Below are 57,671 nucleotides of genomic sequence, written 5' to 3'. Positions count from 1 at the left end.
TAGTTAGTGGATATAAGCGCGTTGCATAGCCCGCACCCAATAAAATTGCCTTCATTAAATCAGTTCCTCCACATCTACAAATCTTGCCCCGTCTTCAGTTACACAGAAATTCACTTCGTATTTATCTTTAATTTCTGGGTATTTTACTGGATAGATTGCATCAATCTGTGCTTTAATACTTTCTTTATACGCTGGATCAATCAAACCAATCACTGCGCCACGGAATCCAGCCCCACTTGGACGTGCACCGTAGACACCTTCCGCATCTTTCAAGATATCAAAAATTGTTTTCATTTCCGCGATGCCTGTTTCTTGTTGGTAGAATGATGAATAACCTGATTCAAACATTAACTGCCCGAATTCCTCAATATCACCTTTTGCCCAAGCTTCTGCTCCCTTGAGTACACGTGCTTGTTCTGTATAGAAATGGGCTGCCCGTTTACGGAATCGTTCTGGTAATTGGTCTTTATACTCTTCATAAACCTCAATTGGTACATCTCGTAATTTAACGTCTTCTAATGTTGGCAACGGTAAACCAGCTAATTCAAGTAACAACCACCCTGCTACGCGCGATTCATCTACTCGATTATTAAAGTCTGTCCCAATAAGTGATTTAGAAATACCAGAATAGACAACGATGACTTCAAAATCTTTAATGCTTTCGCCTTTATTAATCATTTCATATTCGTTGGTTAAACAGTCCATGACCATTAATTGATTGTCCATACTTAAAACATTTGCAGATTGGTCTAAAATCCCATTTTTAAGTCCGATAAATTCCGTTTCCACCCAGTGACTGTACATAATAATACCCATTTTAGATACTTGGATATCATTTACATCACATAAAGCCATTAAATAAGCAGTCGTTACCGCCGCTGACGACGATAATCCACCGATCGGTAACTTACCTGATACAACAGCATTCAATCCTACTTTTAATACATAATCTTGTTGTAAGGCTTTTACAGCACCTCGAATATAGGTCCCCCAGAAACCTGGAATATATTCTAATTCATGTCCATAAGAAAAAATTTCCTTATCAGGGAAATCCAGACTTTGAATTTGAACATAGTTATCTTCACGTGGTGCATACACCATATCCACGCTCGCATCCAGAGTCATCCCTGTTACTCTTCCACCTTGGTAATCAGAGTGGGCGCCGATTGGACATATTCTTAACGGTGATTTTACCGCTCTTAAGTCATTTGAAGTGCCATATTCAGCAATAAATGTTTCCATCAGGTTAGGCATATATTTACGATCTCCAATCCATTTTGCATAATTCTTTATTATTATAGCAAAGAAATATTACGATTTAGATATAATTTTCAATTTTCCCTTCTTATTCATCGATTTGTCCAAAGTCATACAATGTTCATTCAATTTCATTAAAAACAATCTTCGTCTAATCATAGCCTCGTGATCGTTTGAATTCAACCTTTATGCGTCATTTTTTCTTCTCTGATTTTCATATCATTAGTGGCTAACTGGCATGAAAATTGTTATATATATGCATATGCTATCTATACAGAATGGATAAAAGTCATAGAAAGAACTTCAGAATCATGGCGTCAAGCGTTCTGAAGTTTTTGGGTGTTATTTTATTTCAAAGTCTCTCAATTGCTGAAACAAATTTGTATTCTTGTCTCGATTTTTGGTTTCTTCAATTGAAAGTATTACACGGTGACTTGGAATCATCAAGGCTATTGGGTTACTTTCAATTGCGCCAATTACTGCTTTTTTTGATCCTTGTCCTTTAGTTTGTCTAGCTGCAATGCTATCAGTTAATTGGTCTAGTGTCATAACTTGTCCATAGGCAATCTTTTGTAGTTCAGTCCACACATCTTGTTGGAAAGCTGTACCTTGTGGCATTAATTGAAAATCGATTGTTTCAAGTGGTTGCTTAGCAAAGTAGACATCTAACCACTCTACTGCTTTATCGATGATCACTGATTGTTGATTAATCGCTTTATCAAGGTCAAATAGACCACCAAAATGCTTTTGGTCTTCAAACCATGCCCCTAATAAGCCATGGTCGTTTGCTAGTAAGGTAATGGTGCCTAATTCAGATGAATAAGGATATTTATATAACATAAGAAAGCTCCTTTAATATGATGGTTTAAATTGTAACAGATTCCTAGTTGTTAGCGAGTAAAGTCTCACTGGTATATATATCTGGTTGATAGGTTGTATCGTTTAACAGTCAATATCAATCAATTTCAATGAAATTCATTCATTACCTCTCTTTTCATAAGTACAAATATTGTTTAACTATGTTCGTTTTTCTTGTTCTATTCACTTGCTTTTTATCAATATTGGAAACTTCATTGCAAGTTAATAGCCTTTAATATCTATACATCTTATAATATAAAGGTGATATACTTGCAGAAAGGAGTCTTCTAATTCTAAATTAGAAGTGATATATATGCGAAATCTATTGACAAATAAACAAAAACGAGAAATCGATGTGTTAGAATTTTTGACACATATTGGTACAGCTCAACAAGTGAAGGATATTGCAGCCTACGCGAATATTAATCATCGTATGGTAATGGAAACAATTCGTGAAATTAATGAAAAGTATGACTTCATAGATATTTTTAAAACTGATGACTTATACAGTATTCAATATAAACATAATACATCTATTGATAAAGTTTACCGTAAGTTTTATAACTCGAACATCTATTTCACCATTATTCAATATATCTTCTTTCATGATAAGGTTTCTTTGGCTGAACTTTCAAATATCCTTTTCGTCTCTGAATCAACAACCTACCGAGCAGTATTAAAGATGAATGAAGTACTCACTAAAAACTATGGTTTTTCCATTGACTCTGACCCTTATCAATTCACAGGGGATGAATTAAATATACGCTTATTTATGCAACGTTTTTTTATAGAGTCTTCGGATATCTTACATTGGCCATTTCCAGACCATGACCAGCATTTTTATCAAAATTTACTTTTATATATGGTTTCTTTTACATCATACAAATTAGATACCTATAGTATACGTTCATTTTCTATCAGTGTAGTTGTGAATGAGATCCGCTACAATTATGGTCATAAACACCAGCTCCCCCTTACACGGCTACATAACAATCTGTCAGAAGTGAGTGATGTCTACGGTTTTAATTTAGATGAATTAAATAAAAAATTTGATTTAAACCTTGACCAGGAATATATTGAACAAATTTTAGGCTTGTTTATCGAACAAGATTTTAAATATGATTATGCAGAAATTAAAGCACTTAGGAGTTCTGATGCACATATAGCAGATATTTTAGATTCGCTTGAAGAAATACTTGATCAATTAATTCACCAATTTAAGGTACCCCTGCCAAATCGAGAAGCATTGATACTAGAACTATATAATATTGTTTTAATCGAAGGGCAAGCACGCTCAAAACCATTTATTTTACGTGACCTTTTCTTGGAACACAACCAAATGATCCGCAACTTTCATCCTAGTTTCTATGATGCAGTGTTTGAAGGTATGGATAAGTATTGTCAACTCATTTTTGGTGAGCATTATGATCCCCATATCCTTTATGCTACTATTTACTCTGTATTTAATTATTGGGAAGATTTATTTATGAATCTATCCAATAACATGCCAGCCGTAAATATTCTAGTATTGTCTGAAATCACTTGGGAAGGTTCTAAGCAAGCAGCAAGTAATATTAAAGGTATTTTTGGACCAAAAGTAAATGTTGAAACTTGGAACCATTTTGATATATCCATTCCACTACTGTCCGAAAGTCCTTATGATATTATTTGTAGTTTTTTCTCTATTCCAGCTATTCCCGGAAAGGAGATATATACCATCACAAGTGAATCATATCAGCATAACTTCCAGCCTTTAGAAAACATTGTAAACAGGATACGTTATCAAAAATTTAAGCAAGAAATGGCATCAGACAAATAAGAAAGCAAAAAGCGTTGATTGAATTGTATCTCAATCAACGCTTTCGCTTTTACTTATTTAAAGATTTTAATACGCTTTGTGCCCGTTGACGTGTTTTACGGTTTGGACTTTTCATCCGGCGTCGTGCACTTGCTGCATCCATTTTTTCTGCCATGATACTTCCTCCTTGACTTTTTAATAGTAAGTGGTTAAAATCGTAATGATTACGATTTATATTTCAGGATTTTATATTAACGATTTTCACAGCATTTGTCAACACTTGGTACAGAAAGGATTTATTCATGGCTAAGAAATCAAAGATAGCGAAAGCACAAAAACAACTAGCAACCGTAGAAAAATATAGAGAAAAACGCGAAGCATTAAAAGCAGCCGGTGACTATGAAGGTTTAAGTAAGTTACCACGTAATGCCTCACCTACTCGTATCCACAACCGGGACAGAATTGATGGTCGTCCACATGGTTATATGCGTAAATTCGGCATGAGTCGTATTCGATTTAGAGAATTAGCCCACCAAGGCAAAATCCCTGGTGTAAAAAAAGCCTCATTCTAATATTTTATTCCTTTATAGTTATCGCTCCAAAATGTGAAATGAATAAAAGCACAGAATCTAGTGAAATGTTTTCCGCTAGCTTCTGTGCTTATTTGTGTTTTGATATAAAAGGCTTATTCTACTGACGCTAAGAAGTGGTAAACTGGTTGACCACCGTCTACGATCTCAACTTCAATATCTTCGTTAGCTGCTTCGACTGCTTCAGCGACTAATGCTGCTGTTGCTTGGTCGGTTTCTTCACCAAAGATTAAAGTCACTAATTCCTTGTCTTCATCCACCATTTGATTAATCATATTAATGGTTTCTTTGACTAAGTCAGCGTCTTCAGAGACGATTTTACCGTCTATGATACCCATATAGTGATCTTTATGGATTTCTAAGCCGTCAACTGTCGTATCACGAACCGCTACTGTGACTTGACCACTTGTAACGTTTGCTACTTCAGCAACCATGGCCACCTTGTTGTCTTCTAATGTCCCATCTGGGTTGTAACCTAACATGGCTGTTAAACCTTGAGAGATATATTTAGTTTCAACTACGGCAGCTGGTGTTTCTGATACTTCAACAGCTTGGTTAGCAGCCATAATGATATTCTTATTATTCGGTAAGATAATCACATTATCTGCATTGGCTTTATCGATAGCATCTAAGATATCATTTGTTGATGGGTTCATCGTTTGACCACCTGAGATGATACATTTAACGCCCATATCTTTAAATAGGTTTTCAATACCTTCACCGGCCGCAACAGCGATAATCGCTAAATTTGTGCGCTCAACTGCTGGTGCTGACGCTGTTTGGTTTGAGCCTTTACCTTCTAGGATGTCGTCATGTTGTAGACGCATGTTGTCTACTTTAATTTTCACTAATGAACCAAATTTTTGGCCATAGTTCATGACTTCACCTGGTGTTTCTGTATGAACATGCACTTTAACGATCTCGTCATCAGCTACAACCAATAATGAATCCCCTATGCCATCTAAGTAGTTACGGAAGGTATCATAATCAAATGTTTCAGTAACTGTTTCGCCTTCACCGATTTTAACCATAATTTCAGTACAGTAGCCATATTGAATATCTTCTGATGTTACTGAATGTGATGTATTAAAGAAGTTTTCTTGGTGAGCCAATTCGGTTACATTCGCTTTGTTTGGATCAGCTGATTTAACTGGGAAAGATTCACCAGTTAATGACTCTAAGAAACCATGGTAGATATAAACTAACCCCTGACCACCTGAATCAACAACACCTACTTCTTTTAATACGGGTAGTAAGTTAGGTGTGTTTTCTAGTGATGTTTGTGCTTCTTCTAATACTGCAGTCATCACTTCAATGATGTCATCCGTTTCTTCAGCTTTTTGCATACCCGCTGCTGCTGAATCACGTGCTACAGTTAAGATAGTACCTTCTACGGGTTTCATCACAGCTTTTACCGCTGTATCAATACCACGTTGGAAAGCATTCGCTAAATCTTTTGCTTCAATGGTCGTTTTACCTTCGATCGCCTTACCAAAGCCTCGGAATAGTTGAGATAAGATAACGCCTGAGTTACCGCGTGCGCCCATCAATAAGCCCTTAGCTAAGTCTTCTCCAACCTCACCAACGGTATCGGAATGTTGTTTAATCACTCGTTCAATACCTGAAGTATATGTTAAATTCATATTTGTTCCGGTATCACCATCTGGCACCGGGAACACATTTAATGAATTCACATATTCAGCATTCTCTGAAAGTCGGTTACCCCCAACTTCCAGCATAGATATGAATGCTTCAACGTCTAATACTGTTCTTTTCACCTAAAAATCCTCCTTGATTACCGCAACTAGTCTTCAATCACACGGACGCCTTGTACGTACACGTTCACTACATTTGCAGCAATACCTAATTGACGACCTAATTCGTATTTCACAGAACTTTGTACATTGCGACAAATTTCAGAAATTTTCGTTCCGTAGTTGACGATAATATATACATCCACTACTACTAAATCGTTGTTATCTACTGAAACAAGTACCCCTTTGGTATAGTTTTCTTGTTTAAGAATCTCTTGGATACCATCACGGATTTGATGCTTGCTTGCCATACCAACGACACCGTAGTTTTGGGTTGTAGCCATACCTACGACTGTTGCGATAGATTCATTTGTAATATCAATTTCACCGAAGTCTGTTTGCATTTTTAATGCCATAAAAAATAGCCTCCTTTTGAAGGGTTGTCTAGCTATATTTATCTAGAACTTTATCGTTCTAAACAAATATCATTTCATTTATAACACTCATTTTACCACATACCAAGCTATTATACCTAAATATTTGACAAGTCGCAAACCCATATATAGGCACAAAAAAAGCCGTATCTTCCACTTTGGAAAATTACGACCTTATTTGATTATCATCATAAGTGAATTAAGCACGGTTTACTAAACCAGCTTTGATTGCGTGTGCAGAAACCCATACACGCTTTTTGTTACCATTTTCGTCGATGATACGAACTTTTTGTAAGTTTGCTTTAAATTTACGTTTTGTAGCATTCAATGCGTGTGAGCGGTTGTTACCTGTAGTCGCTTTACGTCCTGTGTAATAACATTCTTTAGCCATTGTCATAATCCTCCTCTACAAATTTCATACCATAACATATTACTATATTTAATGTCATAAATCAAACCTATTTATGATAAAAATAATGCTTGTACTTAATCTCTGGCTTGAATAGCGAGGATAAGCCCCTCACTAAAGGCAATGGTCATGGTATTTTGGCCTGGTAAAAACTCATTTGAAATCAAAGCCAAAGGTACGGGCATTTGATACTGATCTAAGGGATAGACAACATTTTCTAAACATAAATTCTTTACTGGCGTCATCGCAACAAAAGATAAATATTTCATGCCTTTTAAACGATCAATTTGATATTGTCCTGGTCTTAAAAATGATACAGCATTATTTTCTTCAACCAAGTGAATACGATCAATAATGGATGCAAAGCGGTCTTGATAAATAAGCCATAAATTAGATAATAAATGGTCTACTCTCCCCCCTAGCATGCCAAAGAGATGGTATTCAGCCTGTGGATATAAGTCAGCAACTGTGCCCAAAGCATGTTCAGTGTCCGTTTCATCTTTCATTGGCGGCAACTTTTCAATTCTTTTGGCCTTATCTTCAACTTGTTTGAGGACGCTTTCTTCAATTGAATCAAAATCGCCTACTGCTAAGTCAATGGGGAGATTAAGGTCTAATAGTTGTTTAGCCCCTAAATCGACCCCAACAAAGACTGTTTCTGTATCGTTAAGGGCTGCTTTTCTTTCTGCTATATAGGTTTTAAAATACGTTGGGTCAAAAGGACCAGACCCGATAAGATAAACTTGCATGGGCTCACTTCTTTCTAGTGCGGGCTTAATTAGATAAAAGCTAAATACACCTATTTCAACGCCATTCTTAAAGCATCAATGGGTACTTTAACATCATCTTGATTGAAGATGTATGAGCCAGCCACAAAGGCATCTACCCCTTTTTCGGCACAGATTTTAGCTGTCTCATCGTTAATGCCACCGTCCACTTCGATTAAGAATTTGGCATCATGGTCTGCTCTGAATGCATTTAATTCAACCATCTTATCAACAGTGGACGCGATAAATGATTGGCCACCAAATCCAGGATTGACAGTCATCACTAAAACCATGTCAACATCTTTTAGAATGGGTACAATTGCCGATACTGGTGTGGCAGGATTAATGGCAACACCGGCCTTCATACCATGTTTGTGAATGGTTTGGATTAAGCCATGTAAGTGGTTAGTGGCTTCATAATGAACCGTAAAGTAATCTGCCCCCGCATTAGCAAATGCTTCAACATATGCTTCAGGATGAGCGACCATTAAATGGCAATCTAAGGTCATTTTTGTATTTGGTCGTAAGGCTTCAACGACACCAGCACCAAAAGTTAAATTGGGTACAAAATGGCCGTCCATTACATCAATATGGACCCAGTCAGCGCCAGCTTTTTCGATTCGATTTACTTCATCAATAAATTTACCAAAATCAGCAGATAAAATAGATGGTGCAATATACATGTACATTCCTACTTTCTAATATTTGGGTTTGGCATTGTCAATTTCTTGGAAGATTTGTAGATAAGAGTCATAGCGACTTTGTGCGATTTCACCAGCTTCTAAGGCGGCTTTCACTGCACATTTAGGTTCTTGAATATGGGTGCACCCCCGAAACTTACATTGGTCTTGAATGGCCCGCATTTCTGGGAAGTAGTTAGATAGTAGCACTTTATCTAATTGGTCGATATCGATACTAGAGAATCCTGGTGTATCCGCTACTTTCCCTTCAAATATATCATGTAATTCGGTATGGCGGGTAGTATGACGACCGCGACCAAGTGATGTGGAGATTTCCCCAGTTTCAATCGCTAAATCCGGTAATAAGCGGTTAAGTAGGGTCGATTTCCCAACCCCTGATTGTCCTACAACCACCATTGTCCGGTTGGCAACAATTTCTTTTAATTGATTCAGATTTTCGTCTAGGTCGGTTGATAAGATCACTTGGTAACCAATTTCACGGTATATCTGAATAAACTGGTTGATCCGCTCTTTATCCTCTTGACTAGCTTGGTCAGTTAAGTCCATTTTTGAGAAATAAAGAATCGGTTCAATGTTCTCTGACGCTAAATAAACTAAAAAACGGTCTAATAATTTTGGTTGTATCTGGGGTTCTGTAACAGATGCTACCAATAAGGCCACGTCCACATTAGCTACTGCTGGTCTTATCATTTGGCTATAGCGAGGTAAGATTTTCATCACATAGCCTTCATGGGGATTTTCTGCTTGGAATTCCACAAAATCACCTACCAATGGTGTGGTTTGGGTATTTCTAAATTGGCCACGTGCTCGTGTTGTATAAATTGCTTGGCTTTCTTTTTCTTCTACATAATAAAAACCAGATAGGGATTTAATAATTTGGCCGGTATAAGTTGGTGTATTGGATTGATTTTGTGTGGTTTGTTTCTTCATGCTTTGGAATAATACCTCCTTATTGGGTCAATTGTATATACCTTTAATCGTTATGAAATTTGTGTCTGAATACTTATGCCCTATTTTACCCCAAAATTCCTATAAAAAACACTCCAACAAAATTTAAATCAGCAAATCTTAGTGATCTATAGTGAAATCAGCATCCAAACGCTTCTAGATTACTAAAATACTTTATCACTACATAATTCCAAAAAAGACGTAAACAATGATGTCTACGCCTTGCACTGATTGGTATTTGTCTTCCCAATCTTCTACATTTGAACTTTCACGTTGGCTAGATGATGAACTAGCACTTGATGATGAACTTGATGCTGAAGAACTTGAACTACTGTTAGATGATGAAGATGAACTCTCATCATCATCTTCATCATTATCATCATTGGATGATGAGCTTCGAGATGAAGACGAAGTTGAAGAGCTTGATGAGCTTGATGAACTTGATACTGGTTCTGGTCCATCAGACATCACAATATATAATTCATCTCCTGCTACAAATTCCGTACCTGGTGTAATGGATTGGGAGATCATCACACCATCCGGTACCCATCCTGAATATTGTGAATCAAATGAAACAATCAAACCATTTGATTCAGCATATTGTTGAATTGACGCTCTGTTCCAACCAGATAAATCAGCCATCGTAAAGGTTTCAACTCCAGCAGAAACCACAAAATTGATCGTTGTTTCACCAGGTATAACGGCTTCACCTTGTTCGATAGATTGACTCAAGATGTTGCCTGCTTCAACGGAATCAGAGTAGTCTTCTTCTTGGGTGACGGTAAAACCTAAAGCTGTTAATTCTTTTTCAATTTTCGTAAATGGTTGCCCAGTATAATCCTTTACTTCATAAGGCTCAGGACCTTTGGAAATATTGACGTCAACTGCCGTATCATGTTTTACTTCTGTATTTGCTGATGGACTTGAATTGATCACACGACCAACTTCAACTTCTTCATCATAAACTTCCGTGACATCTCCTAAAACTAAATCTAAACTTTCTAAAGTTAAAGATGCCTCTTGCTCTGTCATACCCGCTAAGTCAGGTACAGCAATATTACGACCGGCCATATAGTTAAAACCAAGGAAAGCAATTAAAATAAGTCCGACAATCACGCCAGCAATAATGGCAAGTGGTTTACGACTTTTCGGCTGTTTATGACTTGCTTTTCCAACTTTTTGATTCGATTGACTTGTTGGCTGGTTGCCATCGCCATTATCGCTACTATTCTCACTGGTGGTTGGAGATGGTTCTGAGTGTAAATCATCAACACTACCTGTATTTTCAGCAGCTTTTGCCGTTCCTTGACCCGCTAAGGCAGCGCCAGCTAAACCAGCGCTCGCAGCCAAGCCACCCTTATCAGAAATATCATATTCATCTGAATCATCTAAAACAGTATCTTCATCATTTTCATCTGTCGTACCCGGATCTGTATCGTCATCAACTGCTTTTTCACCAGCTGCCAGTAACTGTTCTTCATCGGACTCTGCTAGACGCATTTGATTTTCGATATCTTCCTTGGCCATGATAATCGTTTCATTGGCCATGTTAGCTGGGACGAATACGGGCTCATTCTTCCGGTTATCAGAAAAGACTGTTTCTAGGTCGTCGATCATTTCTTGTGCCGTTTGATAACGAGCAGATGGTTCTTTAGCTGTTGCTTTGGCCACTACATTCATTAGACTTTGCGGCACATCATCCCGGTAGGCTTCGATTGGTGGCAGTGGCTCTTGGAAATGTTTTAAGGCAATGGAGACAGCTGATTCACCGTCAAATGGCACACGACCTGTGAGCATTTCAAATAAAACCACACCTAATGCGTAAATATCTGAGAGACTGGTTGCCATTGAACCACGTGCTTGCTCTGGTGATAGGTAATGAACAGAACCAATAATCGAATTGGTTTGGGTAATACTGGTTTCAGAAGTCACCATAGCAATCCCAAAGTCCATAATTTTAATTGTACCATCATGGTTGACCATAATATTTTGTGGTTTTAAATCCCGATGGACAATACCGATATTATGGGCAGCTTGGACCCCTGATAAGATTTGAATCATCAAGTTTTGGATAATATCTACTGGAATGGGATGATTTTCACGGATATAAGCTTTTAAGTCCAAACCGTCCACATATTCCATGACGATAAACTTACCTTCTTCGTCTTCACCAACGTCAAATAAACTGACTACGTTTGGATGGTTTAATTCTGACACAGATAAGGCTTCACGCTCAAATCGTTTGGTGGCATCCATGGCATCTGTTTTCCCTACACGCAAGAACTTGATGGCTACATCACGCGCTAAAATAGGGTCGTAACCAAGGTATACATCCGCCATACCACCTGAACCAATATGGTTCACAATTTCATAGCGTTCATCAATGATTTGACCAGATTTCATTAGATTTCACCTCTTTCATTTTTAATGTCATGTGCGTATGTTTCTTCCTGTTTTAAATTTGCTTGTATTCTATGTGCGACAACCACCGAAACATTGTCTCGGCCTCCATGGTCGTTGGCAAGCGCAATTAATTGATCTGCTTTTGCTTCAATAGTAAGACTTGTATCACTCAAAATAGTCAAAGCCTCTTTTTCCTCAATCATATCGGTTAAGCCGTCTGAACATAATAATAATGTTTCACCTAATAAAAAGTCCACAACTTCAATATCTACTTCAACATCAGCAGCAATACCCACTGCCCGGGTCACGATATTCTTTTGCGGATGTACCTCTGCTTCTTCTTTCGTAATCATATCCATATCTAATAATTCTTGGACAAATGAATGGTCTTTAGTAATTTGTTTAAATGCATCCACTTGATGGATATAAATACGTGAATCCCCTACATGGGCTAAAACCACTTGTGCCAAATCTTCTAATGGCACAGCTGCAACGATTGTTGTCCCCATACCTGATAAATCATGGTATTGGTTGGCTTTGTCAAATATATGGGCATTGGCTGCCTTGATTTGGTCGGTTAACCAATCAGAAATGATATGGGCATCTGTCATGTTTTCAGTGCTTTCCCAAGCATGTCCTACATGATAAATAGCCATTTCGGAAGCAACATCTCCTGCATTATGACCACCCATCCCATCACAAAGTAATAAGATAGCTACTTGGTCTTGATTGTAAAAAACGCCCACTTGGTCCTGATTTTGTTTTCGTTCAACACCGACATCAGTTTTGCTTGCGATTTCCATGTATGCTCACTTTCCTTCGCTAGTTTTTTTCAAAGCTGGCGATAAAGAAACCATCAGACATATAGGTATGCGGTAAGATTTCAATCGTGCCATCTTTACCTATTGACTGATCAAGATTATCTCGCCAATGTTTAAATGATTTCAATGTTAGGTCTGGATGTTGGTCTAAGATGGCTTTGACCACATCTTCATTTTCTTCTTTTGTAATTGTACATGTTGAATAGGTAATCACGCCACCCTTTTTCAATAAAGGTAATGCTTGATTCATAATTGTTACTTGAATGTCATGTAAGGCATCCAAATCTTGTAATGTTTTATGGTATTTCGTATCCGGTTTACGACGGAATAGGCCAACACCTGAACATGGTGCGTCGATTAAAATCTTGTCAAAGCTTCTTGGTTCGCTACCATTCGCCCCGAAACGCTCTTGTAATTTTGTTGCATCTTGGTGGAGAATTTCTACCTGGTCAGCTACCTGCATCCGGTCGACATTTTCTTGAATGAGTGGCAATTTATTTTCTGCTATATCACAAGCTATCACATGACCAGTTTGGCCAACGGCTTCAGCGATTTGCACCGTCTTCCCGCCTGGTGCGGCGCAGGCATCTAAGACGGTTTCGCCTACTTGTGGGTTCAAAGCCTCTACAGCCAGCAGTGCTGATTCATCTTGAATGGTGATTTCTCCGTTCATAAATAAGGATGAATGAGCTGGATTCCCCTTAAGTACCCGTAAGGCAAATGGTGATATGGGACTAGGTGATACTATATACCCTTCTCTTTCTAATATCTTTTGATACTCAGCCATCTTTTCGGTGTTTAAATGATTTAATCTATTATTTGCACGTACCGTAATAAAAGGCGTTTGATTTAATGAATTTGCTAACTTCTCCGCTTCTACTAAACCAAAACGATCCACAAAGTAATCTACCCAAACAGGCGGTAATGAAGCTTGTAGCGTTAAGCGTTCTTTGGGATCCGTTTTCGTATGAATAAAGTCAGCCATGGTTTCATAACGACGGGTAAAATTCCGTAAGACCCCATTGGCAAACTTAGCTAACGTTTGGTTGCCACGTTTTCGTACAATACGTACTGCTTCGTCAACAACGGCATAATTTGGAATGTGATCTAAATAATACATCTGGTAAGCTGAGACCACTAACAATGACCAAAGCCATGGTTTCACCTTATTGGGTTTTGCCACAAAATCGCGTACAAAAGCATCTAATGTATAGTAATTTTGTACGGAGCCATAAACCAAATTCGTATATAAATTCCGGTCTGTTTCGATTACAGCTTCAGACGTCAACACGCGATTGACTTCTTGGTTGATAAATTGGTTGTGACGTATAATTTGATTCACTGATGCCATCGCTTGAAAACGTGCTGATAATTTTAAAGGGGTTTTATCCCCCTTGGTATGGTCTCCCTTACGTGCATCTGACCCTGGTTGTGCTTGATTATTCGCCATCTGCTACCTCCACCTGGTCAAATGTATCACCAACTGTTAAATTCCCTGCACCACCATTAATAAATGAAGCCACATCCATTTGTTTTTTACCTGCTGGTTGCAATTGCTCAATAGCTAAGACAGTTTGCTTACCAGTTGCTACCCAAAATTGCGCCGGTTTCTTTTGAATCTTAATGATTGTACCTGGTTTCGCTTTACTCGTTTCTTCGTCAAGTGCTTTCACCTGCCAAATTTTCCAACGTTGACCATTCACCTTTGTATGGGCAACAGGCCAAGCATTAAAAGCGCGAACTTGGTTTTCTATTTGTCTCGCTTCTTGATGCCAATCGATTTGTTCTTGTTGGCTCGTAATATTTGGGGAAAAGGTCGCTTCTTCCTCAACTTGGGCCTGCGGTTCAATTTCACCGGCAAATAATTTCGGTAGTGTGTCGATTAATAGGTCTGTCCCTGCAAGTGACAATTTATCAAACATCGTGGCCACTGTGTCATCGCTTTCGATAGGTACGACTACCTGCGTTAAGATATCCCCTGCGTCCATTTTCTTCACCATCCGCATGATGGTAACGCCTGTTTCCTTATCCCCATTCCAAATGGCATAGTGAACTGGTGCACCACCACGGTATTTAGGTAATAATGATGCGTGAACATTTACCGCACCGTATTTTGGTGCATTTAAAATACTAGTTGGTAGAAATTGACCAAAAGCAGCCGTTACAATTAAATCGATGTTATCCGCTAATAGGTCTTTTACTTCTTGGTCTTGTCCAATTTTTTCTGGTTGATAAACGGGAATATGGTGTTTTAATGCAGCTTCTTTAACGGGTGACGGTGTTAATTTCCGTTTACGCCCTACTGGACGATCGGGCTGTGTCACCACGGCCACCAATCCATATTCGTCCTTTTTTTCAACGAGTGCTTCTAATATATTTACTGAAAATGCGGGTGTCCCCATAAATACAATACGTTTCAAATGTGTCTCCTTTAAATAAATCCTGTGCTTTTGTCCTATTATACCATTATTTCTATACCAATATTTCAAGCTGAGATTTTCTCTGATCAACGTTAGATTTCGCTTGAAATTACTTGCCCTCTTTTACATAAAGCTCTGTGGGTCTACGTCAATGGATACGTAAATTTTATCCTTAGCCCAATCTTGCGCCTTGTCTTGAATGACTTGTAAAACAGCTTGGATATCTTGATTGCCTCGGTGCTGGTACAAGAGTTGGTAATAGTATTGATTATTGATTCTTGAAATAGTTGACTGAGCGGGGCCAATTACCTTAGTCCCTTGAATATCGGCCTGTTGTAAAATACTAGCTACCTTAGCGGCTGTTACCTGGGTGGTATGGTCATCAAAATTCGAAATGGTAAAGCGAACCGTATAATAATACGGCGAATACTGGTTGCGTTTCCGGTATTGCATTTCCGTTTGATAAAAGCGGTCATAATGATGATCTTTAGCCAAGGTTAAGGCATAGTGGTCTGGATTATAAGTTTGAATCAACACTTGCCCATCTAGGTCTCCTCGCCCTGCCCGTCCAGACATTTGGGTCAAGAGCTGAAAAGTCCGTTCGGCTGCCCTAAAATCCGGTAAATAGAGCGTCGTATCGGCGTTGATGATGCCTACTAAAGTAATATTTGGAAAGTCTAATCCCTTCGCAATCATCTGAGTACCTAATAAAATATCAGCTTTCTTATTTGCAATTTGCTTTAATAGCCGTTCATGACTCCCTTTACGTCGAGTAGTATCCATATCCATCCGGACCACGGTTTTATTTGGGAACAGCTCATGGATTTCTTGCTCCACCTTTTCTGTTCCCGTACCAAATTCTCTTAAGTGCGTTTGCCCACAATCTGGACAACGCTGTGGTCTTGCTTCATTGTAGCCACAATAATGACATTGCAATTGCTTGTCGTGGTAGTGATAAGTCAGTGATACATCACAATTTGGACATTGGAAGGTATACCCACAGTCCCTACATTGCATGAAATTAGCGAAACCACGCCGGTTTAACATCAAAGCCACCTGTTCACCACGATCCATTGTAGCCTGCATTTGATCACGTAATTGCCTAGAAAATTGATAATAATTTTTGTGCTTAAATTCTTCACGCATATCAATAATTTTAACAGGCGGTAGTGGCTTTTGATTTGACCGCTCAGGCATTTCAAGCAGTTGATAAACGCCATTTTGAGCGCGTGCCCTAGATTCTAGACTAGGGGTTGCTGATCCTAGAATTACTGGCGAATGATGGTAAGTCGCACGCCATTTGGCTACTTCCCTTGCATGATAGCGAGGATTATCTGACTGTTTGTAGGTTGCTTCATGTTCTTCATCCAAAATAATCAACCCGATATTTTCTAGTGGAGCAAATATAGACGACCGCGCTCCAACGGCGATTTTAGCCTGGCCATTTTTTAATTTGCGCCACTCATCAAAGTGTTCCCCAGTGGATAATTGACTGTGTAAAACCGCTACTTGATTACCAAAGCGACTCTTCAACCGATTGACCATTTGCGGCGTTAAAGAAATTTCTGGTACCAGTAAAATGGCGTCTTTACCTATATCTAATGCTTCTTGAATCAATTGCAAGTAAACTTCTGTCTTTCCTGACCCTGTTACCCCTTGAAGTAAGAATACTTCGTCTGCATGGTTATCTATGGCTTGTTTCACCGCATTAAAGGCAATTTCTTGTTGGGTCTGTAAGGGAAGCTTTTCGGATTTTTCAATCGCTATGTCTGCATAAGGATCACGGTTTACTTGTTGGTCGTATAGTTTCAGCCAACCCTTTTCACTCCCCACTTTTAAGGTAGCTGTATGCAAATCAAATTCATCTCGTAAGTATTTAACAGGTACTTTCTTCCCGTCCAGCTCCATTAATACTTCCACCAAGGCAAGCTGTTTCTTAGCTGTTTTTCGAATGCTGGTGGCTTCTTCTTCTAGTTGGTCAAAATCCATCAAGGGTTGTACCCATTGTTCAGTTTTATAGCGCTTGCGGTCTTCTACCCGGTAGTCGATGGTGACGTGGCCTTTGTTCTTAAGGGCAATCAGCTCAGTGAGGACACCTTTTTTCTCTGCTTGTGACCAGGCGATTTCACTAAGGTCATCGAAGTAATGCTGGTGGTCAAGATAAGCTATTTCAGGCGTTGGCAGGAAGAACTTTTCATAATTAACCTTGAGCAAGTTAGGCAACATGGTGTGATAGGCTTCAACTAAGAAAGAAAAATTTTGCTTGGCCATATCCTTCCCTAATTGCAACATTTCTTCATTTAATACTGGTTCGTCATCTAGCAGTGCCGTGATGGGTTTCAGTTCACCGGTAAAATCAGCCTCTTTTTTAGCTGGTGAAATGACATAACCCAAGAGGTTACGTTGGCCAAATGGCACCTGTACCCGCATGCCTGGTTGAATAATATTCACCATTTCTTCAGGGATTTGGTATTCAAAAGGATGGTCCGTCTGCATGGTGGGGACGTCCACAATCACTTCTATCACATTTGCCGCTACCATTCCAGTCGCCTCCTTTATCGTATTCATCTACCTATTGTATAATATTTGATTGCAATTTAACATTAATTGCCTGTGGTATACATTATTCTATTTATTTTGCATATTTGTTCGTTAATTTTATGAAATTTTTAAGTTATTATTTTTCAAAACGTGTTATATGAGCTATTTACGAACATTATACATGAATCCTATTTACTTGTTCGTTAATTTAGCTTAGAATGACAAAGAAGCAATATTTTATTTAAAGGGAGCAAAATATGTTTGGATTAGAAAAAGCAATCGTAGGGACATTTTTTCATACGCCAGTATATGGTCGACTTGAATACCAAAAAGATGCACTCATTACCATTAATCAAGATGGGGTAATCGATAGAATTGTACAGGCTGATGACGGGGATTATCTACCGCTCATTCAATTATTTGAAGAACGTGGCACTTTAATTCGCCTAACAGACAACCAATACTTGTTACCAGGTTTTATTGATACCCATATTCATGCCGCACAATGGCCGCAAGCGGGTATTGCATTAGACGCCCCATTAGATGTTTGGTTAAATGAACATACCTTTCCATTAGAAGCTAAATATAACGATATCGACTTTGCCAAAGAAGTTTACACAGACTTAGTAAAGACCTTGCTGGCTCGTGGGACGACAACCGCTTTATATTTTGGCACCATTCATAAAGAAGCTTCTTTTGAATTGGTGAAGATTGCTGCAGAGAAAGGTCAACGCGCTTTAGTTGGGAAAGTAGTGATGGACGACCCACAAGCTAATCCTGATTTTTACCGAGATGCGTCAACAGCAAGCGCCTTAAAAGAAACTGAAGAATTCATCCAAGAAGTGACTGCCTTCGGGAAAGACGTTATCCAAGGTGTTTACCCTGTCGTAATGCCGCGCTTCGCCCCGTCTTGTACGGATGAAGCCTTGGCTGGTCTAGGCGCTTTAGCCAAAAAATATGATACCCATGTCCATACCCACTGTAGCGAAGGCCAATGGGAACATGATTTTACTTATGACCGCTTTGGTAAAACCGACACAGAAGCCCTTAGAGACTTTGGTTTATTCGGTAAAAAATCAGTGATGGCCCATTCTAATTTTATTAATGACAATGATGCCGCAATTTTTTCAGAAAACCAAACAGCGGTTGCCCACTGCCCGATTTCTAACGTTTATTTTGCGAATAGTATTATTCCTATTAAACACCTAAAAGAATTAAACGTACAAGTTGGGTTAGGAACGGATATTTCAGGTGGTTTCTCTCCTTCTTTATATGACGGGATTAAACAAGCTGTGATGAGTTCACGCCAATTAGAAGACGGGGTCGATACGCGTTTACCACAAACTGAACGTGGTGTGCCAGATTCTCGCATTTCTATTGTAGAGGCCTTTTCTCTAGCAACGCTTGGTGGTGGTGAAGCGCTTGACTTACCTATTGGTTTAATCAAAGAAGGGTATACAGCTGATTTCCAAGTTATTGATACGAAAGCCAAAGAAAACCCTATCCAAGTATTTGGTGTCTTTGAAGATCTAGAACAAACCTTTGAAAAAATCCTATACCTAGCTAACCCAGTTAATATCCAACAAGTATATGTCCAAGGGAAGCTAGTATTTGAAAAATAATCATCCATTAATGAGAGGCGTGATTATCTTGATAGTTACACCTCTTTTTTCGCTGCTGTCATTCACTAGCTTTGGCTTAGTCACTTCAGATATCTAAATTACATAAGCAAAAAACCAAGCAACGGGAAGCTACTTGGCTTAAAGAAGGTTATATTTATAAAAGGAATCTTTAGTTTTGTGATAAAGAATCTGGGTCAACCACTAAGTCGTTAGAAGCGATTTCTTCTAAAGCTTGACCTACATATGTAGGTGATTGGTATTCATTTAACATTGGATTTTTCTCAACTTGTAATTCAGTTGCGCGTTTTGCCGCAATGGACACTAATGAGTATTTTGAATCGATACGGTCTAATAATTTGTCAATTGATGGATAGATGATCATGATATTTCGTCGCCTTCCTTTAAATAATTTTCTACAATATCGTCGATAAAGCGGTCTGTTTTTAAATGTTCAGCATTAATAATCGTTTGAATACGTTCTACAGCTGATTGCACATTATCGTTTTCTACAACGTAGTCATATTGTGTGACTAGTTGTAACTCTTCTCGTGCTTGACGCATCCGCTTTTCAATAACTTCTGGTGCGTCAGTTCCACGATTCACTATTCTAGATTCTAGCTCATGCATAGTCGGTGGTGCAAGGAAAATGAATACGCCATCCGGCATACGTCGTTTAACCTGCAAGGCCCCTTGAACCTCTATTTCAAGAAAAACATCCTTACCTTGTTCAGTCATTTCTTCAACGTATTGAAGGGGTGTTCCATAGTAGTTCCCTACATACTCAGCATACTCCAATAAACGTTCGTCTTCAATCATACCTTCGAATTGATCACGCGATACGAAGAAGTAGTCCTTCCCATCTTCTTCACCTGGACGTGGTTGTCGGGTTGTTGCAGAAACTGAATAATAAAACTGATCATGATTTGTATCAGTCTCAAACAGCGCTTGGCGCACTGTTCCTTTCCCCACACCAGAGGGACCGGATAATACAACTAATAGTCCTTTCGATTTCATAGAACACCTTTCACCCTTCACATTTTTATATAGCATTAATAGTACCACAAATTTTACTATTTTTCTCAATGTCCTGAAGATTTTCTTTAATGTTCGGATTAATTTTCAATTAAAATCATACCATATTTAAGCCCCTACGTAAAAAGTGAACAAATGTTCGAAAAAGACTTGCATACCGAACGGACGTTCTTTATAATGTAAATTGTAAAGCGAACAGACGTTTGCTTAAGTGAATGACGTCAAGACGTATCCATTGTTCTAACTACTGTTCAATATGAGGAGGCTTATCATGCAAAACCCATTATCTTATCACTCCATCCGTAGTCTATTCATTCCAGTTGATCCAATGTTGCTTGATGCTGAACAATCTAGTCAGTCCAATATCCTTTCTTTCAATAGTGAAGAACGCAAAACGAACAAAAAAAGCAACGTACTTTCAACAATTATGCCCATCAAAGACATTATTCAACAGATCAACTATTCAAATGAATTAGCTGAACCCCTATATATTACTGTCACTCGTCAAATCGGTTCTTTGAATACCAAAGATGTTTTATTTGGTATCTTCCGTTCAAAATATACGGATAAAGACATTGTACTATTTGAAGACGTGGATAATGATGTGATGCGAATCATTAAAGTAGATGAAATCATGGCTGTTCGTTCTGTTTATACCGAATAAAAGAACAAACATTATCACCAACAACTTTATAGGACCAAAAAACCAGCCATTAGATAGCTGGTTTTTCTTTTGACTATTATAGGACTGGTGAGAACAATCTCGAGAATCCTTGACGGAATTTCTTCCATTTAGTTTGGTTTTCAAAATGTTCCATATCTACATGTGTTGATACCTTTAGGTCATTTTGGAAAATTTCTTCTAGTTTAGTCACAAGCTTTTGGTCATATACAAAAGCGTTGATTTCAAAATTCAAAGAAAAACTCCGAATATCAAAGTTTGCCGTACCAACGCTAGCCACATGACCGTCAACACACACTGTTTTGGCATGTAGAAAGCCATCTTCACGGTATTTATGCACATGAACCCCTGCTGGTAATAAAGATTTTACATAGTATTCCGTAGCCCGATACACTAATGGGTGATCAGGCTTTGAAGGTATCATAATATGTACTTCTACACCTGACAAGGCGGCCATTTCCACTGCCTCAAATACGGCTTCATCAGGAATAAAATAAGGGGTTTGAATATAAATATATTTTTCAGCGATGTTAATCATCTGTAGATAACCCATTTTAATTTGGTCAGATTCTTCGTCTGGACCAGATGAGACAATCTGCATCGCAGTATCACCCGTGATTTCTGGATCCGGGAAGTATTCATGGTCAAAGTCACTTGGTTTAGCTTTCTTAGAAGCAAACCAGTCTACCATAAAACGACTTTGTAAAGTTTTTACAGCGTCTCCTGTAAGGCGAAAATGCGTATCACGCCAATAACCTAAAGGCCCTTTACCAATATATTCCTTGGCCACATTAAATCCGCCAACATAACCAACTAACCCGTCGATGACCACAATTTTTCGGTGGTTACGCCAATTTAGGCGAAAGTTAAAAATAAAGAAGGGACTTTTTGAGAAGAAACTTTCAAACTGTATCCCTGCTTCTTCCATTCTTTTAATCGATTTCTTACTTAATGATCGACTCCCCACAGCGTCTGCCATCAGTTTAACTTCTAATCCCGCTTTTGCTCGGTCGATTAAAGCCTCTACTACCCGCATCCCCACTTCATCATCAGTTAAGATGTAATACTGTACGTGAACTGAATCTGTTGCAGCATAGATATCTGCTACTAGTCTATCCATTTTCTCTTGACCATTAATAAAGATTTCTACCTGATTATTCTCAGTGAGGATTGAGTAATCACTCTTGAATAAAAGCCGCATCATCTTTTGAATATCACGTGGGTAGTGGCCAACATTTTTCTGCTTACCATTTCCATTCAAGTACTTTTCTTTTAGTCCGTTTAAACCATAGACTTCCTGGTTACGGATTCTAAAGATATTTTTATCAGAAATTTTTCGGCCGACAAAATAATAAATGATAAAACCAATACCTGGTAATAATATGAGCACCAATAACCAAGCCCAAATTGTCGCTACTGGACGTTGCTGTCTCAAGACTGTAATTACTGCCGCAATCGTATTTAATACAAATAAAATTAAAATACCATAATAAATATATAAACCCATATTTTCCCCTTTTTGAAAAGTAAAAGAGCAAACAAAATGGTCGATTGAGAATTTCAAAGACTGGTTGTTTGCTCTTTCTTATTATTGATTATGACAACGTATCTTTAGACTAAGTTCACTTAATCATTTAATAAACGTGAACGTTCTTTGCGCGAAATATATGGTGTATTTTTGGGAATCCAATATTTCGCGGAAATGTTTAAAATCAATACTAGGATAATTAAAGCTAAAGCTAAGTTAGCCAAGAATGACCATAGCATACTCATCGCATATGTACCGTCAGCCACTTGACTGACATTTAGTACATATTGATTAAAGATGAATTTTAGGATGAAAAATGCGGCAAAAGTCATGATTGTCCCAGTAATCAAGTTTAGGTATACACTAGACATACGTCGGTTAAATAAAGTTCGTTGTAAGTTTCGGGCAAACTTACCTGATAATCCAACCATAGATGTTTGAATGGCATTAGCCACTAGCACTATCCACTCTGTTTCTACATGCTCTACTTGTAAATACCCCACTACTGCACCTAGTACAAAACCAGCGATAAAGCCTGCTGTTGATCCTCTTCTAAATGAATAGAAAACCAATAGGGTTAATGAAATCGCTACGGTGATATTGGCACTTGTAATGGTCTCTGGGAAGATGCTCTCAATTAATAAAGCCAGAATGACAAATAATAAGCCTTCAACCGAGACTACTAATTTTTGTGACGCGTTCATACCGAACCCCCTTAGTGATGTTTCCCTTTTTTCTTATCTTTTTTGTCAGGATGATAGTTTGAAGCTTCCATAATGACTGGTAAAATCATCGGACGACGTTGTGTTTCACTATATAATTTCTTACTTAGTGCATCACGAATGTCACCTTTCAATTTAGACCATTCGAAGTTCTTATCTTTAAGATTTTCCTCTGTCACTTCAACGACCACCGCTTTTGATTCATCTAATAAGGTTTCGGAAGCCTTCATATAGATAAAACCACGAGAAATAATTTCTGGACCAGATAAAATCTTACCTAGACGGCGCGAAATGGTTAGAACAACCAAGAAAATACCATCTTCAGATAAAATACGGCGGTCACGAAGCACAATATTGCCAATATCTCCGACACCAGAACCATCAATCAGTACATTTGAAGCTGGTACAACACCACCGATATGGATATTGCCGTCTTTATAGGTCAAGATATCCCCTTTGTCTAATAAGAAGACATGGTCTTCTGGAATACCTACCTCTGTCGCCAAATGTTTATGGGCTGACATTAGACGGTATTCACCTGAAATAGGCACTACATATTTTGGTTTCAATAAGCTAATCATTAATTGTAAGTCTTTTGGACTCGCATGGCCACTTGATGCGTAAGCTTGCGCTAATTCAACCACTTCACCGCCTGCACGGTAAACATCATTTTTAGTTTCTGCGACCACTTTCTCCATATCATAAGAAGGTGTTGTCACAATAATGACCTTATCCCCGTCTTTGATAGAGACTGTTGTGTGGCGATTTGAAGCCATTTTTTGTAAGGTAATTAATGGTTCACCAGATTTTCCAGTTTCTAGGAAAATAATCTCATCATCTTCAAAACGATCCAGGTCCTTTAAGTTGGCAATCAAGTCTTTTGACGGAATCGATAGTTTGCCTAAGCGAATAGCAACGTCGATAATTTCCTCTAGTTCAGTATCATCTAAGAAAACACGGCGCCCTAGTTTACTTGCAACATCTAGAACCTGTTGAATACGCATCAAGTTTGAAGCTACTGCCGCAACGATCACACGACCTTTAGCATTACGCACTTCCGTCAACAAACCTTGTTCAATTTCAATTTCAGTGGCGTTTGGTCTCATATTTTCTGCTGCATTAGAATCGGATAGTAAGGCGAATACGCCGTCACGACCAATCTCAACAATACGAGAAAAGTCTGTTTTATAGGCATCTGAAACGGTCATATCAAACTTGAAGTCACCAGTATAAACGATTGACCCTTCTGGTGTAACGACTTCAATTCCTACTGATTCAGGTACAGAATGGGTGGTTTTAAAGAATTTAATCACGACATTACCAAAATCGATTTCATTCTCTTCTGAAATAATATGAAAATCTTGATAATTCTTCAAACCAATTTTCTTTGCTTGAATTTTCGCTAATTCAATCGTTAATTCAGTACCAAACACAGGTACTTGAATATCTTTTAGTAAATACGGTAAAGCGCCAATAGCATCTGCATGACCGTGGGTTAGAAATACCCCTGCTACACGGTCTTGGTTTTCTTTTAAGTATGTAAAGTCTGGAATCATCATGTCGATTCCTAATAATTCATCTGGTGGGTATACAAGACCACAATCTAAGACATAGATTGCTTCGTCAACTTCAACTAGGTACATGTTTTTCCCGTTTTCACGGACACCACCCAGAGCGATGATATTGATATCACTCATCCTTTTGCCTCCTAATATATTGGATTTTTAATTAAGTCTGGCTGCACGCTAAATAGTTAATGCAACTTGTATCCAAGCTGACGCAAATTGTTAGTCAGCTTGGATATATTCTTCACTCAAAAAAAGTGCGGTGCAATGACGCTTCGCTACATTGCCCGCACATCGCTAGTTTAAGTATAACATAAACTAGATTAATTTATCAGCTACCATTTGTTCTGCAATCTGAATTGAATTCAACGCTGCACCCTTCCATAAGTTGTCAGAAACAACCCACATATGGAATCCACGTGGGAAGTCTAAATCTTTACGGATTCGCCCAACAAATGTTTCAGTTTTCTTCTCAGCATTCACCGCTTGAGGATAAAGTTGTTGGTTGATATCATCTTCCAATACAACACCAGGTGCGTTTCGTAAAACATTTTGGATATCTTCAATTGTCACGTCATCCTTATCTACTTCAAAGTAAACAGACTCTGAGTGACCATAAACAACCGGTACACGCACACATGTTGCAGATACCCCTATTGTATCATCACCTAAGATCTTTTTGGTTTCATTGGTCATCTTCATTTCTTCATAAGTATAGTGGTTGTCTTGGAATTTATCGATTTGCGGCAATACATTATAAGCCATTTGATAATGTTTCTCATCACCACCAACTGGTAAGATACCAGGAGATTGAATGTCATTACCTGCTTCAATATCACGGTATTGTTGACGCATTTCTTCAATAGCTGTCGCCCCTGCACCTGATACCGCTTGGTAAGTAGATACGATCACACGGTCTAAACCAAAAGCATCCCGGATTGGGTTTAAAGCCACAACCATTTGAATGGTTGAACAGTTAGGGTTCGCAATCAAGCCATGATGGTCTTTCAATGCTTGTGGATTTACCTCTGGCACTACTAACGGCGTATTTTCATCCATACGGAAGGCAGATGTATTATCAATTACAACTGCACCTGCATCAATAGCTGCTTGACTAAATTCAATTGAACGGTCTCCACCAGCTGAGAAAAAGGCAATATCCACGCCTTCAAAAGCATCTTTCGTCAATTCTTCAACAACATAGTGCTTATCGCCTACTGGTAACGTTTTACCTGCTGAACGTGCTGATGCTAATAATTTAATATTTTTTACTGGGAAATTTGCTTTTGCAAGTAAGTGCCGTAATTGTTCCCCAACTGCACCTGTTGCCCCAACAATTGCTACATTATACTCTTTTGCCATAATTGATTCATCCTTTTATTTATATTCGATAGCATGCGCATTCACTTTATTATTCTATCAAAGCTTAGTCTATTTCTCAATGAAAATGACAAAATTATGAAATAAAAATGAGAAAACACTCAAATAACACAAAAGATGCGCTATTTTCAATATCCCCATATAAAAAACGCACCCAATAAAAATTGGATGCGGACTAAAATATTCGCCTATTATTCTGCGTCTAGATCTTTCATTGTCAAGTTGATACGACCACGGTTGTCGATTTCTGTCACTTTCACACGGACTTTATCGCCTAGTGAAACAACATCTTCAACATTGTTGGTACGCTCTTTTTGTAGTTGAGAAATATGCACTAAACCGTCTTTACCTTTAGCAATTTCTACAAAAGCACCGAATTTTTCAATGCGTTTGACAGTACCTTCGTATACTTGTCCTGCTTCAACTTTCAGGGTTAATTCAGCGATAATTTCTTTAGCGCGTTGAATCATTTCTGCGTTATCTGAAGCGATATTGATACTACCTTCTTGGTCGATATCAATTTTAACACCTGTTTCATCGATAATTTTGTTGATGGTATCGCCACCTTTACCGATAACCACTTTAATGTCCTCTGGATCAATTTGCATTTGCTCAATTTTTGGTGCGTAAGGACTTAATTCACTACGAGGTGCATCAATTGCAGTCGCTAAGTGACCTAAGATTTCAATACGTGCTTTATGGGCTTGGTCTAAAGCTTCCCGTAAGATTTGTTCTGTAATACCTTTAATCTTGATATCCATTTGTAAAGCAGTAATACCATTTTCTGTACCAGCTACTTTAAAGTCCATGTCTCCTAAATGATCTTCTAGACCTTGGATATCGGTTAAGACTGTATAGTTTTCTTCGTCTTCATCCATGATAAGCCCCATAGCAATCCCAGCAACTGGCGCTTTAATTGGCACACCTGCGTCCATAAGCGCTAAAGTACCTGCACAAATAGATGCTTGTGATGATGAACCATTAGATTCCAATACTTCAGCAACTAAGCGGATGGCATAAGGGAAGTCTTCTTCACTCGGCAATACTTCGTTTAAGGCACGGTAGCCTAAAGCACCGTGACCAATTTCACGACGGCCAGGTGAACCGTAACGACCAGTTGAACCCACAGAGTATTGAGGGAAGTTGTAGTGGTGCATGAAACGTTGGGTAACATCCCCAGATAAACCATCAATACGTTGTTCTTCAGATAATGGGGCTAATGTCGCTACTGATAAAGCTTGGGTTTGTCCACGAGTGAATAAACCAGAACCGTGAGTACGTGGTAATAAGCCTACTTCTGAAGCTAGGGGACGGATTTCGTCAATTTTACGACCATCAGGACGTACTTTATCGTCAGTAATTAAACGACGAACTTCCTTATATTCTAATTGATCAGCAATTTGACGGACTTGATCCATTAAGGTCTCAACATCTTCATGTTCTGCATATAATTCACTGTAGTAATCAATAATTGCCGTTTTCACTGCTTCAATGTTTTCTTCACGTTCCAATTTATCAAAGGTTTGGATCGCCTCTACCATTTGTTGGTTATATTGTGCTGTTACTTCAGCAACCAATACATGGTCCGGTGTATTTAATTGGACATCCATCTTCTCTTGGCCAACTTTTTCACGGATTTCATCTTGGAAGTAGCATAATTCACGGATTGAAGTGTGTCCAAACATTAAGGCTTCAAGCATTTCTGTTTCAGATAATTCAGCAGCTGAAGACTCTACCATGTTGATGGCATCTTTAGAACCTGCAACAATTAAATCTAAGTCAGATTGGGCTTGTTGTTCCACAGTTGGGTTGATGACAAAATCACCGTTTACACGACCAACATTTACCCCTGCAATCGGACCGTCAAAAGGAATATCAGAGATTGTTAGCGCCGCTGATGAACCAAACATTGCAGCCATTTCTGGTGAACAGTCTGGATCCACTGATAAAACAGTATTGATAACTTGCACTTCGTTGGTAAATCCTTCATCAAACATTGGTCGAATTGGACGGTCAATCAATCGTGCAGTTAATGTTGCATGTTCACTTGGACGTCCTTCCCTTTTAATGTAACCACCAGGAATTTTACCTACTGCGTACATTTTTTCTTCATAGTTCACTTGTAATGGGAAGAAGTCTTGCCCTGGCTTAGCTTCTTTCGCCCCTACTACGGCAGTTAATACGACAGTATCCCCGTAACGAACCAAGACTGCTGCATTAGCTTGTTTAGCTACTTGACCGTATTCAATTGATAATGGGCGACCAGCCCAATTCATTTTAAAAACTTGCTTTTCTTCCATGTCTTAACATGCTCCTTTACTTGCTTACTGCCAACAAGTTTGCTACTAAACAAATTTCTAAGATCAAGTTTTGATGCTCACAAATTTGTATAGTAGTAATCAACTGTTGGCGTGTTTATTCCATACCTGTCCATTTTCCTATAAAAAGGATGAAAAATCAATAAAAGCGAGACACAAACGCATCTCGCTTTAAATTTATATTTATAAGTATTAACGACGTAAGCCTAAAGCTTTGATTAATTCACGGTAACGTTGAACATCTTTGTTACGTAAGTAAGATAACAAGTTACGACGGTGACCAACTTTTTTCATTAAACCACGGTATGAATGGTGGTCTTTTTTGTGCGTATGTGCATGTTCGTTAAGCGCATTGATCTCTTCAGTTAAGATAGCGATTTGCACCTCTGGGCTACCAGTATCTCCTTCGTGACGCGCAAATTGTTGGATTAATTCGTTTTTACGTTCTTTTGAAATAGCCATGTGACAACACCTCTCTCTTCATATTCGCCGTAAACCGCGCCAAGCGTTGGTGATTCAACTTGCGAAGTAAACGGTCATTAAACATTATACACACCGTAAGCTTTGAATGCAAATAAATTCTTTAGGTAAATTTCAGCCTTTAGTCTCTTGCGAAATATTCATACTATATATACAATAGAGCATAATATCGACATGGAGGCAGGCAATGAAAAAAGATCCAATTCACCCTTATTTAATGGCGTCCGCCATCACTGCAATACCCTTTATTTTAATCTGTTTAACCGCAATGATTGACATTGATTTTTTGACAGTTATCGACCAAAATATTGGCCAACATCTCTATCACTGGGGCCCAGCACCTTTTACAAGCTTTGTACAATATTTTACGCTTATTGGTAATGCCCAAGGAATCATTCCCCTCACGTTGGTGATAGCTGGTGCTTTCTATTATATCAGCCGAAAATGGAAAGTGTTACTTTGGACAGTTTTCACTATTCTAGTTGGCGTTGGTCCTGTTGTTTACATCATTAAAAATATTATCCAAAGACCGCGTCCATCCTACTTGACACATCTTGTCGACCAAGGTGGTTATGCCTTCCCTTCTGGACATGCAACTGGTGCAGTACTCACATGGGCAACCCTAGCTTTCTTAACTTGGTATTATTTTAAAGATCGGTATCCAAAAATGATGCCCTACTTAATTGGTTTTAGCGTATTCATGGCGGTTGCCATCAGTGCATCTCGCTTATACCTTGGTGTCCATTATCTTTCTGATGTCATCGCCGGTTGGTCTATAGGCGCGACTTGGTTCATCCTTTGCTTGAATTACTTTAATCTATTTATCGCAAATAAAACATCAGCGGAAAATGATATACAAACAGCGCACTTAAAAGAAAAATAGCTCATAGAAAAGGCACCGCACTCAAAGCGATGCCTTTTTTGCTATTCAAAATTCTATCCTATAATTAACACGAGCGACTCTTCTTTGTAGCTAAGTCAAGTAATCGCTATTTCTTCATTTCTGCTTTTAATTCCATGATAATATCACGAAGTTCAGCAGCTTTTTCAAAGTTCAAGTCCTTGGCAGCTTGTTGCATTTCTAATTCCACATTCCGTAAGGCCTGTTCTCTATCATCCCGTTTTAAGGCCCGTAATTGCTCTGTTAAAGAATTACTCATTTCTTCAGAATTTACGTGCGTAATTCGAATAACATCACGTATTTCTTTCTTGATGGTTTGCGGTACAATGCCATGTTCCTTATTGTAGGCTTGTTGGATACTACGACGACGAGCTGTCTCATCTATGGCCCGTCGCATTGAATCGGTGACCTCATCAGCGTACATAATAACATGCCCATTTTGATTACGTGCTGCCCGTCCAATAGTTTGGATTAGTGACCGTTCATTACGTAAGAAACCTTCCTTATCTGCATCTAATATCGTGACTAAAGATACTTCTGGCACATCAATCCCCTCACGTAGCAAGTTGATCCCAATTAATACATCAAAGACACCTAAACGTAAGTCACGAATAATTTCCGTCCGCTCTAAAGTCTTGATATCTGAATGCAGGTATTTTACCTTAATGCCTACTTCTTCCAAATAATCTGTTAAGTCTTCTGCCATTCGTTTCGTTAAAGTGGTGATAAATACCCGTTCTTCTCGTTCAATCCGATCATTAATCTCACTAATAATGTCATCAATTTGACCTTCAATCGGGCGTACTTCCACAGTAGGATCTAGCAAGCCGGTTGGTCGAATGATTTGCTCTACAATATCATCTTGACCAGATTTCTCTACTTCATAATCCGCTGGTGTCGCAGATACGTATAGGGTCTGGTTTAATTTTTCTTCAAACTCTTCTAATTTTAATGGTCGGTTATCTAAGGCTGAAGGTAAACGGAAGCCATGGTCGATTAAAACTTGTTTTCTAGCCCTATCCCCATTATACATTCCACGCACCTGTGGCATGGTCATATGTGACTCATCCACCATTAATAGGAAATCATCCGGGAAGAAGTCTAGCAAGGTATAAGGTGCCTCCCCAGGTTTACGTCCGTCCATATGGCGAGAATAATTCTCAATCCCATTACAATACCCCATCTCAAGGAGCATTTCCATGTCGTAGCGGGTACGTTGTTCAAGTCGCTGGGCCTCAAGCAACTTCCCTTCATCGTTCAACTCTTTCAAACGTTCTTCTAATTCAGCTTCAATCGATCTGACTGATTTTTCCACTTGTTCATGGTCCACCACAAAGTGCGTCGCCGGATAAATAGGATAATGTTCTACTTCAGATTGAACTTCACCTGTTAAAGCATCGACTTCACGAATGCGGTCAATTTCGTCACCAAAAAACTCCACTCGAACAGATGAAGAATCGTGAGATGATAAGAAAACATCCACAATATCCCCACGTACACGGAAAGTCCCACGCTGGAAGTCAATATCATTTCGTTCATACTGATTTTCAACTAAACGACGCATAAAGTCATCTCTAGATAATGCTTGTCCTTGTCTAACAGAAATGACATGATCACGATATTCTGTAGGATTCACCAACCCATATATACAAGAAACAGAAGCTACTACAATCGTATCACGACGCTCCAAAATAGCAGACGTTGCCGAATGCCGCAACTTATCTATCTCATCGTTCACAGAAGCTGACTTTTCAATGTAGGAGTCACTTGATGGCACATAAGCTTCTGGTTGATAGTAGTCATAATAAGACACAAAATATTCTACCGCATTATTCGGGAAGAATTCTTTTAATTCCCCGTATAATTGCCCAGCAAGGGTCTTATTATGGGCTAATACCAAAGTCGGTCGATTGGTTTGTTGGATCACATTCGCCATGGTAAAGGTCTTCCCAGTACCCGTACCACCCAATAGGACTTGTGCCTTGTCGCCCGCCTCCACCTGTTCTACAATTCTTCTAATGGCTTCCGGTTGGTCACCACTCGGTTCATATTCCGAAACTAAATCGAATTGGTCTATCATCATGAACCTCTCTTCCTTTTAAAATACACTATTTCATACCTTTTTATTATACCACCTATCCCAATAAAGCCGAAACTTTACCCCTTGAAAAAGGGGGCACGCGACTTGGTTAACCCTTTTTGTTGATATGCGTATACAAAGTAACGTTGCAGTTCTTACTAGTAGTCAATTTTTAGAAATACGTAACCACATTCCCTACTATCACAAATTTACCTTGACTTATCCCTTGTTATTTCTGTATAATATTGTCTGTTAGTGACAAGTTCACTTTTATAATTTGACAGGAAAGTGGGTGTTTTTAATGCCAAATATTGAATCAGCAATCAAACGTGCTCGTCAAAACGAAACTGCTAACGCTCGTAACAGTGCGAAAATCGCTTCTGTACGTACAGCTATGAAACGCTTTGAACAAGCAGTTGCAGAAAACGCAGATAACAAAGACGAATTATTACGTCACGCTTCTAAAATGTTAGATCAAGCTGCTAGCAAAGGATTAATCCACGCTAACAAAGCTGCTCGTGAAAAAGCTCGCTTAGCAAAAAAAGTATAATCAACATTGGTAAATGGTGTTACCAAAATTGATCATTATAAAAAGCAGGAAAATGACGTACGCATTTTCCTGCTTTTTTCTTACCTTCTTTTTCTTAACTAGCTACACTACCAGAACAAAAATCTAAAATAAACCACTCAATCCCCAGATTTTGGTCTACTTTCCCTTGTTTAATATCAAAGTCTAATTCAACCAACTTCATATAACCAACCATCAATAAATTGGGTGAATAGGGATTAATCGCCTGTCCAGCCATCTTAATCCGGTAAGGATGTACACCAATTGTTTGCGCCATGGACCCCTGGTCATACCCAGCTTTTTTCAGTTGAATAATTTGTGTATATAAACGGAAATTAGACTGTAATAAGCCAAGGATTGCAATTGGTTGATTTTTTTGTGCGATTAATTCACGGTATAAGCGCAAAGCGGATGCCGAATCTTGGCGCATAATATGGTCTGTCAGATGGAAGATATTGTCATCCAATGACGGTGTCACCAATAAGTCTACATCTCGCTGGTGGATCCTTTTCTCTTCGCCAACATACAAGATTAACTTATCCATTTCTCGAATCGATTGTGTTAATTGATAATTGGTTCGTTTCAAAAATAATGCCAAAGCTTCGCGTGTCATATCCACACCTTCAGCAGCGACATATCTTTGTATGTAATCTTTTACTTGTGGCTCAGTCATTATCGAGGTATCTACAAATGTCGCTTTTTTCTTTAATTGCTTAACGATTTTCTTACGACCATCTAATGACTCATAATCTGCCACGATCACTAAAACAACACCTTCTGCTGGGTTATCCAAGTATTCCAGTAGTGAACTGTCATCTTGTTTCATGGCATTTTTCTTTTGTGTCCCGGTTAGAAACGCGGGTTGTCGCATTAAAATCAGCCGTGGTTCATTAAAAAATGAAATGGTATTGGCTTCAATCATGACGTCAGCTAAGCTATCTTCTTCCATATCAAAAGAGATATAATTCATCGCATTAGCATCTTCTTGTAAATACTGGCTTTCAATTGTTGTTAAAAACCGGTTGATTAAGTAGGTTTCAGGCCCTTGTAGTACATATATAGGGTCAATTTGCCCCTTATTCAGCGCCTGTATAGCCTTTTGTAATTCCATAACCTACCTCCTATTTTGATTGCACATGCTCTATTTTAGCGGATTTGGACCAATAAATATAGTGGCTTGCGCCCATTGTATCTGTCCGGTAAATTTTGCTTTCATTCGCTTCAAGGTCAGCTACCACTCGATCTGCTGGATGGCCATACCGATTATTCTTACCTACTGAAATCCAAGCAACTTTAGGATCCATTCGCTCAATGAAGCTTTTTGAACTTGAATGTTCTGATCCATGGTGGGCAACCTTTAAAATATCCACTGGAAGCGTGGGTAAATCATCCTCTGCTACGCCTTCAATGTCTCCAGTAAATAGAAAATGATGAAGCCCTATTTTACCATATAAAACTAGGGAATCAGCATTTTCTCCTTCTCCTATTTTCTTAGGCGCTAAAACTTGTAGTCTACTTGTCTTATCTAATGTCACCTGATCGCCACTTTTAAGCCAAATAACCTGCATATCAGGGTTCCGCCCTGTTGCTATGGCGGCTTGTATGGTCTTTAATGATGTTTTGTCCTCCTGCATGCCGATAGGTAAGTATAGTTTTTGAATTTTAAACGTCTTGGCTACTTCTTCAAATGACCCAATATGGTCAAAGTCTCCATGAGTTAAAAAGACACCGGCAATTGTTCTAGTGCCGGCAGCTTTTAGACTGGGGATAATTTGTCTTTCTGCGAGACTGTCACTATCCCGTAATTGCCAATGTTTACTAGGATCTGCTTCTGCTGATATATCGGTAAAGTTTATCTTACCCGCTAAATCAATTAGATAAACCTGCCTTTGGTATGGCGTCTCGATAAAAAAGCTATCCCCCTGTCCAACAGCTAACATGGCTACTTGCCCATAGCTGTGTAAATAAGGATTTAGGTAAATAAAAAACAAGCTAACGGCTAGTAAACACCTTATCAGCAAGTCTTTACGTTTATTAATTGTTGTCGATAAGTTTGCCAAATAAAGCAGTAAACTAACCACAAAGAAAACCAATACCCACGTGTTTAACTTGCCCGTCACCCATTGAAACCATGTCCATTTCTCGGCAAACAAAGCAAGCATTTCTATCCCCTGAATCAAATAAGCCAGCCCAGCTTGTAGCCAGGTAAAGTAAGGGCCTAACCCTATCAGTTGGATGAGTAAGATCAGTAATAATCCAGGAAATAAAAAGCTTGAAAATATAAAAGAATAAGCAAAATTTAAAATGAGGGATACCCATGAAAATTCAAAGTAAGTCGTCGTTAAAAATGGAATGGTCACAAGACTACAGATAAAACTTTGCCATAATTCCACTTGTATGACATTTTTGCATTTTGCTAGGATATATTTCCCGGAGAACAGTACGGTATAAGCTAATGCATAGGTTAGTTGAAAAGACAAAGTAAAAATGACTCTTGGATCTACGAGGAGTAATATGATCATGGACCAAGAGGTACCGATCAAAGATGACGGCCGTTGATTTCGCCTTTTCTTTAAAACGTTATAAGTATAGGCTACAAAAGACCGAATCATCCCATATGGCCAACCCAAAAAGATGGTATAAATCAGTAATATTAGTATGGCAAAGTAATCAAAGACTTCCACTGTCATACCGATTCGAAGGAGTATTTTCTTTAAAAAAGTTAGAAAATATTGAACATGAAAGCCAGAAATAGAGAATAAATGAATTAACCCAATCATTTGATAAGCTTTTAAAACTTCTCCTTCAAGCGCATCCATCTGGTTAAAAAAGAGCGATAAGGCATAAGCTGAAACAGTTGAATTAGCCAAGTTGCCTAGCCAATTCGTTACAGCTTGCCTGTTGTTGGCCAGCCAATATTGACCATCCTCTAAATCCCCTTTTAAAATCACCGTATCAGCTGACATCACCCAGTAAATGTTTTGCTTTGCTAAATAATCCCGGTAATTAAATAAGTGCGCGTTCTGGTTTTCATCAGGTTCATCTAAAGTGCCCAGTACAGTGACCTGAAAAGATTTGTCAAGCCCAATCCAGGCTTTTTGCTCTGCCGCTTCTTTAATCGTATAGAAAACTTGCACCCGTTCTTTTTGGCCCGCAACTGGTGTTTTTCCTTGAAAAGATAGCAAATTACCTGATACTTTTACATCAGTAATAGCAACATCCATCATCAGCTCAGTTTCTGTACCAGATAAATAACTTTCTCGACTATTGTCTAAATAAAGAAAATAGCTGGCGATTAAACAGTGAATAATCACTACCTGTAGGCAGAACTTCTTCTCTTTCAAGGTGAGTATTCTAAGAAAAAATAAGCCATATAGAATCCAAGCCCAAGGATGATTGGTAAGGGTTAAAACAGCTAGTAGGAGGACCCCTAGGCTATGTAAGACCAACTTATATTGCATATTAATTCACCGTGATAAAAGGTTTTAACTTCTCCAACGTTTTTTCACCTATACCAGAAACCTGTTCAAGGTCTTCAATACGGGAAAATGCCCCATTCGCTTCTCTATAAGCAATAATATCTGTCGCCCGCTTCTCTCCAATACCGGATAAAGTTTGTAACGCCGTAGCATCTGCTGTATTAATATTGACAAGTTCACTTTGAGCCGTTTCTTGATTGTCTATGTTGGATTCAGTCATTTGACTATCCATGACTAATGTTTTCGTTGAAGGATTTATTTCTTCCCCAACTTTAGGCACATAAACCACCATTTGATCCGTCACCAATTGGGCCAAATTCACCTGACTTTGATCGGCTTCTGCTGTTAATCCACCTGCCATTTCAATCACATCGTGCACCCGCATACCTGATGATACCGGTACGACTTTGGGTGTTTTAACTGCTCCTTTGATATCTACATACCAAGTTTCACTAGTGGATATACTCGTAGATGCAATTGTTTCCTCATTTACTTGACTGGACATGGCTACACTATTTGTCGTAGCTGCCCCTTCTTCAATGAGCTCTAAATCTTGATGACTATCCATCATTTGATGCGGTTTGCTTTCTGAGAACATGTCATCAATATCCACTTGCTGACTGACAAATAATTGATTACTAGCATACACAACTAAGGCCAACATTGTTAAAAAGACGACAAAAATACCCAACAAGAACGGCTTATACATAAACCATATTTGTTGGATATTCTGTTCATTTATGTCCGTTTTAAATTGTTGTAGCCAATTCTTCAACTGTTGCATCATACTCACCTCACCTATTTTATACGTTTAAATAGGTAAAAGGTGTCTAGCTACTTTTCAAATGTCACTCAGATTTAACTGATTTGAGCATGTCATCTATTGAGTTCAGCGTATTTGGCCTTAATCGCTTCATTGACATTGGCTGGTACAACACCAGAAATGTCGCCATTAAACTTCGCAACTTCCTTTATAATTGAACTTGAAACAAAACGATATTTTTCACTCGATAACATTAAAACTGTTTCAATATCTGGCGCTTGGTATTTATTCATCAAAGCAATATTCGTTTCTTGTTCAAAGTCGCTGGCATTCCGTAATCCACGAATTAAAATACCACACCCTAGTTCACGCGCAAAATTGACAGTTAAACCTGATTTCAAGTAAGTGACTTCTACATTATCAATATGTTTAGTCGCTTCTTGTGCAAGCGCTAGTTTTTCTTCACCAGTAAATAAGGATGTCTTAGTTGTATTAGTGGCTACTGCTACATATACATAATCAAACATCTTAGCAGCGCGTTCAATCATATCTACATGTCCCATTGTTAAGGGGTCAAAAGACCCTGCATACAAGGCTCTTCCCTTTGTTGTCATCTAATCTTCCTCCATTCTGTATACTAGAATTCTCGTGATGCCGTAAGTGACATCTTTGATTTGTTTAAGTGGTCCAAAAGCTTCTGGTAAGGTATCTTGCTTATCTAATTCACAAATTACACGCGCATTTGGTGATAACCAATTATCAGCTAGAAAGCGATTGATAACATCTTCTAATTGTTGCCCTTTGTAGGGTGGATCTAGGAAGACCAAATCAAATTGCAGGTCTTTATCTTCATGTCGTAATTGTTGTAGTGTTTTTCGATTATCGCCACCCTTTAAAACATACTGGTCTTCAATACGAGCTGATGCGATGTTTTCTTTAATAGTTGTTTGGGCTTGGCGGTTTTTCTCAAAGCCGTAAACCACTGCAGCACCTCTTGAAATGGCTTCAATCCCTAATGCCCCCGATCCTGCATAAAAATCTAATACCCTCGTATCTTCATCAAAATAGGGCCCAATGATATTAAATAAGGATTCCTTGATTTTATCAGTTGTTGGCCGGGTATTATTCCCTGGTACCGCCTTTAAACGATGTTTCCCAAATTTTCCAGCTATGACGCGCATAGAATTGTCACCCCACGATTTAGCATTTGTTTATATTCTACCATATCAAGGACACTCAACCTATAAGTGTCACCTCTAAAAATAAACAAGTGGCTGCTAGCAAACTTAATTGCCCTAATGAAAAAAGCGCATAACATACTGAATGCTACGGCCCTTTTTCCAAAGTTTATTTAAAATCAATTAAAGTAAGTAATCTAGGAAATACGGTAATTGCTGTCGCCACCAGATCCAGTCATGTGATACGTCTGGTCCCCATTCTGCAAACCAGGCTGGAATGGCTTTATTTTCAAAGGCCTCACGTAATTTGTAGTAACCAGGTAGGCCATCTGCTTCCCAGTCCCCTAGACCGGTACAAACGATGATATCTGCTTGGCATAAGTGGTCGATAAACCAGGGATCATCCAAGGTCCAAATGTAATCAACTGGCGAGTTGTAGTAAACGGCGAGGTCATCGCCAAAGTCGCCACCAAAGTAACGGGCATCGTAAATACCTGATAAGGCTAAAGTTTTATTGAAGACATCCGGATGTTTTAGTTGGAAGTTCAAAGCGTGATAAGCACCCATAGAACAGCCTGTCGTCATCATTGGGTCAAACCAACCAGTGTAGTGCTTAATGAAAGGTATGGCTTCTTCAATTACATAACGTTCGTAGGCATTGTGGGCCTCCGCCCGGTCATATTGCGATTTCCCTTGGTGGAGCCAAGATGGTTGATCATAGGATGATAAAGTAAAGAATTGCACTTTTCCTTCATCGATAAAATAATGCGCTGCTTCAATCATCCCAAAGTCAGCGAATTCATCTTTTGACCCACCAGATGAGGGGAAGACAACGACCGGAATACCCGCATGACCGTAGCGATTTAAGTGCATTTCTTGGTTTAATTGACCTGAGGAATTGTGTAAGAATTCTGCATTCATAATTGTTCCTCCAGTATGGGTAAAATGGCCATCAGCGAATAGCTAGCTTTCTTTGTGTTGGTGAACGTAGTTAAAAATTTCTTCAACTTCCGCTTCTGTATCTGCTAGAATGCCGAAAAATTGATTACCTTGCAAGGCTGCAAAGGCATCCGGTAAGCGTTTTGAGAAGACAAGTCGGTCGCCATAATGACTCCGTAATGCATCTTCATCATGGGCATATATAAATTGATCACGGTGAGTAATGGCTACACAATAACGGGCTGGTTCTTTAGGTGTTTCAAAGGGTTTCCCATCTACAATGCGGGCATATTGACGGAACAGGTCGATATGGTTTGCAAAGTTGTACATATCAATGGCGTACCCACCTGCTACTCGATTATTGTATTCAACTACTAAATAATCACCCCCATCTTCAAAGAATTCAATATGGAAAAAGCGTTCTTTCATGCCAAATTGTTTCACGATGGCTTGACCATATGCACGTAGTTTTTCTGGCAATTCTTTTTGGATGATATAACCATAGTCTAATTGGTATTTCAATACCTCTAAGGTTGGGTCACGGTAATATAAACCAGTTTCAAAGACGATTTCGCCATTTTGATCGATCAATCCATCATAAGACAATAATTTTGCATCTTCAATATAAGGTTCAAAGAAATAGGCATCCTTTTCATCCCAGTCAGCAATAAATTGCGCCACTGCTTCTTGATCTTTTAACTTGTAAGTCCCTGAAGACCCCACACCTGAGTTGGGTTTGGCTACTAAAGGAAGGCCAAGTTCCTTGACGATTCGGTTGACGGTTCCTTTTTTATTGGCCACTTTTCCTGGAACCGTTGGAACGCCCGCCTTGGTAAATAATTTCTTCATTTCAGACTTAAATTTAACCTTGCGCAAATCTTTTGGCTTGTTTCCGGGAATATTAAACTGTTCACGAATCTCAGCTTCCAAATTCAACCAATGCTCATTTTGCGACTCAATCCGGTCAATCTTTCCATGTTTAAAGAATAAGTAAGCCACAGCTCTTTTTACTTCATCAATATTTTCTAAATCATTCACTTTATAGTATTCAGTTAAATCATCTTTTAAGGATTGTGGTAATTGGTCATAAGGTTCTTGACCGATGCCAAGAACGTTGAAACCTTGCTGTTTTAACCGGTTAGTAAATAATTGAAAATTCTCTGGATAAAAAGGTGATGTTACAATAAAATTCATGTCAGTTCCTCCGCTCAAGGTCTTTTTTACTATACATTAATATTTGATTAGAACTTATCAATCATTATAAGTGGTAACTCATACAAAAGCAATTGCATTTAAGTTATGGGAAACGCATTCATTCGCTCTTTTAAAGCCTGCATAACGGGCATCCTGTATCATTTGAACTTAATATACGCATCGGTTAAAATGGACAACGGAGGTGTTTTATGACACAAGAAGTTACTTTAAGATCTGCCCAACCAGCAGATTATCCTGCACTACATGCATTAAACCGTGGTGCTTGGTTTAAATCAGATTATATTGCATATCCTGAAGCAACAAACGCATACGTAGACTTAGACTTAAATAGTTCCCTGAGTAATGCTTCTATGGCTACGGTAGCTGGAGTCGATGGGAAAATCGCTGGTGTGATTTTGGTTTCTGCTGATTCAGAACCTAAATACGGACGCATGTTAATGCAATCCACTATTGATGCTGCGGCAACTCTCCACGCACAAGGACAAGAAATTGCCGACTACTTTTATGATCGAATGAAAGTAGAAAGTGAATATGATGCACAATTACTAGAACAAGCACAGGCAAATACGGACTATGATGGTCGTATCGTTTTATTCATCATGGATCCAGAATTCCAAGGACTAGGTATTGGTAGCAAGTTATTCCAAGCGGCTAAAGACTATTTTGAAGCCACTAACGTGCAAAATTATTACCTATTCACTGACTCTTCATGTAATTATCCTTTCTATGACCACAAAGGAATGCACCGTGCAGGTAACATAACTTATCATCAACCCGGTCTATTTGAACCGTTTGATGGTTCAAAAAGTACTGAACCTTTTGAATTTTTCATCTATGATAATCAATAACTATAAATAAGGAGGCATGACACTGTTGTCATAGCCTCCTTATTTCATTGAATTTACTTTTTAAAATTAATAATAAGAATTAAGTTTACATACTTAAAATAGCGTTGATAAATAGTTTAAATTATTCATCAACGCTATATATCATAATTATATATCTTTAACTCGATGCAAATAATAATTCATCTAGATCAAATATTTCAATATATTTATGTGTATGTTGTTTAATTAAGCCTTTATCCTCTAACGAAGAGAACTTCCGACTGATTGTTTCCGGCGTTGTACCTAAATAAGAAGCTAGCTCCTTTTTTGACATTGGTAAAGTCACATAAGTATGATTTTCCTCATCTTCAACATATTCTGCTAGAAAATTAATAATACGAGACTCTACCTGCTCCATACCAACTTGCATCGTTTGCTTTTCTGATACCTGTAAACGCTTCGTTACATCTGAAAGTATTCGTCTCATAATTTCTGGGTAAGCATCTAGATAGTTATCCATATCTTTTTTATGAATTCTACATATGCTTACTTCTGATATTGCTTCAGCATAATTAGAATGGTAACTTTCAGTTTGAAAAATAGCCACTTCTCCCATAAAATCACCAGGATTTAGTATACGTACAGTTTGTTCACGACCGGATTCATTTAAGTGATAAATACGTACACGCCCATTATTTACGATATATAGTGTGTCATCTTTATCACCATTTCCAAATAATAACGCATTCTTTGCATAATGTACTTCACGCGCTGATTGTGCAATCAAACTCATTTGTTCTTCATTTAAGTGGTTAAAAATTGGTACTAACCGTATACAATCTACATGACTATGGTGATGGTGGTGTGCCATACAAGTTTCCTCCTAATTAATCGTTATCTATATAGTCATCGTCTTCTAACGCATCCTTATTAACAAAGGCTTGAAGTTGCCAAATATTTACATCTAAATAATCTTTATAACTAATTAGTAAATCCTCTAACGCATCATCAGCTTCTTCTTGAGCTAAACGCGTTGCACGAACGGTAAATTCACGATTAGTTCTAAAATCCTCTACTAACTGTAAGACCATTTCTTCAGCAGAATAATATTTTTCAGATGAATCTTCAGAGATTATGGTAAATTCCTGAAATTCAGCAGTTGTTGATGCTGGCTTAAATCCTGATGCTAGTAAACGTTCTGCAATTTTATCAAACCATGTCTCATTCTCATTATACAATTTCTCAAATAACTCATGCAATGCATAGAAATTTGCTCCTTTTACATACCAATGATATTGATGTAATTTTACATGTAAGGTATGAATATTGGCGAGTACATGATCTGTAACAGCTGCAGCATTAATCTTGGTATGGTGAATGTGTTCTTTATAGGCTTTTTCAGCAGCTAATTTTTCTTGTCTTTCGTTTAATGTTGTCATTTTATAATCCTTCCTTTACTTTTGAACTAATAACGGCATACCCTAAGTTTTCAATTGTGTTTTCAATTGTACTCAAATTGACCTGTTCTTCATCAAAATCCACTTTTACCTTACTTGCATTAAACAGCACTTTTACAGAATCTTTGTCTACTCCAGCAGTCTGCTTTAAACCACTTTCAATTTTTTGTAAACATGATGGGCAAGTTAATGTTTCTAATTTTAATGTCGCTTTCGTCATATCTATCACTCCTTTAATTAAATTATATAGAGTATTTTTTTTTAAAATAATTGATGCGGATCAATTATTTTAATTGATATCCTCTTAATCTCATTGCATTTAAAATAACGACCAAAATACTAGCCTCATGAACTAACATTCCAATTGACATAGACATCCATTCACTGAATATTAAACTAACGAGTAATATTATCACCACACCAACAGCAATAAGAATATTTTGTCGCATATTCGCATATGTCCCTTTAGCTAAACCTAAAGCATGGGGGAGACGATTAAAATTGGAATTCATCAAAACAACATCTGAACTTTCAATGGCTACATCTGTTCCATTTCCCATAGCTATCCCTACTTCTGCAGTAGCTAGAGAGGGGCTATCATTCACACCATCACCAATAAAAGCAACAATTTCACCATTAGACTGTCTTTCTTTTAGAAATGACTGCTTATCTTCAGGCAGCATATCGCCATGGGCCTCGGTTAAGCCTAGCTCCTTTTTAACTAAATTAACTGTACCTTGATTATCCCCTGATAATACAATGAGGTTGTTAACTCCAAGTGATTTTAATTTTTGTAAGTTTTGTTTTACACCTGGTCGAACTTGGTCACGGATTCCCATTAAAATTGTTAACTGATGATCAACTGCTGTTAATACAATTGAACTACCAGCTCTTTCTAAGGCATCTAATTTTCTAAGCACATCATCAGATAGTGGTATACTTTCTTGTTCCATTAAAGATTTGTTCCCTACCGCAACCATGTGCCCATCAACGTGGGCAATTATACCCCCACCTTTTATCACTTGTGTACGCTCTACAGATCGGGGCTTATATTGCGCTAACTTATTTGTAATAGCGTCTGCTAAGGGATGGTCAGATTCCCTTTCAACTGAGAATAATAGCGATAAATCCTCCTCTTGATTATTTCCATAGTAAACAAATTCGCTCACTTCAGGCTTTCCTTCAGTCAAGGTACCAGTTTTATCAAATAGGACTGTATCTACATTCGCAAAATGACTAATCACTTCAGAACCTTTAAACAAAATACCATTCTTTGCACCATTTCCTATACCCGCCACGTTTGAAACCGGTCCACCAATGACCAAGGCTCCCGGGCAACCAAGTACTAATACAGTAACTGCTAGTGCCGTATCTTTAGTGAATATCCAAACTAATAACCCAATGATAAGTACTACAGGTGTATACCAACGAGAGAACTGGTCAATAAATCGCTCAGCTTCCGATTTAGAATCTTGTGCCTCTTCTACTAATTCAATAATTTGACCAAATGTAGAATCTTCTCCAATTCTATCAGCAACTATTTGAATGGTACCATTATCCATAATGGTACCGGCAAATACTTCGTCACCTTTCTCTTTCTTTAGCGGTAAAGATTCACCGGTGATATTAGCCTCATTTACATGTCCCTTTCCAGTAGTTACCCTACCATCTACTGGAATCTTAGCGCCAGTTTTTACTAAGAGAATATCTCCTTCCTCTACTTCATCAATATCTACTTCTTCAAATTGTCCTTCGTGCAATTGCTTAAAAACAGTCTCTGGAGCCATTTCTGTCAACTCTTTAATCGCAGATCGAGTTTGCTTAAGTGTGCGCTGCTCTAAATATGAGCCAAATAAAAATAAAAAAGTAACAATAGCTGACTCTTCGTAATTTTGAATAAAGAAAGCACCAATTACCGCTATCGTTACTAAAACATCAATACTCACTACTTTTACTTTCATAGCTTGAAAAGCCTGTATTGCAATTGGTAAAACACCCAATATGGAAGCAATGATAAAAGCACTATTAAAGATAATCGTATTAGTAAAAATGAAATGTGCAATAAATCCTGTAATAATCAGTAAGCCATTAATAACCATGATATGATTTTTATGTTTCAAAATAATCTGTTGCATATAAATCCCTCCTATAAGTTTTTACAAATATAGTATATGCATTTTTGAGAGATCTATAATTGATGCACATCAATTCTATAAGCATAGGATAAAAATAGAAGTTAAAATCTTTTATTTTAAAAATGAATTATTATCCTTGAAACAGAAGTGAAAATTATAAATAAGCGTTTGTTATTTACAGTTGATTGAATCTTTTTTATTTTTTTAATTTTAAAGATCAATACATCTCCTACAAAAAAAGGCTTACACACTTGATAAGACCGTCTAAATTCTGGATAGCATAAAAGATATCAAAAGATTTTTATACACTGGTTACCTTTTTCCATAATATTAACTTATTTAGATCTTGCGCTCATATCTTTCTGAACAAAATAGTTAACTCAAATTTTCCACAAAAAAAAAGAGGAAGAAAATTTTACTTTAAAATCTTTTTCCTCTCATTATTTAGTTAACAGAAACTTTTTGTCATAGCCTCCTCTTCTTTTTCTATTTATTTAAAACTATTTGATGGATTGCGTCCGTTAAAACTTTCTTCGTGAATTGACCTGTTCTAAGTAAAAAGGCAAAGTTTGCTACATTTTCTTTAAATACTTCATATTCTTCCATACTTATTTTCGCAATTATTGCATCTGCCTCATCTAGCGAGTCCACGACAAAACCTAATTGATGGTCATTGATCAATTGCGCATTAGATAAATTTCTCGGGACAATAACAGGAATCCCCGCCGCTAGGTAGGTCCCCAATTTATATGAATTACACAAAGCAAAATATTCTTGGATGTCAGGATTTTCTGTCCAAACTAATCCAAATCCCCCTTCAGACAAATGACTAACTAATGCTGCATCTGAATGCCAACCTAAGTAGGTTGTTTTTTCATTCAAGTCTTCTCCTATAGGATTTGAATACACTTTAAGTGGTATCTCTCCAGCCCAATCTTTTACAAAATCAAATTTTTCTGCACTTCCAGCAAAGTGAATTTCACGCTTAAAAGTTGTTTTGGACAGATCATAAGCTATTGGATGATCCCACATTTGTTGAATAATGATGTTTTCAATAGTTAATCCTTCTTCAATGAGGCGATTTTTCATATTTTCTGAAGGTACAATCAAACAATCAACTTGATTAAAGAGTTCAATATATGGTGCCATTAAATAGTAATTAGATTTAAACTGTAATGGGACGACATCATGTAAATAGATAGCGATTTTTACATTCCGATAACTTTTTAATTTGTTGACTAAGGCTTGTTCAAACTCTAAAGAGTTCCAGGTAGGCAGTTGTAAAATAACAATATCTTCTGCAGAAACGGAAGCAATAATACCATCTAGCCGAGTCGATAGTTCACCGGGACTGTCCACAGTTATGGGATAGTTATAGATGCCCAGTTCATTAATTCCTAACTCTCTAGCCACTTGAGCCGTCATGTTTTGTGAAATCATTGCCGTTGATTCACTAGATTGTCCATACAAATTTGTAATATGTGTCCGCATGTCTTCCCCCTCTAAAATAACATTATAAGAATTCTAAGTAGTCCGAAAATCACCGATCCACCAATAATGATAGACATTAGTGTCCCAATGGTATTCTTTGGTTTCTTTTTATTTGATTTATGATTTCTATCACGTTCAGCTTTCATTTGCTGATCAATTCTTGTTTGAAATAGGTCTTTACTTTTATTAGACATCAAAATATCCCTCAATCTCTTTAAATATTTCGACATAATCTGATTTTGTTACTGAATTCGCTGCTAGTTTTTGACTAACAAGCAACTTACTATGAATCTCAGGATTCTCAATACTCATTTTTAATAATTGAATCATTTCATCGAGTTGCATACGTTGGAATACAAGATTCGGATACATGAACTTTTGATTATGCGTTGTTTCATCAAAACTCACTATAACCATTTGATAATCAAAAGCAGATCGAACTGCATTTACTATTTCATTACCATAATTTAAATCTAAGAGCCAACCTACTTTTTCATATAAATTTCTGATTTTCTGCATGCTAGCGTTGGGATATAATTGAACATTTTCATAACGATTCAAGTTGGTTAATTTAGTGGACATTTCTGTTAGGGCTACTACATGGATTTTTAACTGCGGTAACCTTTGAACTATTTCTTCTAAATGTAATATTTGATCAGAATTTGTCGCAATGATCGCTTCATTTATCAAGTGCTCATTCTTTTTAAATGTATAAATGTATCCCAAATCATAGATAGGAATATCACTGTCACTTGAAACAAGTACTTTAAGGTGATCAGCGTATATTTTATCTGTCACAACAATCTGTTTGGTACTTGTTGAACCAGTTAAAATCATCTGCATATTACCAGGTATTTCACCCTTCGTATCTTCTTGCCAAATTAGGGTACTTTCCTTAGTTTCCTTACTATGTAACATAACTAGGAAAGGCAGTGCTAATGTATTATAGATGATATATGAAAGATTTACATCGTGTGCTCGTAGCGTATAAATGATAAAATCTATTTCTGTTTGGAATAATTGCATTCCATGCTCTTCCATTAAGATGTAAGTCTTAGTGTGATGGTTATAAATAATCTTTTCACGACCGTTACTATCGAAATAAGTAGTCGTCATCATACGTTGATCCTTTGTTAAAACTGTCTGCTTATAACGTATCCCTTGTTTATTATAGCCATCTATCCACCGTATATTTCCATGCTCATCAAACCATTCTACACGTTCTATAACTCTACTTTCACTTATTTTTGCAAAATGGATTTGTCCTCTTTTCTTATGATAGTCAATAATTTCACCTGATTGATTTGTCGCTGATATCTCCCAAAACTCTGGGACTGCAAGCTCATTAAAATAAAGTGGTTCACCGTCTAATGGATTATCTAGCCAAAGTTGATAAATACTTTGGACATCATCAGGCAAGAAACCATCATCTTGGCAAACAAAGGTCGGATAGGAAAATCCTGCTTTTATTAATGATTGGTGAAAATCTTTACTTAGTGAACTATAATCATTTAATAAATTAATCATCTAAAAGCTCCTTTACTAGGTTTTCCCACTTTTCTTGTACTTGATCTTCTAAAAATTTTCTTGCTAAATCATAAGATGCTTGTTGCATTTGTTGAATATCATTTTCGTAAAACCGCACCAATGCATCCGATAAATGTTGAATGTGTTTTTCATTATTAAAAATATCATCAAATGGTAAAAGATAGCCATTTTCTCCATCATTGATGAAAGTGATATTCCCATAGCGAACATTGAAACCTATTATTGGTAATCCAGAACCCACAGCCTCCATAAGGGTAAGCCCAAAGCCTTCACTTGTTGAAGCACTCAAATACAATTCATACTGCTTATATATATATTTTAAGTCAGCATGTCCTTTCAATTGAATGTAATCTGAAGCATCTAATTCTTCAATTAATTTTAGCAGTTTTTGTTTGCTACCCCCTTCACCGTAAATATCAAATGTTAATTGTGGTAGCGTTTCTTTTGCTTTTGCAACTGCTTTAATTAACCAATCAATATGTTTTTCTTCAGCTAATCTAGAGGCCGTTAGGATTGCATATGGCCTACGATGAGCAGTCGGTTTCACTAATTCTTCCAAAGCACCTACTGGAATAGTAAAAATCTTAGACATTGGCTTATTGTCTCGTACAAAATGTGTGTTTAAGAGATCTTTTTGTGTTTCGGTTGCTGTAATGAAAAAGTCCATCGCTTGGCGATTAGTGAATTGATACTCGTAATAATTATTCCACAATAAGTGCTTATCCGTGGAGCTTGATTCACTAAAATGCTCTGCATGTACAACTGTTCCAACCTTTGCAGTGCCTTTATTTTCTAGAACCGCTTGTGCAATATTCGTTGCCCGGTCTATGATGACAATATCATTGGCAGTAAGATTTAGTTGACGAATAAAATAACCGATGAATTTTTCCTTACTATAAAATATTTGATTATTGATTAAGAAAATCGACTCCGATTCATCAATAATTTCTTCTAACGCCGTTGTACCATCTTGGTTAAAAAATCTGCGTTGATATACAGTAGCTTTTTTCTCATGTGGTAGATAATACTCAGAAAATACTCTTGTAAATGAATAATAGTCTTTTCTTGTTAAAATACCATTTTGAACAAATTCTACCCTTTGTAGAAAGTCGTCTTCTTCGTTTGAGAGATAACCTGTACAATAATTTTGTTCCCCAGAAAAGTACCACCGATATATTTTTCCATTACGTTCTTCATTAATAATAGGTTGACGTATAGTTTGTTTGAAATCAGTAATTGTATAGGTTGTGGCTGCAATCGGGATATCTGAAAAATATTGATAAAGCCAAATAACTTCATCATCTTGAAAGCCGATATTCTCAGATAGATGTTGGATGTTCTCTCCAGTAAACATATCCGTAAAAATAAATTTTGCAGGTATTTTAGCGCGATTTAGTAATTTTGCACGGTAAGCTTGTGCATATTCAACACCACTACTTGCCCAACCTAAACCTTTGTTAATGTTATAAATTGTCATCTAATCTCTCCTATGAGAATTGTATTATCCATTCACCTTTCTGATTTCTTTCAAAATAAGATAAGGCTAAATGTTTTACCATGTTAGTATAAATATTTTCTCTCATTCTTTTAAAAGCACGAGTTGCTTCTTTTTCGTATTCTGTCATCACATTTCTTTGGGCTACTTGGCGACTGGTTACAATCTTCTTATATTGCTCCATGTAATCCACTTGCTCTATCCAACCTTCATCTATTGATTTTAAGACCGCTTTCTGTAAAAAGACTTCTAATAAATCTGGATCTGTTATTTCCAATTGCTTAGTATGTAATTGATCTGCGAAAATTTGATGCAATAGTTGCTTCACTTCATCTAAATTCTTCAAATCAACTTGGTTAATTTCCTCTGGTAGTTGATAGGATAGATGGTCAAAAATATACCGTTTTAACCTTTCTTTTGTTAAAGGATAGTTATTTCGCAGAAAAATATCAAAAGCCTCATCCACTTTAGTCCGGATCATTTCAAAGGATAATTTCCTATCTCCGTTGATAATTTGGCTTCGGTCCTGATAAATAATTTCTCTTTGTATACGTAAACTCTCATCAAATTCCATAGACATATGTCTGTTAGATCTTCCGGCTGAGTCACTAGCATCCTGGGCTAAATCAAAAATTCTTATCAGTTTCTTTTGACTTAAAGGACGATTACCTTGGTTATACTTATCAATACTTAACTGTTGCTCACTCCATTTAGTAATTAATTGGTCTTCTAATGAGCCAAAAAATTTACTTTTTCCTGGATCTCCCTGTCTTCCAGAACGTCCTCTCAATTGTAAATCGATTCTTTTACTTTCCATCCGTTCTGTCCCAATAACATATAATCCACCAATTTCTTTAACTTTGTTTCCTAACTTAATATCAGTTCCTCTACCTGCTATTGATGTTCCAATAGTGACTGCACCAAGCTGTCCAGCTTCTTTGATAATCATTGCTTCCTTAGGCAAGTTATAAGCATTTAATACATTATGTGGAATACCAATACTTAATAAAATATCTGAATACAATTTAGACATACCACCTGAACCTGTAGCTAATAGAATTGGCTGGCCAGTGGCATGAACACTATTTACCAAATCGATTACAGCAGTTACCTTTTCTTCCAAAGTCATAAAGAATTGATCAGGTTCATCAATTCTTGCTACTGGTTTATTAGTTGGTACAACGGTCACATTCAGTCCATAGGTTTCTTGAAATTCTGCTTCCGCAACTTTTGCAGTACCACTCATTCCAGCAATTTTTGGAAATCTTTTAAATAGATTTTGATAAGTAATAGAAGCCATCGCTCGTTGGTTAGCTGTTAATTCAACCTCTTCTTTAGCTTCAAGCGCTTGGTGGTACCCAGACTGTAATTTTGTGCCTTCCATTATTCGTCCGGTTTGTTCATTTAATAACTTTACTTCCCCTTTAGAAACAATATAGTTACGATTTTTTTCATATAAAAAATTAGCTCTTAAGGCTAAGAATACATGACGGTTTAGCTCTATATTTTTGGGGTCAAATAAATTATCTATTTTAAAATATCTTTCACAAGCTCTTATGCCTTTTTTAGTTAGCCAAACATTGTCCCTATCTTCATCAAATTGATAGTCAATATTTTCATCTAATGTCCGAATAAACTGATCGGTGATAATATATAAATTTGATTGCACACGTGGCATTCCTGAAATAACTAGAGGTGTTTGAGCGCCATCCAATAACACTTCATCTATCTCATCAATAATGACATAATCTATATTTCTTAGGTATTGGTCATCTTTACTAGCAGCCAGGTTTTCAAATAAATAATCAAACCCATAGCCCGCATGCGTCGTATAAATAATATCTGCATCATAAATCGCCCTTTTTTCTAAGGCGGTCAATTTATTGTCTTTACCAGTATCTTCTATAGCATTCGAAATAGATAAACCTAACCATTGAAAAACAGGACTCATTTCTTCATAATCACGTTTACTCAAGTAATCATTCGTCGTCACAATCATAGCGCCAGCACCATTTAAAGCATTTAGATACAAGGGAAGAGTTGCTGTTAAGGTCTTCCCTTCTCCTGTTTTCATTTCGGCGATTTCTCCTTGATGGAGAACAATTCCACCGAGTACCTGAACATCATAGGGGTAGTAACCTAAAACTCTCTTATCAGCTTCTCGTACCACTGCAAAAGCTTCAGGCAATATATCATCTAAGCTTTCTCCTGCCACTAGTCGCTCTTTAAATTGTGCTGTCTTAGCTTGTAATTTCCCATCACTCAAGTCTGCCATCTCTTTAGCTAAGTGATTAATTTGCTTTAAAATAGTGACATACTTCCTACGAACAGGTTGATTTAATCGCATTTTTTCACCTACCTCCACATTGTTTTATCCTAGCAATCTTTACCCATATCCAAAGGCATATAGGTACGTTTATAGAGAGGTAACATCAAATCATCTCTATCTGCTTGTCCATTTGTTAAAGAATATAGGTTAGGTGTTATTCCTTCTTCTTTTAAATCCTTCAATATTTGCCAGATATTTATATCTTTCTTTTCAACGAATAATAAATTTACTTGCTCCAATGATGAAAATTCTTTCACCAGCTCTTTAATTTCTTTTGTAATATATGTTTCACGACACTCAATACCGGTTGCTAATATAGAAATAGCTTGGTTCGAAAATCTACTATCTTCAATCTCAGTTATCACTCTGCCTGTAACAGGCTCTCTACCAGTTATCTGTATGTTTAAAAAATCTTTGTTTAAATCAATATGTTGAAGAGTATTTCGCCATAACTTTGCATTGTCTAATGTCTGAGTTTGCTTATCTTCTTCATAAAGAATTAGTTCTCTAAATATAAAATTATCCAGTCCAGCATTAATGAGCGTAATCTTATAAAATAAACATTGTGATGGTATAGAAAATTCAATTTGATTCAAATCATAAAACATCTCTTGAATTAGATCATGATGATAATTATAGAATGCTATCTTGATTTTTAACTTTCCTTCAACATTATTTGAAACTACAGCTTGTAAAGCATAGTGATTACCTGGTACCAAAGTCGGTAATTGAATTGGTTCGCGTGTTTCTTGGTAATGAACCCGTGAGGACCATTCGTGAATAACCTTTCCAGAAGGCATTAAAGTATTCTCCCAATACAGTAATTCTGAGTCGGTGCTATAGCGAATTTGGCTACCGTATAAAAAATCTTCTTGTCTTAATTGTCCCCACTTAATGATATTGATTGGTTTCCAGTTAGACATAATTCATCTCCCATTTATCCAATACTTATATTTAACCTTTTCAATTGTGCGAAAAACCATTGGTTGATACCAGGACTATTGTCATTATGTCGACCTACTAATCCTTTACTAATAATGTTGATTTCTTTTTCGCTGAGATAGTTTAATAAATCAAAATATGCCTGGCTGTCGTAATCATCCTGCATCATATAGGCTATGGCAATGGTGCTATCTTCTGGAAATTTCGCTTTTTCTAAATATGGTACAATTTTATTGTTTAACTTTTCGTAACGCTCTTCCCCTTGGTCAATGAACTTATTAACCAAATCTAATGAAGTTTCAAAGGCTTCTGGTCGGTGTAAAGGTACGTTCCTTGCAATATCGCCTAAATTAATTAATGGCTTACCCACTACGATTGCACGTGCTTCTAATCTAGCACCATAGTAAATAGCACCGTAAGTACCCATTGATAAACCAGAAATAACTAATTGTTTAGTAGAGAATGATAACAAATCTAAATAGGTTTGAATGACATGCTCAATCTTTTGCTCATATTCTGATGAACCCACATAGAAACATCCACCTTCCAAACGTGGATCACTTATTAATAGGAACGGTTTACCTAAATTCTTCATCATCCAATAACCTTCAAAACCTTCTGCAGTTCGATAGCCAGAGAAATAAACATTTAATGGTGGTTGTAGATCTCCTGGATTAAAGTAATAAAAGAATTCGTTTCGCTGGCTATCTCGACTAACTTGCCCACCTAACAACATTTCACCATATTGTTCGCGAGATTTCCGATAGTGAAGCGGACCAACTTTAATAGTACCTTGCCCTTTTACCTCAATAGATGCTGCTAAATAGGTAAACTGTTCAACATTCACATTGATATTGTGTGCCATTTCTGTTTGTGTAAAAGTACGACGTATTACTTCGCCTGCTGAGTCAATAAAATGTAAAACTAATCTCAAATCTATTTGATTATCAGCATCGTACTCTAACCACAAATCAGTCGTTGCATCACTTCCTAATCCTATATTGTACTTCCAATAAAGCAATTGAACGTAGTCACTTTGATTAATTTCACTAATTTCAACATAGTTATTGCCATTGTAGTAGATACTACAATTATCGACATGATTTACCACAATATTTTTCACATGCAATTTCGTGCCATTTTGGCCAATAAAAAAATCTTTTTTTACTGTAGCAATTACGCTTGTAATATCCTGCATATCAATGTAATGCACGAATAAATATTTAAATATAGGAAAATGATTAATGATAGTATCAGAAAGTTCCTGATTTACTAAAATGGTGTAGGGTTCTATATATTGCTGTAGATAAGAAAAATCAAAATTTGTGCCCAATTCAGAAATAATAACGACATCAAATGATGTTATTTTTTCCTGGTGATTCTCTTCTTCATTATCTTCATTTGCGTTTAAAACAACATGTAGCTTCTCTTGCTGTACATCCACATCATCACAAACATTGATATAATACCAAATTAAACCATCTTCATTCCGTGATTCCCAACGCTCTCTACCAATTTGTAAAATATGTAGCTTTTTATCCATCTATTCAATCTCCAAGTATTTTGCCCATTTTTTCACTAGTTGTTCACTATTGTTTTCTGCAATCTTTTCTATCGCAAAAACTAACGAACGATTCCAATTTTTCAAAGTATCTAGATAATAATGAATGGCTAGTGGCAGGTCTTCAATAGACTGAATAATATAACCATTTTCTTCATGTTTTACATACGGTGTTTCTCGTTGATTGATTTGAGGGATTCCTGCACTAATGCTCGCAATTTGAGTATAAAGATGTGGGTTTTCACTTAAATCAATTACTAATCTAACAGTTGAAAATGAAGAAATGACTGTCAACTCTTCTCTTACTTGTCTGAACACAAAATATTCTTCATCTTCTGTTTCAATATTCAGTGCATTTATCTTTTCATTAAACGATTCTTCGCTGATAAATCTATTATTTAAAGTTTTCACAAATTGTACTATCTCAGAATTTTGGTCATTCTGTTCGTTATAGCTAGCAAATATCACTTGAATATCTTTATTACGTTGAATTTCTTTGAACAGCAATTCTCCAATTTTATATATTAAGTCCTTTTGAATGTTATCGATATTTACCCATATATTTAATTCTTTAACTTCTTGACTAACACCTAAATTCAATCGACTATCATATGGCGAAATTATAGCAGTTGGTACTTGATCAGTTAACGGCGCTACATTTTTTAAAATATTGTCAGAATCGGCAACAAAAAAATCAATACCTTTAACGTTCTCATAATCTATATAGGACTCATCATTATTTCTTTCAGAAAAAAATGACAAAACTTTTTTTCCTGGTATTTCATTATCTAAAAAGTATCGATTATGCTCGTTACTAGCAGCTATGACGACTACATCTTCTGCTGTAAATTCTTTGATTTTTATATTCAAAACTGCTTCTATGAGTGAGGATTTAGAAGCAAAAAATCGTTGTTTTAATTTTCCTTGTATCTTAGCATTTTCAAATATTTCAAAGGTACCCTCTTCTACAAAATATATAAATTGTTTTTCACCTAATAAATTTAGGAAAGTAGTAGATATGTGTTCACCTTGTTCATATATTTGAATACTAGATATAAAACCCCTATCATCAATAACATATCTTCTATATATAAGGCCTTCTTCAAAATGATCAATCCATAACACGTTCCCTGCTTCATTAAAGTAAATCTTTGCATACATGGCATTAGCGTTCATCGCTACAATAACATATGGTGTGGTGATAAATTGAATATCCTTAGGCCAATTTAATTCCTTATAATTAAAAGGTTGGATGGTACTCAATTTCTCTTGTTCAATTCCTTGTAACTGATCAAAAAGAGACCAGCATGAAATATTTAATAATTGTTGTCGATTTAAAAAGGTTCTTAAGTTTGGTAGATAATTTAATACTAATAAATTAGTTGACAATGATTGGGCAGCAAACATTCTACTTTGATTCACAGTATCATCAAATTCAATTTCTTTAGAAAGATATTGCCAAGGTAGCGATAATTTTTCTTGATACCATGCTGGTATAAAGTAATACATCTCCATACTCCTTTCTACAAGATTGACGCATATTGCCCTCTTATATACACAGTTTGAATCTCTTGAATAATTGTGGCTACTATTGATACCAAAATAACAACATTCGCAACCAAGGTACTTACTTCGCTTAACGAGGGTTCTAATAATCCAATAATCCAAGGTACGGTCGTTGCTATAGTCAGCCAAGTTGCACCAACGAAAGCCATTCCCCCAACCTTTTTTGTTAGATAATCGTAAGTAGGTTTGCCACTGGGTACATTAGCAATATAATCTCCAGATTTTTGTAAATCCTCAGCTAGATCTCTGGGACTAATATTAACGAAAGCAAAACCTATACCTAATCCAAATATTAAACAAGCATAAGTAATTACACCCAATGGATCACTCATCTGTAAGTGTAAAATTAAATATTGCAATACTTTATTATTGGGAATGATAAGTGTGAGCGCTTGAAATAAATATTGCGGTAAGCTCATTACTGTTAAAGCGTACATAATGGGCAATCCTCCAGCAGGATTAAGCTTTATGGGTAAATAAGAGTCATTTGCAAACTGACCACTAAGTGTTATACGGTGTAAAGGAACACGTTGTTCAGACAGTTCAACAAATATTGAGGTAATAAATATAAAAACTATCCAACAACCTAAAAATAGTAGAAACTGTAGTTGCACTTCAGAAAACATTGTGCTATCTAAATAAAATAGCTCTTTTATAAAATCAACCCATTTAAGAATAATACCCGCTAAAATAATAATAGTTGTATTACCGAATCCAAATAATGCATTTTGATTACCTAGCCATATTAAAAAAAAAGTACCTGAAACTGAAAATAAACAAGTAGCCATTAAGACTAACCAATAATTATTTAAAAAACTTATTTGTTGATTAAATTGCACATTCGATAAAATACCAAGACTTTGAATAATAGCAATAATCAGTGTAAGTATACTTTTCCATCTATCTACTATCCTAGTTGGCATTTTACGTTCATCAATGAAATCACCTAGAGTGATAAAACGCCATAAAATCATCATAGACATGTATGGACCAATACCTAAAACAAAAACAGAAAGACTAGCTATATCTCCTCCTGTAGCCATACTAATTGCCTCAAAAAAATGAGAATTATTTACTGACTGTTCTACATCTACTAAAGGTAATGGAATATTCCTTCCTATAATAAAGATGGTTAAAATGATTAAAGTAAAAGTTATTCGAGTACTTAGCATACCCTGATTGATTGTGTGTCTTTTATTATTCATTAAAAACTTCCTCTATAGAATATTTGCTAATCTCTTTCTTTCTCCAATTATTAAAAAGAAAATAACTCATTATATATTTTACTAGAAATTATTCGAAATCGAATGTCAGTTTCTCGTTTGAAACACTTTGAAATGAAATCATTCTTATAGTTTTATTTAAGTAATTTATATTTCATCAAATTAACAAAAATTATGGCTCTACAATATATAGGACTGATGACTTTTTATCATCAGTCCTATTGGATAAAGAGCCAAAATGATAATTCATCACAGTAAAAAAGTGCTAGAGACTATCTTTCAATATTCTCTAGCACTTTTAATATACTTAAGCAGCTTTTATCATTTTTCAATCTTTGAAACTAAAAACCTTTACGGAAATAACTTATTTTTCATCTTTTTTCTTTTTAGTAAATAAACCGCCCAATCCGAGTGCTGTTAATAATGCACCAATATTTGAAAAACCATTAAACATTGATCCAGTATTCGGTAATACTCCACTCGTATCAAGTAAGTCATCAGCTTCATTTTCTGCACGATGGATTTCAGATTCAATCGCTTCTTCAAGTGATTCGGATGCACTCATTGAAGTTAATTCAGACGTAGACAATGACTCTGAAGGAGCTTCTGAAATTGACTCAGATTCACTCACTGATGCGCTTGTTGATGGTAATTCTGAATCACTTAATGATGCTGACTCAGTCGCACTTACTGATCCTGATTCAGATGCACTTATTGAAGCAGACTCAGATGGACTTACTGATGCTGATTCAGACGAGCTTACTGACGCTGATTCAGATTCGCTTACTGAAGATGACTCAGATGCACTTGTTGATACTGACTCAGACGCACTTACTGAAGCAGATTCAGATGCGCTTGTTGATGCTGACTCAGATGGACTTACTGACGCTGATTCAGATGCGCTTACTGATACTGACTCAGATGCGCTTACTGACGCAGATTCA

The 57,671-nt window shown here is 37.1% G+C and carries 51 protein-coding genes (1 of these 51 running past the window's edge); 7 read left to right on the top strand and 44 right to left on the bottom strand.

Going from position 1 to position 57,671, the window contains the following annotated elements; genetic code table 11:
* The 3 genes from HMPREF3116_RS06125 to HMPREF3116_RS06115 form a co-directional block, all read right to left on the bottom strand.
* Positions 1-55, bottom strand: partial view of a nucleotidyltransferase family protein gene (locus HMPREF3116_RS06125; RefSeq protein WP_070468392.1) — the 5' end (the start) only. It extends 680 nt beyond the left edge of the window; only the first 55 of its 735 coding nucleotides appear in the window; the start codon lies at positions 53-55; its stop codon lies beyond the left edge, outside the window.
* Positions 55-1,254: a galactokinase gene (locus HMPREF3116_RS06120; RefSeq protein ID WP_070468391.1), complete on the bottom strand. Its 1,200-nt coding sequence runs from the start codon at positions 1,252-1,254 to the stop codon at positions 55-57. Before HMPREF3116_RS06120 ends, HMPREF3116_RS06125 begins: the two co-directional genes overlap by 1 nt.
* 345 nt (positions 1,255-1,599) lie before the next feature.
* A complete protein-coding gene (locus HMPREF3116_RS06115; protein WP_070468389.1) occupies positions 1,600-2,097 on the bottom strand; it encodes a methylated-DNA--[protein]-cysteine S-methyltransferase in 498 nt (165 codons plus the stop codon).
* Positions 2,098-2,428: 331 nt separating this feature from the next.
* On the opposite strand from HMPREF3116_RS06115, the gene HMPREF3116_RS06110 reads away from it, so the two are divergent.
* Positions 2,429-3,934, top strand: coding sequence for an AcpB/EbpR/MafR family transcriptional regulator (locus HMPREF3116_RS06110; protein ID WP_070468387.1), 1,506 nt, complete (start codon positions 2,429-2,431; stop codon positions 3,932-3,934).
* 49 nt (positions 3,935-3,983) lie between these two features.
* Here the strand turns inward: HMPREF3116_RS06110 and HMPREF3116_RS08995 are convergent, their stop codons facing one another.
* Complete coding sequence (locus HMPREF3116_RS08995; RefSeq protein ID WP_168125804.1) at positions 3,984-4,088, bottom strand: putative metal homeostasis protein; 105 nt, start codon at positions 4,086-4,088, stop codon at positions 3,984-3,986.
* A gap of 127 nt (positions 4,089-4,215) precedes the next feature.
* On the opposite strand from HMPREF3116_RS08995, the gene rpsN reads away from it, so the two are divergent.
* Complete coding sequence (rpsN, locus tag HMPREF3116_RS06105; protein ID WP_070468385.1) at positions 4,216-4,485, top strand: 30S ribosomal protein S14; 270 nt, start codon at positions 4,216-4,218, stop codon at positions 4,483-4,485.
* 113 nt (positions 4,486-4,598) lie between these two features.
* On the opposite strand, the gene HMPREF3116_RS06100 is transcribed toward rpsN, so the two are convergent.
* The 11 genes from HMPREF3116_RS06100 to priA all read right to left on the bottom strand — a co-directional run bounded on the left by HMPREF3116_RS06100 (position 4,599) and on the right by priA (position 17,701).
* A complete protein-coding gene (locus HMPREF3116_RS06100) occupies positions 4,599-6,281 on the bottom strand; it encodes a DAK2 domain-containing protein (protein ID WP_070468383.1) in 1,683 nt (560 codons plus the stop codon).
* 26 nt (positions 6,282-6,307) lie between these two features.
* Positions 6,308-6,673, bottom strand: a complete 366-nt coding sequence (locus HMPREF3116_RS06095) for an Asp23/Gls24 family envelope stress response protein (protein WP_003143306.1) — start codon at positions 6,671-6,673, stop codon at positions 6,308-6,310.
* Positions 6,674-6,890: 217 nt separating this feature from the next.
* Positions 6,891-7,082 (bottom strand): 50S ribosomal protein L28, encoded by a 192-nt coding sequence (rpmB, locus tag HMPREF3116_RS06090; RefSeq protein ID WP_070468381.1) that lies wholly within the window; start codon positions 7,080-7,082, stop codon positions 6,891-6,893.
* A 95-nt stretch (positions 7,083-7,177) separates the two neighbouring features.
* Entirely contained in the window at positions 7,178-7,849 is a 672-nt protein-coding gene (locus tag HMPREF3116_RS06085) for a thiamine diphosphokinase (RefSeq protein WP_070468379.1), read from the bottom strand.
* 50 nt (positions 7,850-7,899) lie between these two features.
* On the bottom strand, positions 7,900-8,550 hold the full coding sequence (rpe, locus tag HMPREF3116_RS06080; protein ID WP_070468377.1) for a ribulose-phosphate 3-epimerase: 651 nt from the start codon (positions 8,548-8,550) through the stop codon (positions 7,900-7,902).
* Positions 8,551-8,565: 15 nt separating this feature from the next.
* Positions 8,566-9,498 (bottom strand): ribosome small subunit-dependent GTPase A, encoded by a 933-nt coding sequence (gene rsgA / locus HMPREF3116_RS06075; protein ID WP_070468375.1) that lies wholly within the window; start codon positions 9,496-9,498, stop codon positions 8,566-8,568.
* A gap of 198 nt (positions 9,499-9,696) precedes the next feature.
* The gene (locus HMPREF3116_RS06070; protein WP_083272786.1) at positions 9,697-11,919 is read right to left on the bottom strand and encodes a protein kinase domain-containing protein; all 2,223 of its coding nucleotides are present in this window, start codon (positions 11,917-11,919) and stop codon (positions 9,697-9,699) included.
* A complete protein-coding gene (locus tag HMPREF3116_RS06065; RefSeq protein WP_070468374.1) occupies positions 11,919-12,722 on the bottom strand; it encodes a Stp1/IreP family PP2C-type Ser/Thr phosphatase in 804 nt (267 codons plus the stop codon). The genes HMPREF3116_RS06070 and HMPREF3116_RS06065 overlap by 1 nt, the downstream gene beginning before the upstream one ends.
* Before the next feature lie 19 nt (positions 12,723-12,741).
* A complete protein-coding gene (gene rsmB, locus HMPREF3116_RS06060; RefSeq protein WP_070468372.1) occupies positions 12,742-14,190 on the bottom strand; it encodes a 16S rRNA (cytosine(967)-C(5))-methyltransferase RsmB in 1,449 nt (482 codons plus the stop codon).
* Positions 14,180-15,160: a methionyl-tRNA formyltransferase gene (fmt, locus tag HMPREF3116_RS06055; protein WP_070468370.1), complete on the bottom strand. Its 981-nt coding sequence runs from the start codon at positions 15,158-15,160 to the stop codon at positions 14,180-14,182. The genes rsmB and fmt overlap by 11 nt, the downstream gene beginning before the upstream one ends.
* Positions 15,161-15,283: 123 nt before the next feature.
* On the bottom strand, positions 15,284-17,701 hold the full coding sequence (priA, locus tag HMPREF3116_RS06050; RefSeq protein ID WP_070468368.1) for a primosomal protein N': 2,418 nt from the start codon (positions 17,699-17,701) through the stop codon (positions 15,284-15,286).
* Between the two features lie 257 nt (positions 17,702-17,958).
* Here priA and guaD point away from each other — a divergent pair, with 257 nt between their 5' ends.
* Positions 17,959-19,323 carry a guanine deaminase gene (guaD, locus tag HMPREF3116_RS06045; protein WP_083272785.1) on the top strand — a complete coding sequence of 455 codons (1,365 nt, stop codon included), beginning with the start codon at positions 17,959-17,961 and terminating at the stop codon, positions 19,321-19,323.
* 169 nt (positions 19,324-19,492) lie between these two features.
* Here guaD and rpoZ read toward each other — a convergent pair whose 3' ends face one another.
* The gene (rpoZ, locus tag HMPREF3116_RS06040) at positions 19,493-19,705 is read right to left on the bottom strand and encodes a DNA-directed RNA polymerase subunit omega (protein WP_070468366.1); all 213 of its coding nucleotides are present in this window, start codon (positions 19,703-19,705) and stop codon (positions 19,493-19,495) included.
* Positions 19,702-20,337, bottom strand: a complete 636-nt coding sequence (gmk, locus tag HMPREF3116_RS06035) for a guanylate kinase (RefSeq protein ID WP_070468364.1) — start codon at positions 20,335-20,337, stop codon at positions 19,702-19,704. The genes rpoZ and gmk overlap by 4 nt, the downstream gene beginning before the upstream one ends.
* A 289-nt stretch (positions 20,338-20,626) precedes the next feature.
* Between gmk and HMPREF3116_RS06030 the strand changes: the two genes are divergently transcribed.
* The gene (locus HMPREF3116_RS06030) at positions 20,627-21,019 is read left to right on the top strand and encodes a hypothetical protein (RefSeq protein ID WP_070468362.1); all 393 of its coding nucleotides are present in this window, start codon (positions 20,627-20,629) and stop codon (positions 21,017-21,019) included.
* 76 nt (positions 21,020-21,095) lie between these two features.
* Here HMPREF3116_RS06030 and cls read toward each other — a convergent pair whose 3' ends face one another.
* From cls to rpsO, 6 genes are all read right to left on the bottom strand, one after another.
* The gene (cls, locus tag HMPREF3116_RS06025; RefSeq protein ID WP_070468360.1) at positions 21,096-22,544 is read right to left on the bottom strand and encodes a cardiolipin synthase; all 1,449 of its coding nucleotides are present in this window, start codon (positions 22,542-22,544) and stop codon (positions 21,096-21,098) included.
* A 119-nt stretch (positions 22,545-22,663) separates the two neighbouring features.
* Positions 22,664-23,269 carry an energy-coupled thiamine transporter ThiT gene (locus tag HMPREF3116_RS06020; RefSeq protein WP_070468359.1) on the bottom strand — a complete coding sequence of 202 codons (606 nt, stop codon included), beginning with the start codon at positions 23,267-23,269 and terminating at the stop codon, positions 22,664-22,666.
* A gap of 11 nt (positions 23,270-23,280) precedes the next feature.
* Entirely contained in the window at positions 23,281-24,984 is a 1,704-nt protein-coding gene (locus tag HMPREF3116_RS06015; RefSeq protein WP_070468357.1) for a ribonuclease J, read from the bottom strand.
* Between the two features lie 186 nt (positions 24,985-25,170).
* Positions 25,171-26,214: an aspartate-semialdehyde dehydrogenase gene (locus HMPREF3116_RS06010; protein ID WP_070468355.1), complete on the bottom strand. Its 1,044-nt coding sequence runs from the start codon at positions 26,212-26,214 to the stop codon at positions 25,171-25,173.
* A gap of 209 nt (positions 26,215-26,423) precedes the next feature.
* The gene (gene pnp / locus HMPREF3116_RS06005) at positions 26,424-28,532 is read right to left on the bottom strand and encodes a polyribonucleotide nucleotidyltransferase (protein ID WP_070468353.1); all 2,109 of its coding nucleotides are present in this window, start codon (positions 28,530-28,532) and stop codon (positions 26,424-26,426) included.
* A gap of 210 nt (positions 28,533-28,742) precedes the next feature.
* Complete coding sequence (rpsO, locus tag HMPREF3116_RS06000; RefSeq protein ID WP_070468351.1) at positions 28,743-29,012, bottom strand: 30S ribosomal protein S15; 270 nt, start codon at positions 29,010-29,012, stop codon at positions 28,743-28,745.
* Between the two features lie 205 nt (positions 29,013-29,217).
* Here rpsO and HMPREF3116_RS05995 point away from each other — a divergent pair, with 205 nt between their 5' ends.
* Positions 29,218-29,913 (top strand): phosphatase PAP2 family protein, encoded by a 696-nt coding sequence (locus tag HMPREF3116_RS05995; RefSeq protein WP_070468349.1) that lies wholly within the window; start codon positions 29,218-29,220, stop codon positions 29,911-29,913.
* Positions 29,914-30,019: 106 nt separating this feature from the next.
* Here the strand turns inward: HMPREF3116_RS05995 and uvrB are convergent, their stop codons facing one another.
* Entirely contained in the window at positions 30,020-32,014 is a 1,995-nt protein-coding gene (uvrB, locus tag HMPREF3116_RS05990) for an excinuclease ABC subunit UvrB (protein ID WP_070468347.1), read from the bottom strand.
* Positions 32,015-32,312: 298 nt separating this feature from the next.
* On the opposite strand from uvrB, the gene rpsT reads away from it, so the two are divergent.
* The gene (rpsT, locus tag HMPREF3116_RS05985; RefSeq protein ID WP_070468345.1) at positions 32,313-32,561 is read left to right on the top strand and encodes a 30S ribosomal protein S20; all 249 of its coding nucleotides are present in this window, start codon (positions 32,313-32,315) and stop codon (positions 32,559-32,561) included.
* Between the two features lie 94 nt (positions 32,562-32,655).
* Here the strand turns inward: rpsT and holA are convergent, their stop codons facing one another.
* The 7 genes from holA to HMPREF3116_RS05950 form a co-directional block, all read right to left on the bottom strand.
* Positions 32,656-33,690 (bottom strand): DNA polymerase III subunit delta, encoded by a 1,035-nt coding sequence (holA, locus tag HMPREF3116_RS05980; protein WP_070468343.1) that lies wholly within the window; start codon positions 33,688-33,690, stop codon positions 32,656-32,658.
* 10 nt (positions 33,691-33,700) lie between these two features.
* Positions 33,701-36,040, bottom strand: coding sequence for a DNA internalization-related competence protein ComEC/Rec2 (locus HMPREF3116_RS05975; protein WP_083272784.1), 2,340 nt, complete (start codon positions 36,038-36,040; stop codon positions 33,701-33,703).
* A gap of 1 nt (position 36,041) precedes the next feature.
* The gene (locus tag HMPREF3116_RS05970) at positions 36,042-36,845 is read right to left on the bottom strand and encodes a helix-hairpin-helix domain-containing protein (RefSeq protein WP_246819058.1); all 804 of its coding nucleotides are present in this window, start codon (positions 36,843-36,845) and stop codon (positions 36,042-36,044) included.
* 89 nt (positions 36,846-36,934) lie between these two features.
* A complete protein-coding gene (gene coaD / locus HMPREF3116_RS05965; RefSeq protein WP_070468341.1) occupies positions 36,935-37,435 on the bottom strand; it encodes a pantetheine-phosphate adenylyltransferase in 501 nt (166 codons plus the stop codon).
* The gene (gene rsmD, locus HMPREF3116_RS05960) at positions 37,436-38,002 is read right to left on the bottom strand and encodes a 16S rRNA (guanine(966)-N(2))-methyltransferase RsmD (RefSeq protein WP_070468336.1); all 567 of its coding nucleotides are present in this window, start codon (positions 38,000-38,002) and stop codon (positions 37,436-37,438) included.
* 180 nt (positions 38,003-38,182) lie between these two features.
* On the bottom strand, positions 38,183-38,920 hold the full coding sequence (locus tag HMPREF3116_RS05955; protein WP_070468334.1) for an esterase family protein: 738 nt from the start codon (positions 38,918-38,920) through the stop codon (positions 38,183-38,185).
* A 42-nt stretch (positions 38,921-38,962) separates the two neighbouring features.
* Positions 38,963-40,132 (bottom strand): ATP-grasp domain-containing protein, encoded by a 1,170-nt coding sequence (locus tag HMPREF3116_RS05950; protein WP_070468332.1) that lies wholly within the window; start codon positions 40,130-40,132, stop codon positions 38,963-38,965.
* Positions 40,133-40,341: 209 nt separating this feature from the next.
* Here HMPREF3116_RS05950 and HMPREF3116_RS05945 point away from each other — a divergent pair, with 209 nt between their 5' ends.
* The gene (locus tag HMPREF3116_RS05945) at positions 40,342-41,001 is read left to right on the top strand and encodes a GNAT family N-acetyltransferase (RefSeq protein WP_070468330.1); all 660 of its coding nucleotides are present in this window, start codon (positions 40,342-40,344) and stop codon (positions 40,999-41,001) included.
* A 157-nt stretch (positions 41,002-41,158) separates the two neighbouring features.
* On the opposite strand, the gene HMPREF3116_RS05940 is transcribed toward HMPREF3116_RS05945, so the two are convergent.
* From HMPREF3116_RS05940 to HMPREF3116_RS09185, 13 genes are all read right to left on the bottom strand, one after another.
* Positions 41,159-41,851: a Crp/Fnr family transcriptional regulator gene (locus tag HMPREF3116_RS05940; RefSeq protein WP_070468328.1), complete on the bottom strand. Its 693-nt coding sequence runs from the start codon at positions 41,849-41,851 to the stop codon at positions 41,159-41,161.
* Between the two features lie 16 nt (positions 41,852-41,867).
* Positions 41,868-42,419, bottom strand: coding sequence for a Dps family protein (locus HMPREF3116_RS05935; RefSeq protein WP_070468326.1), 552 nt, complete (start codon positions 42,417-42,419; stop codon positions 41,868-41,870).
* Position 42,420: 1 nt separating this feature from the next.
* Positions 42,421-42,657 carry a heavy-metal-associated domain-containing protein gene (locus tag HMPREF3116_RS05930; RefSeq protein ID WP_070468324.1) on the bottom strand — a complete coding sequence of 79 codons (237 nt, stop codon included), beginning with the start codon at positions 42,655-42,657 and terminating at the stop codon, positions 42,421-42,423.
* A 64-nt stretch (positions 42,658-42,721) separates the two neighbouring features.
* Positions 42,722-44,572 (bottom strand): heavy metal translocating P-type ATPase, encoded by a 1,851-nt coding sequence (locus tag HMPREF3116_RS05925; protein WP_070468323.1) that lies wholly within the window; start codon positions 44,570-44,572, stop codon positions 42,722-42,724.
* Between the two features lie 486 nt (positions 44,573-45,058).
* Positions 45,059-46,063 carry a sugar transferase gene (locus tag HMPREF3116_RS05920; RefSeq protein ID WP_070468321.1) on the bottom strand — a complete coding sequence of 335 codons (1,005 nt, stop codon included), beginning with the start codon at positions 46,061-46,063 and terminating at the stop codon, positions 45,059-45,061.
* A gap of 186 nt (positions 46,064-46,249) precedes the next feature.
* A complete protein-coding gene (gene gtfB / locus HMPREF3116_RS05910; RefSeq protein ID WP_070468317.1) occupies positions 46,250-47,590 on the bottom strand; it encodes an accessory Sec system glycosylation chaperone GtfB in 1,341 nt (446 codons plus the stop codon).
* Positions 47,583-49,088 (bottom strand): accessory Sec system glycosyltransferase GtfA, encoded by a 1,506-nt coding sequence (gene gtfA / locus HMPREF3116_RS05905; protein WP_070468315.1) that lies wholly within the window; start codon positions 49,086-49,088, stop codon positions 47,583-47,585. The genes gtfB and gtfA overlap by 8 nt, the downstream gene beginning before the upstream one ends.
* 10 nt (positions 49,089-49,098) lie before the next feature.
* Positions 49,099-51,453 carry an accessory Sec system translocase SecA2 gene (gene secA2, locus HMPREF3116_RS05900; RefSeq protein ID WP_070468313.1) on the bottom strand — a complete coding sequence of 785 codons (2,355 nt, stop codon included), beginning with the start codon at positions 51,451-51,453 and terminating at the stop codon, positions 49,099-49,101.
* A gap of 29 nt (positions 51,454-51,482) precedes the next feature.
* Positions 51,483-52,358: an accessory Sec system protein Asp3 gene (gene asp3, locus HMPREF3116_RS05895; protein WP_070468312.1), complete on the bottom strand. Its 876-nt coding sequence runs from the start codon at positions 52,356-52,358 to the stop codon at positions 51,483-51,485.
* Positions 52,359-52,372: 14 nt separating this feature from the next.
* Positions 52,373-53,920, bottom strand: a complete 1,548-nt coding sequence (asp2, locus tag HMPREF3116_RS05890; RefSeq protein WP_070468310.1) for an accessory Sec system protein Asp2 — start codon at positions 53,918-53,920, stop codon at positions 52,373-52,375.
* Positions 53,921-55,447, bottom strand: a complete 1,527-nt coding sequence (gene asp1, locus HMPREF3116_RS05885) for an accessory Sec system protein Asp1 (RefSeq protein WP_070468308.1) — start codon at positions 55,445-55,447, stop codon at positions 53,921-53,923.
* 14 nt (positions 55,448-55,461) lie between these two features.
* A complete protein-coding gene (gene secY2 / locus HMPREF3116_RS05880; protein WP_070468306.1) occupies positions 55,462-56,709 on the bottom strand; it encodes an accessory Sec system protein translocase subunit SecY2 in 1,248 nt (415 codons plus the stop codon).
* 382 nt (positions 56,710-57,091) lie between these two features.
* On the bottom strand, positions 57,092-57,671 hold a 580-nt coding region (locus HMPREF3116_RS09185; protein ID WP_148129224.1), incomplete at its 5' end, for an LPXTG cell wall anchor domain-containing protein.

Source organism: Aerococcus sp. HMSC10H05, from assembly GCF_001806975.1.
Taxonomy (GTDB): domain Bacteria; phylum Bacillota; class Bacilli; order Lactobacillales; family Aerococcaceae; genus Aerococcus; species Aerococcus viridans_B.
Note: the sequence above shows the minus strand (reverse complement) of the source record. Positions and strands in the feature narration are given on the sequence as shown.

Excerpts from the sequence above, each read along its gene's own strand:
- HMPREF3116_RS06120 (WP_070468391.1), bottom strand. The coding sequence starts at position 1,254 with ATGCCTAACCTGATGGAAACATTTATTGCTGAATATGGCACTTCAAAT.
- HMPREF3116_RS06115 (WP_070468389.1), bottom strand. The coding sequence starts at position 2,097 with ATGTTATATAAATATCCTTATTCATCTGAATTAGGCACCATTACCTTA.
- HMPREF3116_RS06110 (WP_070468387.1), top strand. The coding sequence starts at position 2,429 with ATGCGAAATCTATTGACAAATAAACAAAAACGAGAAATCGATGTGTTA.
- HMPREF3116_RS08995 (WP_168125804.1), bottom strand. The coding sequence starts at position 4,088 with ATGGCAGAAAAAATGGATGCAGCAAGTGCACGACGCCGGATGAAAAGT.
- rpsN (WP_070468385.1), top strand. The coding sequence starts at position 4,216 with ATGGCTAAGAAATCAAAGATAGCGAAAGCACAAAAACAACTAGCAACC.
- HMPREF3116_RS06095 (WP_003143306.1), bottom strand. The coding sequence starts at position 6,673 with ATGGCATTAAAAATGCAAACAGACTTCGGTGAAATTGATATTACAAAT.
- rpmB (WP_070468381.1), bottom strand. The coding sequence starts at position 7,082 with ATGGCTAAAGAATGTTATTACACAGGACGTAAAGCGACTACAGGTAAC.
- HMPREF3116_RS06085 (WP_070468379.1), bottom strand. The coding sequence starts at position 7,849 with ATGCAAGTTTATCTTATCGGGTCTGGTCCTTTTGACCCAACGTATTTT.
- rpe (WP_070468377.1), bottom strand. The coding sequence starts at position 8,550 with ATGTATATTGCACCATCTATTTTATCTGCTGATTTTGGTAAATTTATT.
- rsgA (WP_070468375.1), bottom strand. The coding sequence starts at position 9,498 with ATGAAGAAACAAACCACACAAAATCAATCCAATACACCAACTTATACC.
- HMPREF3116_RS06070 (WP_083272786.1), bottom strand. The coding sequence starts at position 11,919 with ATGAAATCTGGTCAAATCATTGATGAACGCTATGAAATTGTGAACCAT.
- HMPREF3116_RS06065 (WP_070468374.1), bottom strand. The coding sequence starts at position 12,722 with ATGGAAATCGCAAGCAAAACTGATGTCGGTGTTGAACGAAAACAAAAT.
- rsmB (WP_070468372.1), bottom strand. The coding sequence starts at position 14,190 with ATGGCGAATAATCAAGCACAACCAGGGTCAGATGCACGTAAGGGAGAC.
- priA (WP_070468368.1), bottom strand. The coding sequence starts at position 17,701 with ATGGTAGCGGCAAATGTGATAGAAGTGATTGTGGACGTCCCCACCATG.
- guaD (WP_083272785.1), top strand. The coding sequence starts at position 17,959 with ATGTTTGGATTAGAAAAAGCAATCGTAGGGACATTTTTTCATACGCCA.
- rpoZ (WP_070468366.1), bottom strand. The coding sequence starts at position 19,705 with ATGATCATCTATCCATCAATTGACAAATTATTAGACCGTATCGATTCA.
- gmk (WP_070468364.1), bottom strand. The coding sequence starts at position 20,337 with ATGAAATCGAAAGGACTATTAGTTGTATTATCCGGTCCCTCTGGTGTG.
- HMPREF3116_RS06030 (WP_070468362.1), top strand. The coding sequence starts at position 20,627 with ATGCAAAACCCATTATCTTATCACTCCATCCGTAGTCTATTCATTCCA.
- cls (WP_070468360.1), bottom strand. The coding sequence starts at position 22,544 with ATGGGTTTATATATTTATTATGGTATTTTAATTTTATTTGTATTAAAT.
- HMPREF3116_RS06020 (WP_070468359.1), bottom strand. The coding sequence starts at position 23,269 with ATGAACGCGTCACAAAAATTAGTAGTCTCGGTTGAAGGCTTATTATTT.
- HMPREF3116_RS06015 (WP_070468357.1), bottom strand. The coding sequence starts at position 24,984 with ATGAGTGATATCAATATCATCGCTCTGGGTGGTGTCCGTGAAAACGGG.
- HMPREF3116_RS06010 (WP_070468355.1), bottom strand. The coding sequence starts at position 26,214 with ATGGCAAAAGAGTATAATGTAGCAATTGTTGGGGCAACAGGTGCAGTT.
- pnp (WP_070468353.1), bottom strand. The coding sequence starts at position 28,532 with ATGGAAGAAAAGCAAGTTTTTAAAATGAATTGGGCTGGTCGCCCATTA.
- rpsO (WP_070468351.1), bottom strand. The coding sequence starts at position 29,012 with ATGGCTATTTCAAAAGAACGTAAAAACGAATTAATCCAACAATTTGCG.
- HMPREF3116_RS05995 (WP_070468349.1), top strand. The coding sequence starts at position 29,218 with ATGAAAAAAGATCCAATTCACCCTTATTTAATGGCGTCCGCCATCACT.
- uvrB (WP_070468347.1), bottom strand. The coding sequence starts at position 32,014 with ATGATGATAGACCAATTCGATTTAGTTTCGGAATATGAACCGAGTGGT.
- rpsT (WP_070468345.1), top strand. The coding sequence starts at position 32,313 with ATGCCAAATATTGAATCAGCAATCAAACGTGCTCGTCAAAACGAAACT.
- holA (WP_070468343.1), bottom strand. The coding sequence starts at position 33,690 with ATGGAATTACAAAAGGCTATACAGGCGCTGAATAAGGGGCAAATTGAC.
- HMPREF3116_RS05975 (WP_083272784.1), bottom strand. The coding sequence starts at position 36,040 with ATGCAATATAAGTTGGTCTTACATAGCCTAGGGGTCCTCCTACTAGCT.
- HMPREF3116_RS05970 (WP_246819058.1), bottom strand. The coding sequence starts at position 36,845 with ATGATGCAACAGTTGAAGAATTGGCTACAACAATTTAAAACGGACATA.
- coaD (WP_070468341.1), bottom strand. The coding sequence starts at position 37,435 with ATGACAACAAAGGGAAGAGCCTTGTATGCAGGGTCTTTTGACCCCTTA.
- rsmD (WP_070468336.1), bottom strand. The coding sequence starts at position 38,002 with ATGCGCGTCATAGCTGGAAAATTTGGGAAACATCGTTTAAAGGCGGTA.
- HMPREF3116_RS05955 (WP_070468334.1), bottom strand. The coding sequence starts at position 38,920 with ATGAATGCAGAATTCTTACACAATTCCTCAGGTCAATTAAACCAAGAA.
- HMPREF3116_RS05950 (WP_070468332.1), bottom strand. The coding sequence starts at position 40,132 with ATGAATTTTATTGTAACATCACCTTTTTATCCAGAGAATTTTCAATTA.
- HMPREF3116_RS05945 (WP_070468330.1), top strand. The coding sequence starts at position 40,342 with ATGACACAAGAAGTTACTTTAAGATCTGCCCAACCAGCAGATTATCCT.
- HMPREF3116_RS05940 (WP_070468328.1), bottom strand. The coding sequence starts at position 41,851 with ATGGCACACCACCATCACCATAGTCATGTAGATTGTATACGGTTAGTA.
- HMPREF3116_RS05935 (WP_070468326.1), bottom strand. The coding sequence starts at position 42,419 with ATGACAACATTAAACGAAAGACAAGAAAAATTAGCTGCTGAAAAAGCC.
- HMPREF3116_RS05930 (WP_070468324.1), bottom strand. The coding sequence starts at position 42,657 with ATGACGAAAGCGACATTAAAATTAGAAACATTAACTTGCCCATCATGT.
- HMPREF3116_RS05925 (WP_070468323.1), bottom strand. The coding sequence starts at position 44,572 with ATGCAACAGATTATTTTGAAACATAAAAATCATATCATGGTTATTAAT.
- HMPREF3116_RS05920 (WP_070468321.1), bottom strand. The coding sequence starts at position 46,063 with ATGCGGACACATATTACAAATTTGTATGGACAATCTAGTGAATCAACG.
- gtfB (WP_070468317.1), bottom strand. The coding sequence starts at position 47,590 with ATGATTAATTTATTAAATGATTATAGTTCACTAAGTAAAGATTTTCAC.
- gtfA (WP_070468315.1), bottom strand. The coding sequence starts at position 49,088 with ATGACAATTTATAACATTAACAAAGGTTTAGGTTGGGCAAGTAGTGGT.
- secA2 (WP_070468313.1), bottom strand. The coding sequence starts at position 51,453 with ATGCGATTAAATCAACCTGTTCGTAGGAAGTATGTCACTATTTTAAAG.
- asp3 (WP_070468312.1), bottom strand. The coding sequence starts at position 52,358 with ATGTCTAACTGGAAACCAATCAATATCATTAAGTGGGGACAATTAAGA.
- asp2 (WP_070468310.1), bottom strand. The coding sequence starts at position 53,920 with ATGGATAAAAAGCTACATATTTTACAAATTGGTAGAGAGCGTTGGGAA.
- asp1 (WP_070468308.1), bottom strand. The coding sequence starts at position 55,447 with ATGTATTACTTTATACCAGCATGGTATCAAGAAAAATTATCGCTACCT.
- secY2 (WP_070468306.1), bottom strand. The coding sequence starts at position 56,709 with ATGAATAATAAAAGACACACAATCAATCAGGGTATGCTAAGTACTCGA.